Annotated in this window: 58 protein-coding genes (1 of these 58 only partly in view); 37 read left to right on the top strand and 21 right to left on the bottom strand. The window is 53.7% G+C overall.

Translation table 11 applies throughout. From position 1 onward, the window contains the following. The 4 genes in view from gyrB to dnaA are tightly spaced (at most 19 nt apart) and all read right to left on the bottom strand, a layout consistent with a single transcriptional unit that may run on beyond the window. Window positions 1-405 carry the beginning of a DNA topoisomerase (ATP-hydrolyzing) subunit B gene (gyrB, locus tag KCG43_RS18400; RefSeq protein ID WP_192017653.1) on the bottom strand. It extends 2,007 nt beyond the left edge of the window, so the window shows 405 of its 2,412 coding nt (coding positions 1-405); it begins with the start codon at window positions 403-405; the stop codon falls past the left edge of the window. A 19-nt stretch (window positions 406-424) separates the two neighbouring features. Then, on the bottom strand, window positions 425-1,516 hold the full coding sequence (gene recF / locus KCG43_RS18395) for a DNA replication/repair protein RecF (RefSeq protein ID WP_192017652.1): 1,092 nt from the start codon (window positions 1,514-1,516) through the stop codon (window positions 425-427). Window positions 1,517-1,519: 3 nt separating this feature from the next. Beyond that, complete coding sequence (gene dnaN / locus KCG43_RS18390; protein WP_218386734.1) at window positions 1,520-2,620, bottom strand: DNA polymerase III subunit beta; 1,101 nt, start codon at window positions 2,618-2,620, stop codon at window positions 1,520-1,522. A 1-nt stretch (window position 2,621) separates the two neighbouring features. Continuing rightward, window positions 2,622-4,004, bottom strand: coding sequence for a chromosomal replication initiator protein DnaA (dnaA, locus tag KCG43_RS18385; RefSeq protein ID WP_192017650.1), 1,383 nt, complete (start codon window positions 4,002-4,004; stop codon window positions 2,622-2,624). Between the two features lie 411 nt (window positions 4,005-4,415). Here dnaA and KCG43_RS18380 point away from each other — a divergent pair, with 411 nt between their 5' ends. The 26 genes from KCG43_RS18380 (at window position 4,416) to KCG43_RS18255 (ending at window position 28,478) form a co-directional block, all read left to right on the top strand. Next, window positions 4,416-5,171 (top strand): amino acid ABC transporter substrate-binding protein, encoded by a 756-nt coding sequence (locus KCG43_RS18380; RefSeq protein ID WP_192017649.1) that lies wholly within the window; start codon window positions 4,416-4,418, stop codon window positions 5,169-5,171. Window positions 5,172-5,294: 123 nt separating this feature from the next. After that, window positions 5,295-5,966 (top strand): amino acid ABC transporter permease, encoded by a 672-nt coding sequence (locus KCG43_RS18375; RefSeq protein ID WP_218386731.1) that lies wholly within the window; start codon window positions 5,295-5,297, stop codon window positions 5,964-5,966. Then, window positions 5,963-6,700, top strand: coding sequence for an amino acid ABC transporter ATP-binding protein (locus KCG43_RS18370; RefSeq protein WP_192017647.1), 738 nt, complete (start codon window positions 5,963-5,965; stop codon window positions 6,698-6,700). Before KCG43_RS18375 ends, KCG43_RS18370 begins: the two co-directional genes overlap by 4 nt. A gap of 235 nt (window positions 6,701-6,935) precedes the next feature. Next, a complete protein-coding gene (gene rpmH / locus KCG43_RS18365; protein ID WP_075762025.1) occupies window positions 6,936-7,070 on the top strand; it encodes a 50S ribosomal protein L34 in 135 nt (44 codons plus the stop codon). 14 nt (window positions 7,071-7,084) lie between these two features. Then, window positions 7,085-7,441 (top strand): ribonuclease P protein component, encoded by a 357-nt coding sequence (gene rnpA, locus KCG43_RS18360; protein ID WP_218386728.1) that lies wholly within the window; start codon window positions 7,085-7,087, stop codon window positions 7,439-7,441. Next, window positions 7,408-7,665, top strand: a complete 258-nt coding sequence (gene yidD / locus KCG43_RS18355; RefSeq protein ID WP_081669217.1) for a membrane protein insertion efficiency factor YidD — start codon at window positions 7,408-7,410, stop codon at window positions 7,663-7,665. Before rnpA ends, yidD begins: the two co-directional genes overlap by 34 nt. A 2-nt stretch (window positions 7,666-7,667) precedes the next feature. Beyond that, window positions 7,668-9,287, top strand: coding sequence for a membrane protein insertase YidC (gene yidC, locus KCG43_RS18350; RefSeq protein ID WP_192017646.1), 1,620 nt, complete (start codon window positions 7,668-7,670; stop codon window positions 9,285-9,287). 130 nt (window positions 9,288-9,417) lie between these two features. Further along, complete coding sequence (mnmE, locus tag KCG43_RS18345) at window positions 9,418-10,785, top strand: tRNA uridine-5-carboxymethylaminomethyl(34) synthesis GTPase MnmE (RefSeq protein ID WP_218386754.1); 1,368 nt, start codon at window positions 9,418-9,420, stop codon at window positions 10,783-10,785. Between the two features lie 395 nt (window positions 10,786-11,180). Continuing rightward, window positions 11,181-11,621, top strand: coding sequence for an FMN-binding protein MioC (mioC, locus tag KCG43_RS18340; protein WP_192017645.1), 441 nt, complete (start codon window positions 11,181-11,183; stop codon window positions 11,619-11,621). Between the two features lie 432 nt (window positions 11,622-12,053). Next, entirely contained in the window at window positions 12,054-13,958 is a 1,905-nt protein-coding gene (mnmG, locus tag KCG43_RS18335; protein WP_192017644.1) for a tRNA uridine-5-carboxymethylaminomethyl(34) synthesis enzyme MnmG, read from the top strand. Further along, window positions 13,955-14,578, top strand: a complete 624-nt coding sequence (gene rsmG, locus KCG43_RS18330) for a 16S rRNA (guanine(527)-N(7))-methyltransferase RsmG (RefSeq protein WP_120513851.1) — start codon at window positions 13,955-13,957, stop codon at window positions 14,576-14,578. Before mnmG ends, rsmG begins: the two co-directional genes overlap by 4 nt. A 17-nt stretch (window positions 14,579-14,595) precedes the next feature. After that, on the top strand, window positions 14,596-15,390 hold the full coding sequence (locus KCG43_RS18325) for a ParA family protein (RefSeq protein WP_027251738.1): 795 nt from the start codon (window positions 14,596-14,598) through the stop codon (window positions 15,388-15,390). A gap of 12 nt (window positions 15,391-15,402) precedes the next feature. Continuing rightward, complete coding sequence (locus KCG43_RS18320; RefSeq protein ID WP_192017643.1) at window positions 15,403-16,299, top strand: ParB/RepB/Spo0J family partition protein; 897 nt, start codon at window positions 15,403-15,405, stop codon at window positions 16,297-16,299. 177 nt (window positions 16,300-16,476) lie between these two features. Further along, the gene (locus KCG43_RS18315) at window positions 16,477-16,866 is read left to right on the top strand and encodes a F0F1 ATP synthase subunit I (protein ID WP_027251736.1); all 390 of its coding nucleotides are present in this window, start codon (window positions 16,477-16,479) and stop codon (window positions 16,864-16,866) included. Between the two features lie 8 nt (window positions 16,867-16,874). Beyond that, a complete protein-coding gene (gene atpB, locus KCG43_RS18310) occupies window positions 16,875-17,681 on the top strand; it encodes a F0F1 ATP synthase subunit A (protein ID WP_192017642.1) in 807 nt (268 codons plus the stop codon). Window positions 17,682-17,746: 65 nt separating this feature from the next. Beyond that, a complete protein-coding gene (atpE, locus tag KCG43_RS18305; RefSeq protein WP_005302247.1) occupies window positions 17,747-18,004 on the top strand; it encodes a F0F1 ATP synthase subunit C in 258 nt (85 codons plus the stop codon). 49 nt (window positions 18,005-18,053) lie between these two features. Next, window positions 18,054-18,524 (top strand): F0F1 ATP synthase subunit B, encoded by a 471-nt coding sequence (gene atpF / locus KCG43_RS18300; protein ID WP_192017641.1) that lies wholly within the window; start codon window positions 18,054-18,056, stop codon window positions 18,522-18,524. 17 nt (window positions 18,525-18,541) lie between these two features. Beyond that, on the top strand, window positions 18,542-19,075 hold the full coding sequence (atpH, locus tag KCG43_RS18295; protein WP_192017640.1) for a F0F1 ATP synthase subunit delta: 534 nt from the start codon (window positions 18,542-18,544) through the stop codon (window positions 19,073-19,075). A gap of 16 nt (window positions 19,076-19,091) precedes the next feature. Further along, window positions 19,092-20,633, top strand: a complete 1,542-nt coding sequence (gene atpA / locus KCG43_RS18290; protein WP_027251732.1) for a F0F1 ATP synthase subunit alpha — start codon at window positions 19,092-19,094, stop codon at window positions 20,631-20,633. Between the two features lie 44 nt (window positions 20,634-20,677). Next, complete coding sequence (atpG, locus tag KCG43_RS18285) at window positions 20,678-21,544, top strand: F0F1 ATP synthase subunit gamma (RefSeq protein WP_192017639.1); 867 nt, start codon at window positions 20,678-20,680, stop codon at window positions 21,542-21,544. A gap of 32 nt (window positions 21,545-21,576) precedes the next feature. Further along, on the top strand, window positions 21,577-22,983 hold the full coding sequence (gene atpD / locus KCG43_RS18280; RefSeq protein WP_218386726.1) for a F0F1 ATP synthase subunit beta: 1,407 nt from the start codon (window positions 21,577-21,579) through the stop codon (window positions 22,981-22,983). A gap of 17 nt (window positions 22,984-23,000) precedes the next feature. Next, a complete protein-coding gene (locus KCG43_RS18275) occupies window positions 23,001-23,423 on the top strand; it encodes a F0F1 ATP synthase subunit epsilon (RefSeq protein ID WP_192017637.1) in 423 nt (140 codons plus the stop codon). 224 nt (window positions 23,424-23,647) lie between these two features. Then, on the top strand, window positions 23,648-25,009 hold the full coding sequence (gene glmU / locus KCG43_RS18270; RefSeq protein WP_218386724.1) for a bifunctional UDP-N-acetylglucosamine diphosphorylase/glucosamine-1-phosphate N-acetyltransferase GlmU: 1,362 nt from the start codon (window positions 23,648-23,650) through the stop codon (window positions 25,007-25,009). A gap of 168 nt (window positions 25,010-25,177) precedes the next feature. Continuing rightward, complete coding sequence (locus tag KCG43_RS18265) at window positions 25,178-25,951, top strand: DeoR/GlpR family DNA-binding transcription regulator (protein WP_218386722.1); 774 nt, start codon at window positions 25,178-25,180, stop codon at window positions 25,949-25,951. Window positions 25,952-25,978: 27 nt separating this feature from the next. Continuing rightward, window positions 25,979-27,811 (top strand): glutamine--fructose-6-phosphate transaminase (isomerizing), encoded by a 1,833-nt coding sequence (gene glmS / locus KCG43_RS18260; protein WP_192017634.1) that lies wholly within the window; start codon window positions 25,979-25,981, stop codon window positions 27,809-27,811. Between the two features lie 286 nt (window positions 27,812-28,097). Further along, a complete protein-coding gene (locus tag KCG43_RS18255) occupies window positions 28,098-28,478 on the top strand; it encodes a helix-turn-helix transcriptional regulator (RefSeq protein ID WP_027251725.1) in 381 nt (126 codons plus the stop codon). A 108-nt stretch (window positions 28,479-28,586) separates the two neighbouring features. Here KCG43_RS18255 and ilvA read toward each other — a convergent pair whose 3' ends face one another. From ilvA to ilvG, 5 genes are all read right to left on the bottom strand, one after another. After that, the gene (gene ilvA / locus KCG43_RS18250) at window positions 28,587-30,140 is read right to left on the bottom strand and encodes a threonine ammonia-lyase, biosynthetic (RefSeq protein ID WP_218386752.1); all 1,554 of its coding nucleotides are present in this window, start codon (window positions 30,138-30,140) and stop codon (window positions 28,587-28,589) included. A gap of 5 nt (window positions 30,141-30,145) precedes the next feature. Continuing rightward, the gene (ilvD, locus tag KCG43_RS18245; RefSeq protein WP_218386720.1) at window positions 30,146-31,987 is read right to left on the bottom strand and encodes a dihydroxy-acid dehydratase; all 1,842 of its coding nucleotides are present in this window, start codon (window positions 31,985-31,987) and stop codon (window positions 30,146-30,148) included. A 78-nt stretch (window positions 31,988-32,065) separates the two neighbouring features. After that, window positions 32,066-32,998 (bottom strand): branched-chain amino acid transaminase, encoded by a 933-nt coding sequence (locus KCG43_RS18240; protein ID WP_120513865.1) that lies wholly within the window; start codon window positions 32,996-32,998, stop codon window positions 32,066-32,068. A gap of 15 nt (window positions 32,999-33,013) precedes the next feature. Next, the gene (gene ilvM, locus KCG43_RS18235) at window positions 33,014-33,274 is read right to left on the bottom strand and encodes an acetolactate synthase 2 small subunit (protein ID WP_027251721.1); all 261 of its coding nucleotides are present in this window, start codon (window positions 33,272-33,274) and stop codon (window positions 33,014-33,016) included. Further along, on the bottom strand, window positions 33,271-34,920 hold the full coding sequence (ilvG, locus tag KCG43_RS18230; protein WP_218386750.1) for an acetolactate synthase 2 catalytic subunit: 1,650 nt from the start codon (window positions 34,918-34,920) through the stop codon (window positions 33,271-33,273). Before ilvG ends, ilvM begins: the two co-directional genes overlap by 4 nt. A 413-nt stretch (window positions 34,921-35,333) precedes the next feature. Between ilvG and KCG43_RS18225 the strand changes: the two genes are divergently transcribed. Further along, window positions 35,334-36,860 (top strand): YifB family Mg chelatase-like AAA ATPase, encoded by a 1,527-nt coding sequence (locus tag KCG43_RS18225; RefSeq protein ID WP_218386717.1) that lies wholly within the window; start codon window positions 35,334-35,336, stop codon window positions 36,858-36,860. Window positions 36,861-36,924: 64 nt separating this feature from the next. Here KCG43_RS18225 and KCG43_RS18220 read toward each other — a convergent pair whose 3' ends face one another. From KCG43_RS18220 to KCG43_RS18205, 4 genes are all read right to left on the bottom strand, one after another. Further along, window positions 36,925-37,527, bottom strand: coding sequence for a thiol:disulfide interchange protein DsbA/DsbL (locus tag KCG43_RS18220; RefSeq protein WP_192017628.1), 603 nt, complete (start codon window positions 37,525-37,527; stop codon window positions 36,925-36,927). Window positions 37,528-37,599: 72 nt separating this feature from the next. Beyond that, on the bottom strand, window positions 37,600-38,589 hold the full coding sequence (locus tag KCG43_RS18215; RefSeq protein ID WP_218386715.1) for a serine/threonine protein kinase: 990 nt from the start codon (window positions 38,587-38,589) through the stop codon (window positions 37,600-37,602). Window positions 38,590-38,684: 95 nt separating this feature from the next. Beyond that, entirely contained in the window at window positions 38,685-40,115 is a 1,431-nt protein-coding gene (ccoG, locus tag KCG43_RS18210) for a cytochrome c oxidase accessory protein CcoG (RefSeq protein WP_218386713.1), read from the bottom strand. Between the two features lie 178 nt (window positions 40,116-40,293). Beyond that, window positions 40,294-40,560, bottom strand: a complete 267-nt coding sequence (locus tag KCG43_RS18205; protein WP_192017625.1) for a YihD family protein — start codon at window positions 40,558-40,560, stop codon at window positions 40,294-40,296. 163 nt (window positions 40,561-40,723) lie between these two features. On the opposite strand from KCG43_RS18205, the gene KCG43_RS18200 reads away from it, so the two are divergent. Together KCG43_RS18200 and KCG43_RS18195 are read left to right on the top strand one after the other, a co-directional pair. Beyond that, entirely contained in the window at window positions 40,724-41,518 is a 795-nt protein-coding gene (locus KCG43_RS18200; RefSeq protein ID WP_218386711.1) for a sporulation protein, read from the top strand. 119 nt (window positions 41,519-41,637) lie between these two features. Then, window positions 41,638-42,306 carry a hemolysin III family protein gene (locus tag KCG43_RS18195; RefSeq protein ID WP_192017623.1) on the top strand — a complete coding sequence of 223 codons (669 nt, stop codon included), beginning with the start codon at window positions 41,638-41,640 and terminating at the stop codon, window positions 42,304-42,306. A 19-nt stretch (window positions 42,307-42,325) separates the two neighbouring features. On the opposite strand, the gene KCG43_RS18190 is transcribed toward KCG43_RS18195, so the two are convergent. The 5 genes from KCG43_RS18190 to def form a co-directional block, all read right to left on the bottom strand. Next, window positions 42,326-43,771, bottom strand: a complete 1,446-nt coding sequence (locus tag KCG43_RS18190; RefSeq protein WP_218386708.1) for a TrkH family potassium uptake protein — start codon at window positions 43,769-43,771, stop codon at window positions 42,326-42,328. 6 nt (window positions 43,772-43,777) lie between these two features. Further along, window positions 43,778-45,208 carry a Trk system potassium transporter TrkA gene (gene trkA / locus KCG43_RS18185; RefSeq protein ID WP_327078759.1) on the bottom strand — a complete coding sequence of 477 codons (1,431 nt, stop codon included), beginning with the start codon at window positions 45,206-45,208 and terminating at the stop codon, window positions 43,778-43,780. A 92-nt stretch (window positions 45,209-45,300) separates the two neighbouring features. Next, window positions 45,301-46,599: a 16S rRNA (cytosine(967)-C(5))-methyltransferase RsmB gene (gene rsmB, locus KCG43_RS18180; RefSeq protein ID WP_218386705.1), complete on the bottom strand. Its 1,299-nt coding sequence runs from the start codon at window positions 46,597-46,599 to the stop codon at window positions 45,301-45,303. A gap of 137 nt (window positions 46,600-46,736) precedes the next feature. Then, on the bottom strand, window positions 46,737-47,681 hold the full coding sequence (gene fmt, locus KCG43_RS18175) for a methionyl-tRNA formyltransferase (protein ID WP_218386702.1): 945 nt from the start codon (window positions 47,679-47,681) through the stop codon (window positions 46,737-46,739). A 15-nt stretch (window positions 47,682-47,696) separates the two neighbouring features. Continuing rightward, window positions 47,697-48,206, bottom strand: a complete 510-nt coding sequence (gene def / locus KCG43_RS18170; RefSeq protein WP_218386699.1) for a peptide deformylase — start codon at window positions 48,204-48,206, stop codon at window positions 47,697-47,699. Between the two features lie 264 nt (window positions 48,207-48,470). On the opposite strand from def, the gene KCG43_RS18165 reads away from it, so the two are divergent. Genes KCG43_RS18165 through KCG43_RS18150 form a run of 4 tightly spaced genes read left to right on the top strand, consistent with a single transcriptional unit; the run spans window position 48,471 to window position 51,309 of the window. Next, on the top strand, window positions 48,471-49,154 hold the full coding sequence (locus KCG43_RS18165; RefSeq protein ID WP_192017619.1) for a hypothetical protein: 684 nt from the start codon (window positions 48,471-48,473) through the stop codon (window positions 49,152-49,154). Continuing rightward, on the top strand, window positions 49,147-50,241 hold the full coding sequence (gene dprA / locus KCG43_RS18160; protein ID WP_218386697.1) for a DNA-processing protein DprA: 1,095 nt from the start codon (window positions 49,147-49,149) through the stop codon (window positions 50,239-50,241). Before KCG43_RS18165 ends, dprA begins: the two co-directional genes overlap by 8 nt. A 2-nt stretch (window positions 50,242-50,243) precedes the next feature. Continuing rightward, window positions 50,244-50,717 (top strand): DUF494 family protein, encoded by a 474-nt coding sequence (locus KCG43_RS18155; protein ID WP_027251705.1) that lies wholly within the window; start codon window positions 50,244-50,246, stop codon window positions 50,715-50,717. A gap of 31 nt (window positions 50,718-50,748) precedes the next feature. Then, window positions 50,749-51,309 (top strand): type I DNA topoisomerase, encoded by a 561-nt coding sequence (locus tag KCG43_RS18150; protein ID WP_192017617.1) that lies wholly within the window; start codon window positions 50,749-50,751, stop codon window positions 51,307-51,309. Window positions 51,310-51,400: 91 nt separating this feature from the next. Here KCG43_RS18150 and KCG43_RS18145 read toward each other — a convergent pair whose 3' ends face one another. Together KCG43_RS18145 and purE are read right to left on the bottom strand one after the other, a co-directional pair. Continuing rightward, window positions 51,401-52,525 carry a 5-(carboxyamino)imidazole ribonucleotide synthase gene (locus KCG43_RS18145; protein ID WP_218386694.1) on the bottom strand — a complete coding sequence of 375 codons (1,125 nt, stop codon included), beginning with the start codon at window positions 52,523-52,525 and terminating at the stop codon, window positions 51,401-51,403. A gap of 2 nt (window positions 52,526-52,527) precedes the next feature. Then, entirely contained in the window at window positions 52,528-53,016 is a 489-nt protein-coding gene (gene purE / locus KCG43_RS18140; protein ID WP_027251702.1) for a 5-(carboxyamino)imidazole ribonucleotide mutase, read from the bottom strand. A gap of 199 nt (window positions 53,017-53,215) precedes the next feature. Between purE and tsaC the strand changes: the two genes are divergently transcribed. Genes tsaC through KCG43_RS18120 form a run of 4 tightly spaced genes read left to right on the top strand, consistent with a single transcriptional unit; the run spans window position 53,216 to window position 55,851 of the window. After that, window positions 53,216-53,773, top strand: coding sequence for an L-threonylcarbamoyladenylate synthase type 1 TsaC (tsaC, locus tag KCG43_RS18135; protein WP_192017615.1), 558 nt, complete (start codon window positions 53,216-53,218; stop codon window positions 53,771-53,773). A 7-nt stretch (window positions 53,774-53,780) separates the two neighbouring features. After that, window positions 53,781-54,683, top strand: coding sequence for an oxygen-dependent coproporphyrinogen oxidase (gene hemF, locus KCG43_RS18130; RefSeq protein ID WP_192017614.1), 903 nt, complete (start codon window positions 53,781-53,783; stop codon window positions 54,681-54,683). Between the two features lie 56 nt (window positions 54,684-54,739). After that, on the top strand, window positions 54,740-55,579 hold the full coding sequence (gene aroE / locus KCG43_RS18125) for a shikimate dehydrogenase (RefSeq protein ID WP_218386685.1): 840 nt from the start codon (window positions 54,740-54,742) through the stop codon (window positions 55,577-55,579). 8 nt (window positions 55,580-55,587) lie between these two features. Further along, window positions 55,588-55,851: a DUF1488 domain-containing protein gene (locus KCG43_RS18120; RefSeq protein WP_218386682.1), complete on the top strand. Its 264-nt coding sequence runs from the start codon at window positions 55,588-55,590 to the stop codon at window positions 55,849-55,851. Here the strand turns inward: KCG43_RS18120 and KCG43_RS18115 are convergent. Next, entirely contained in the window at window positions 55,838-56,392 is a 555-nt protein-coding gene (locus tag KCG43_RS18115) for a gamma carbonic anhydrase family protein (RefSeq protein ID WP_218386679.1), read from the bottom strand. The two genes, KCG43_RS18120 and KCG43_RS18115, sit on opposite strands and share 14 nt — an antisense overlap. Window positions 56,393-56,766 lie beyond the last annotated feature (374 nt).

Here is a 56,766-nt window from a genome sequence, read left to right as displayed (position 1 = left end):
ATGAATAGTCAGTTCCAGTTTGTCAGACAGGGCGTTCACGACCGACACACCTACCCCGTGCAGACCGCCGGACACTTTATAGGAGTTATCGTCGAACTTACCGCCGGCGTGCAGGACTGTCATGATAACTTCAGCGGCGGACACCCCTTCTTCCGGGTGCATGTCTGTCGGGATACCACGACCATCATCGCTGACAGAGACCGAGCCATCCTCATGAATCGTGACTACGATATCTTCACAGTGACCAGCAAGAGCTTCGTCGATAGAGTTATCGACGACCTCAAAAACCATGTGGTGCAAACCTGTACCGTCATCCGTATCGCCGATGTACATACCCGGACGCTTACGTACCGCATCAAGACCCTTTAATACCTTGATACTTGATGAATCGTAATTGTTGGACATTGAGTTACTCTCGCTTTAATTATCTTGCGGTTATTTTACCCTGTTCGACATGAAACATCTTGCCCTTTTCGGTCTTCATATCGCCCAGTTGCTCCTCGCTGATGGCACTGATGACCACCTGAGCCTGAGTATCGTGTAATCCCTTTGCCAGCAGGGCGCGTTTGCTGCTGTCGAGCTCTGAGGCAAAGTCGTCAATCAGGTAAAGACACTGCTTGCCTGTTGCCTGACGAAGCTGCTGACCCTGTGCCAATCGCAGCGCACACATCAATAATTTAAGCTGGCCGCGGGACAGGACATCGTCCACAGGCATAGCCGACACCTTGAGCCGCAGATCCGCTTTATTGGGGCCGCTGACGGTATAACCGAGCTGCATATCGCGCTCAAAGTTGGCGGCCAGCAGCTCGCTGTAAGGGGTCGTTTTTTCCCAGCCACGGTAGTAGCCGAGCTGAATATCGTATTCCGGCAGAAAATCACCACAAAAGGCGGTTGCCTGCTCACGCAGGGCATCAATGTAATCACGGCGCCAGCCGTCAATCACTTCCGCCAGTTGGGCCAGTTCCTGATCCCAGTAGCTGAGTTCACGGTAGCTGCGCGCGGTTTTCAGCAGCGCATTACGCTGCCTGGTCAGCCGTTTTACCCGGCTCCAGGCCTGATAAAAACGTGGTTCCACGTGAAACACCCCCCAATCGATAAACGCACGACGGAATTTGGGGCCGCCCACCATCAGCTCAAAGCCTTCCGGGGTGATCAGCTGCAGCGGCAGAATCTGCGCCAGCTGTGCTACTTTCTGGCCAGTCTGGCCGGCTATTTTAACCTGAGTCGTACCATCCCGCTGCTTTCTGATCCCCAGCGGTCGCTCCAGATCACCTTTCAGTGCGCTGTCCGCATGCACCCGGCCATGCAGTACCAGTTCATCCTGACCATGGCGGATAATCCGGCTGGTCAGGTGGCTGCGAAAGGAGCGGCCATGGCCGAGAAAATAGATGGCTTCCAGCAAACTGGTTTTACCGCTGCCATTGGCACCGACCAGAAAATTGAAACCCTCCGAGAAGGTGAGATCACAGGCCTCAAGATTACGAAAATCTTTAACAATGAATCGCGTTAACGCCATAGGTTACAGCCGGATCGGCATAACCACGTACAGCGCATCACTGTCAGCGACATCTTCAATCAGGGTACTGGCTGTCGCGTCCGTCATCGAAATCCGCACCTGATCGCATTTCAGGGTATTGAGCACATCCAGGATGTAGCTGACATTAAAGCCAATCTCCAGCTCGTCGCCCTGGAAGTCGACATCCAGCACTTCTTCCGCTTCTTCCTGTTCAGGGTTGTTGGCAGTGATCCGCATTTCATTGTTGATCAGATTCACGCGCACGCCGCGGAATTTCTCATTCGATAAAATGGCGGCACGGGAAAAGGCCTGGCGCAGTTCCTCACAGCTGGCCTGCAGAAACTTGCTGCTGTTTTGCGGCAACACGCGGCGATAATCCGGAAAACGGCCGTCAACCAGCTTGGAAGTGAAGGTGAAATTGTTGACCACAGCCCGCAGGTTAGACTGGCCAATCTGCAGCACGACCTCGGCATCCGGGCTGTCTAACAGACGCATTAACTCCATCACCCCTTTACGCGGCAGGATAATTTGCTTGCCCGGCATGTCAGTCTCGGTATCGACAGTACAGACCGCCATACGGTGCCCGTCGGTCGCCACCGAGCGCAGCTGTTTGCCATCGGTTTCCATCAGCATACCGTTCAGGTAGTAACGCACATCCTGATTGGCCATGGAAAACTGGGTACTTTCGATCAACTGGCGTAACTGACCCTGCGCCAGATGCAGTTCCACATCGCTTTGCCAGTCTTCAATATTGGGAAAGTCACTGGCCGGTAAAGTCGTCAGTGAGTAACGACTACGGCCAGAGCGCAGCAGCAGCCTGTCACCCTGCAATTCAATCTTAAGTTGCGCACTGTCTGGCAGTCCGCGGCAGAGATCGAGAAATTTGCGGGCAGGTACAGTGGTCGCCCCCGGTTCCCAGTCACCGTCCAGTGCCAGACCGGCCACCAGCTCCACTTCCAGATCGGTAGCCGTCAGAGACAGCTTGCCCGCATCTACCTGCAGTAACAGGTTGCCGAGGATAGGCAGCGCCGGACGGCCACCCAGTGCACCGTTTACCTGCTGCAGAGGTTTAATGAGATGTTCTCGTTCAACGGAAAATTTCATATTACGACGACAATGTCCTGATCAGGTTAGAGTAATCTTCTTTAATATCATGGCTTTCTTCACGCAGCTGTTCGATTTTACGACACGCGTGAAGCACAGTGGTATGGTCGCGGCCGCCAAACGCATCACCGATTTCCGGCAGGCTGTGGTTGGTCAGCTCTTTGGCCAGCGCCATCGCCATCTGACGAGGGCGGGCCACCGAACGGGAACGGCGCTTGGAGAGCATATCAGCCATCTTGATTTTATAGTACTCGGCCACTGTCTTTTGAATGTTATCAATAGTGACCAGCTTTTCCTGCAGCGCCAGCAAGTCACGCAGCGCTTCGCGGACAAAATCAATCGTAATCGCCCGGCCGGTAAAGTTGGCGTTGGCAATCACCCGGTTCAGTGCCCCTTCCAGCTCACGCACGTTCGAGCGCAGGCGCTTGGCAATAAAGAAGGCCACTTCATCGGCCAGGCGAATATTGTGGTCTTCAGCCTTTTTCATCAGGATAGCCACCCGGGTTTCCAGTTCAGGCGGCTCTATGGCCACTGTCAGCCCCCAGCCAAAGCGGGATTTCAGGCGATCTTCCACCCCGCTGATTTCACGCGGGTAGCGGTCTGAGGTCAGGATGATCTGTTGGTTCCCTTCCAGCAGGGCATTGAAGGTGTGGAAAAATTCTTCCTGCGAGCGCTCTTTATTGGCAAAGAACTGGATATCATCGATCAGCAGGGCATCGACGCTGCGGTAGTAACGTTTAAATTCTTCAATCGCATTGTTCTGCAGGGCTTTTACCATGTCCTGAACAAAACGTTCAGAATGCATGTAGACCACTTTGGCGTTCGGTTTGCGATCTGCAATGGCGTTACCCACAGCATGCAGCAAGTGGGTTTTACCCAGGCCGGTACCACCATAAAGAAACAGCGGGTTGTACGCCGCTCCCGGGTTATCCGCCACCTGGCGACAGGCGGCCAGCCCGAGCTGGTTCGATTTACCTTCCACAAAATTGTTGAAGTTATGTTTCGGGTTAACATTGGAGCGGTAACCCTTTTGCGATTCCGGCTGCACCGGCGACGGTGCGGGTTCCCAGGTCGGTGACGGCGGATCGATCTTATTCCCGCTCACCACAGCAGCGGGCTGGGGCGGCGGCACAGTCACAGGTTTGCTGCCCACTTCAAAACGCAGCATTGGGGTATCGGCACCGCAGAATTCATTTAACAGGCGGTTGATACTATTGAGGTACTTATCCCGTACCCAGTCCAACACAAATCGGTTCGGGGCGAACAAGGTCAAGGTGTTGTCGTTTAACTCGGCCTGTAGCGGACGAACCCACATGCTGAATTCCGTGGCAGGGAGTTCTTCCTGAAGGCGTTGAAGGCACTGCAGCCAAAGCGAAGATGACAAGTTCGACTCCACATTGAATAACGAAAATACGAAAAGGGACGCAATTTTATACCTGCTGGCTTAGGATCTCCAGCAAAGAGATCCCAGATCCAGTGAATAAGATCTAAGTTATTCACACAGATCCCACAACCAAAGGCCAGATCAGCACAGTTTAGCCTAGCCTTACCCACAGTTATTTGCACAATCAACAGGATCTTGAGGATAAAAACAGCAGCTTGCCGGTCAAAACGCTATTATTTCAGGTCTTATATAAGCGGTAGCCGCTTTTACCGGCACAAAGTTTTCCGCTTTGCCGGGTAATAGCCCTATAGTTATTACAAATAACTTTTGGTTATTTAAGCATTGTTCTTACTGACAAGTAGGATGATAGGAATCACCCTACAAAAACAACATCATCTCAGGAGCAGACAGATGAAAAACTGGGTTAAAGCTTCATTAACCGCGCTTACACTTGGTCTGAGCGTCAGCCAGGCAGCGATTGCTGCTACTGACGTTAAAGTCGGCATGTCTGGCCGCTACTTCCCGTTCACTTTCGTGAAACAAGATCAGCTGCAGGGCTTTGAAGTCGATCTGTGGAATGAAATCGGTAAACGCAACGATTACAAAGTGGAATATGTCACCGCGAACTTCTCCGGTCTGTTTGGCTTGCTGGAAACCGGCCGTATTGACACCATTTCCAACCAGATCACTATTACCGATGAGCGTAAAGCCAAATACGTATTCAGCGACCCTTATGTGATTGACGGCGCGCAACTGGTGGTCCGTAAAGGTAACGAAAACATCAAGAGCACAGACGATCTGAACGGTAAAACCGTAGGCGTGAATCTGGGCTCTAACTACGAGCAACTGCTGCGTGGCCTGGATAATGCCGATGAGATTACGATCAAAACCTATGACACAGGTATTGAACACGATGTCGCGCTGGGCCGTACTGACGCCTTCGTGATGGACCGTTTGTCTTCTGTTGAACTGATCAATAAAGCAGGCTTGCCGCTGCAGCTGGCGGGAGCGACTTTTGAGCGCATCGAAAATGCATGGCCTTTCCAGAACAACGAAAAAGGCCAGCAACTGCGTGACCAGGTCAACCAAGCGCTGAATGCCATGCGTGAAGACGGTACACTGACCGAAATCTCACAAAAATGGTTCGGTACTGACATTACCCGCTAATTGACAGTAATTAATCCTGCCATTTCAGGTCACCATCCTTATACTAATACGTAATATCAAGACTCACCTTTAGGGTGGGTCTTGTCACTTTCGTTATCAATACTCCACGGAACACGCATCCATATGGGCTTCGATTTTGAATACATGCTGTCACTCATGCCTATTTTGCTCAAATATCTGGGCACAACCATGGGCATGGCGGTATGGGGACTGGTTTTTGCGCTGGTGATCTCTGTTACTCTGGCCTTGGTTCGGGTCTACCGGTTACCCGTACTGGATCAGCTCAGCCAGATTTATATCAGCTTCTTTCGCGGCACACCTTTGCTGGTACAACTGTTTTTGCTCTACTACGGCTTGCCGCAAATCTTTCCTCCGCTGGTCGGCCTGGATGCGTTCAGTGCTGCCGTGATAGGACTCAGCCTGCACTTTGCCGCCTACATGGCGGAAAGCATCCGCGCCGCCATCATAGGTGTCGACCACAGCCAGCGCGAAGCCAGCCTGTCTATCGGTATGACTGAAATGCAGGCCATGCGCCGTATCATACTGCCACAGGCGACCCGGGTCGCCCTGCCGTCACTGATGAACTACTTCATTGACATGATCAAATCCACCTCGCTGGCATTTACCTTAGGGGTCGCTGAGATCATGGCCAAGGCACAGATGGAAGCCTCCTCCAGTTTCAAATTCTTCGAAGCTTTCCTGGCCGTCGCCCTGATTTACTGGGGGATAGTGGTGGTGCTGACCCGGATACAAAACTGGGCAGAAGTAAAACTTAACAGGGCATACGTACGATGATTGAGCTGCATAACCTCAGTAAACGCTTCGGTGACAACACCATTTTCTCAGGGATTGACCTGTCGATCAGTCAGGGCGAAATCGTGGTGATCATCGGCCCGTCCGGTACAGGGAAATCCACCCTGCTGCGCTGTATCAATTTTCTCGAACACGCCAACACTGGCCATATGACCATAGACGGCATCCATGTTGAAGCCCCGGTAGCAACCAAAAAAGACATACTGGCCATTCGGCGCAAAACCGGCTTCGTGTTCCAGAACTATGCCCTGTTTGCCCATATGACGGCACGTCAGAACATCGCCGAAGGTCTGATCACAGTCAAAGGCTGGGATAAGCAGGCCGCCAACGATAAAGCCCAGCAAATTCTCGATGACATAGGGCTGGGTGAAAAAGGTGACAGCTACCCGGCAGCGCTGTCCGGCGGCCAGCAACAACGGGTCGGGATCGGCCGGGCCATGGCGCTGGAAGCCGAGCTGCTGTTGTTTGATGAACCGACCTCCGCGCTGGACCCGGAATGGGTCGGCGAAGTGCTTAACCTGATGAAAATGCTGGCAACACGTAACCAGACCATGCTGGTGGTGACCCATGAGATGCAGTTTGCCCGAGAAGTGGCAGACCGGGTGATCTTTATGGCCGACGGCGAGTTTGTCGAACAGGGATCTCCGCAGGCGATCTTCAGCCATCCGCAGGATCCGCGTCTGAAAAAGTTCCTGCGCCAGGTCGGGATCCAGTAAGGATCCTTGCACTCCGCCAAACAAAACGTATAATTCAGCGCCCGGGTGCATCCTGACAAAAACAGGATAAAAACCGACCCACAGGCAGGGGGTAAAGATTGACTCCGAGCGGGTCAGTGATTACAATTCCGCCTCTTTGTGGACGTAATGGGTTTTTTGAAGCCCTTCCAGGGGTCCTTCGGGCAACCGGTTAACACAAAAACTTAAAACTGATCAGTAATTTTAAGGTAAAACCATGAAACGCACTTTTCAACCTTCAGTTCTAAAGCGCAAGCGTAGCCACGGCTTCCGTGCTCGCATGGCAACTAAGAACGGTCGCGCTGTAATCAATGCACGTCGCGCCAAAGGCCGCAAGCGTCTGTCTAAGTAATCATTGCGATTATTTTGACTAAGTACGCTTTTTCTCGGGAGTTACGTCTGTTAACTCCCGAAGATTATAAACATGTCTTCCAGCAAGCTCACAGTGCTGGCTCTCCTCACTTCACCATTCTGGCCCGCAACAACGACCTGAACCATCCACGGCTCGGTCTGGCAGTCCCTAAAAAACAAATCAAAACCGCGGTAGGCCGCAATCGGTTTAAACGCCTGGCACGGGAACGTTTCCGTCTCAAGCAACATGATCTGCCTGCTAAAGACTTTGTGGTGATTGCTAAAAAAAGTGCCAGTGAAATGAGCAACGCCGCTCTGTGTAAGTTGCTTGATAAGCTATGGCATCGCCTGTCTCGCCCCTCGCGTGGCTAGTCGTAGGACTAGTCCGCTTTTACCAACTGGCAATCAGCCCGCTGATCGGGCCACGTTGTCGTTTCACCCCGACCTGCTCCCAGTATGCGATTGAAGCACTAAAAACTCATGGGGCAATAAAAGGTTGTTGGTTCACGGCGAAACGTCTATTAAGATGTCACCCTTTGAACAACGGTGGCTACGACCCCGTTCCGCCAACCCAGGATAACGACAGAGAACATTAACGATGGATTCCCAACGCAATATTCTGTTAATTGCCCTGCTGTTCGTGTCTTTTCTTCTGTTTCAACAGTGGAATACCGACACCAGCACGCAACCTCAGAACCAGACAGCTGCGCAAAGCGCGACGACCCAGGGCGATGTCCCGTCACACAGTGGCGAGAGTCAGACAATCCCAGGGCCTAGCAGTTCCGACAAGCTGATCCACATCCGCACCGATGTGCTGGATCTGACTGTTGATACTCTGGGTGGTGACATAGTTGAAGCCAGACTGCTGGCCTACGACAACGAACTGGACTCCAGCGATCCCTTCGTGCTGCTGAAAAACGAACCGGCGCACCAGTACATTGCCCAGTCAGGTCTGATCGGCGCCAATGGTATCGACTCTACCGCCGGCCGTGCCCAACTAACAGCAGCAGGCACTGACTTTGTACTGGCCGATGGTCAGGACGAACTTAAAGTGCCACTGACCTACAGCAAAGACGGTATCGAGTACACCAAGACCTTCACCCTGACCCGTGACAGTTACGCGGTGGACGTGTCCTACACCATCAACAACCAGTCTGACGCACCTGCCACAGTGCAGATGTACGCCCAGCTGAAGCAAACCCTGCTCGATGACGGCGGCAGCCTGACCATGCCGACTTACCGCGGTGGTGCTTACTCGGCTGACGACGAGAAATACAAAAAGTACAGCTTTGATGACATGGCCGATAAGAACCTGAACCTGAGCATGGAACAGGGTTGGGCAGCCATGATGCAGCATTACTTTGTCTCGGCGTGGATCCCGCGTACCGATGACACCAGTAACCTGTTCTCCCGCACCAGCCAGGGCCAGGGTTACATTGGTGTCCGCCTGCCAAGTGCCACTGTGGCACCGGGTGCCGAGCAGACGCTGACGGCGACCTTGTGGTCTGGTCCTAAACTGCAGGACAAGCTGGAAGCAACGGCACCGAATCTGAATCTGACCGCCGATTACGGCTGGCTATGGTTCATTGCCAGCCCGCTGCACAAACTGCTGTCGATTATCCATGATTTCGTGGCTAACTGGGGTATCGCCATCATCATCCTGACGTTTATCGTCCGTGGTGTGATGTTCCCGCTGACCAAAGCCCAATACACCTCCATGGCCAAAATGCGCATGCTGCAGCCAAAACTGCAGGCGATGCGTGAGCGCTTCGGCGACGACCGCCAGCGCATGAGCCAGGAAATGATGGAGATGTACAAGAAAGAGAAAGTGAACCCGCTGGGTGGCTGTCTGCCGTTAATCCTGCAGATGCCAATCTTCATCGCCCTGTACTGGGCACTGATGGAATCAGTGGAACTGCGTCATGCTCCTTTCTTCGGCTGGATTCATGACCTGTCAGCTCAGGACCCGTACTACGTGCTGCCTATCCTGATGGGTGTCACTATGTTCCTGATCCAGAAGATGAGCCCGACCACAGTGACCGATCCTATGCAGCAGAAGATCATGACCTTCATGCCTGTGCTGTTCACCGGTTTCTTCCTGTTCTTCCCGGCAGGTCTGGTACTCTACTGGCTGGTGTCGAATATCGTCACCCTGATTCAGCAGTACATCATCTTCAAACAACTGGAGAAGAAAGGCCTGCACAGCAAAAAAGCGTAAGCCTGCTTCTGACTATAAAGATGACAAGGCGGCCTGTATGGCCGCCTTTTTGTTGCCCGCTCGCAGAGTTGGCTATCCTGATCAACACTGATTACAATAGCGCCCACGCTCAAAGACGAAAGCTATCATGATGACTCAGACAACCGACACTATCGTCGCTCAGGCCACCCCTCCGGGCCGTGGCGGAGTCGGCATTATTCGCGTATCCGGTCCGCTGGCTGGCCAGGTGGCCGAAGCCGTAACCGGACGCAGCCTCAAGCCACGTTACGCTGAATATCTGCCCTTTCGGGCCGCAGACGGCACAGCACTCGATCAGGGCATCGCCCTGTATTTCCCGAACCCGAATTCATTCACCGGTGAAGATGTGCTGGAATTGCAGGGGCACGGTGGCCCGGTGCTGATGGACATGCTGATCAAACGCATACTGCAGATTGAAGGGGTACGCCCTGCCCGCCCGGGCGAATTTTCCGAGCGGGCCTTCATGAACGACAAGCTGGATCTGGCGCAGGCCGAGGCCATTGCCGATCTGATTGATGCCAGCAGTGAAGAAGCCGCCAAGAGTGCCTTCCAATCGCTGCAGGGCGCTTTTTCCCAGCGCGTCAATGCGCTGGTGGAAGCCCTAATCCATCTGCGCATTTACGTTGAAGCTGCAATTGATTTCCCGGAAGAAGAAATTGATTTTCTCAGTGACGGCAAAGTCAGCGCCGATCTGGATACTGTGATGGCAGAGCTCAATGCGGTGCGCCGCGAAGCTAATCAGGGCGCCATCATGCGCGAAGGGATGAAAGTGGTAATTGCCGGGCGGCCGAATGCCGGTAAATCCAGCCTGCTCAATGCCCTGTCCGGCAAAGACAGCGCCATAGTCACCGACATTGCCGGCACCACCCGTGACGTGCTGCGCGAGCACATCCACATCGACGGTATGCCACTGCACATCATAGATACCGCCGGCCTGCGCGACGCCAGCGACGAAGTCGAACGTATCGGGATTGAACGGGCCTGGGAGGAAATCCGCCAGGCTGACCGCGTGCTGTTTATGGTCGATGCCACCACCACAGACGCGACCGACCCGGCAGAGATCTGGCCCGATTTTATCGAACGCCTGCCGGACTCCATGGGCCTGACCGTGATCCGCAACAAAGCGGAGCTGACCGGTGAACCAACCGGGATCTGCCATGTCAGCCAGCCCACCCTGATCCGCCTGTCAGCCCGGACCGGAGACGGCGTGGAAGCCCTGCGCGAACACCTCAAAGCCTGCATGGGCTTTGCCGGGACCACGGAGGGCGGCTTCATGGCCCGCCGTCGCCATCTGGATGCACTGGAACGAGCCGCCATGCACCTGGACACAGGAAAATCGCAGCTGGAAGGCTACATGGCCGGTGAAATCCTGGCCGAAGAACTGCGTCTGGCTCAGCAGCACCTGAGCGAAATCACCGGGGAATTTACCTCCGATGATCTATTGGGCCGCATTTTTACCTCCTTTTGTATCGGCAAATAAAACCGACGCGCCAACCACACAGCCCTGCCAGACTGGCAGGGCTTTTTTTCACCTTACTGTAATGATCAGCAGGGTGATCCTGCTTGGCAACCATAACAGCTCACCCAGCCCCCGATCCCTGGGTATCGGCAGCGATCAAAAGCCGTTGATAACTGCCGCTTTAAGAACGATCAAGCACAGAGGATCCTTGGGATTAACTGTTGGTAACTGTTCTAATAGACTGAAATTAATAACAATGTTGCATTAATGGTGTTATTACCCATCGCCAACCCCCTTCCCGCCTCTGCCTGGTGCCCAAAAGGCGGACAACAGGCACATTTTTCCAAGGGTTTTCTTATCGCCAACTCAGAGTACAATTCAGCCATTCTGACATTTGTCTATATAAAGAGGCCCCTATGGCGACCATTACCCTAATCACAGGCAGCACTCTCGGCGGCGCGGAATATGTCGCCGATCACTTAGCCGAACTGCTTACTGACGCCGGTCACGACACCGAAACTCTCAACCAGGCCGCCCTGGATGAGCTTAATTCAGAGCATATCTGGCTGCTGATTTGCTCAACCCATGGTGCCGGTGAGTTCCCCGACAATATTCAGCCCTTTGTCAACCAGCTGAAGGATCAGCAGCCCGATCTCGGCGGGCTGAAATATGGTGTGGTGGCCATTGGCGACAGCAGTTACGACACTTTTTGCCAGGCAGGTAAAGAACTGGATCAACTGCTGGCCGATTTGGGCGCCCAGCGTCTTGGTGAACGGCTCGACATCGACGTTTCTCAGGATCCTGTTCCGGAAGACCCGGCCGAAATCTGGCTGGACGGCTGGAAAAAGCTCCTTTAAGCCTTCTCTGACTGGCGATAATTACTCCCAATTACGCCAGTTTTTTATTTTTCTTCTGTGTATAACTATAGATCTAAACGGTGATCAACCCTTTGTTATCCAATGAACAACTTGATCGCCAATAACCCCCTGTGGATAAAGTGCCATTTAGATCCCAGGAAGTCCTTACGAAGATCCCACACACCTAACAAGAAGTGATCCTCCCTAACAGCATGATCATTAGGATCAAAAACGACTTATCCACACGATCGGGCGATCCTAATAGTAGATCCAATAAGAGATCTTCTTAAAAAGATCTTATATATATTTAGGATCTCGGCCTCTGATCATTTGATCACCAAGAGTGATTCTTTCTTGCCTGGAAACGAGGTAGAATATACCCCCTTTGCTTCAAGCAAATTGAATGGCTAATTGATCACCTGAGGTAATTTCATGTTTTACCAGGAAAATTTTGATGTCATCGTAGTTGGTGGCGGTCATGCCGGAACGGAAGCCGCATTGGCAGCAGCACGCATGGGTCAGAAAACCCTGTTGCTGACCCATAATATCGATACCCTGGGTCAAATGTCCTGTAACCCAGCGATTGGCGGGATCGGGAAAGGCCATCTGGTAAAAGAAGTGGATGCTTTGGGTGGTTTAATGGCGCAAGCCATTGATAAAGGTGGAATTCAGTTCCGTACCCTGAATTCATCAAAAGGCCCGGCCGTACGTGCAACCCGTGCTCAGGCAGACCGGGCGCTTTACAAAGCTGCAGTTCGTGAAGCATTGGAAAACCAGCCTAATCTGATGCTGTTCCAGCAGGCGGTTAACGATCTGATCGTCGAGCAGGATCGTGCTGTGGGCGTGGTGACAGAAATGGGTCTGAAATTCCGTGCCCGTAGCGTGGTATTAACCGTAGGCACCTTCCTGGGCGGCAAGATCCACATCGGCCTGGAAAATTACAGCGGCGGCCGCGCCGGCGATCCTCCGTCGATCGCCCTGGCGGATCGTCTCCGTGCCTTGCCTTTCCGTGTCGATCGTCTGAAAACCGGTACACCGCCACGAATCGATGCCCGTACGGTGGATTTCAGCCAGCTGGAAGCTCAGCATGGTGATAATCCGACTCCGGTGTTTTCTTTCCTCGGTAAACACTCGGATCATCCACGCCAGATCCCGTGTTTTATTACCCATACCAATGAAAAGACCCATGATGTGATCCGCAATAATCTGGATCGCAGCCCTATGTATTCTGGGGTGATTGAAGGTATTGGCCCACGTTATTGTCCGTCTATCGAAGACAAGGTGATGCGCTTTGCGGACAAAAACAGCCACCAGATTTTCATTGAGCCGGAAGGCCTGACGACACACGAACTGTATCCGAACGGTATCTCCACCAGCCTACCGTTTGATGTGCAGATGCAAATCGTCCGTTCAATGAAAGGCTTTGAAAATGCCAGTATTATTCGCCCAGGCTACGCCATTGAATACGATTTCTTCGATCCACGTGATTTGAAACCCACGCTGGAAACCAAATTTATCAGCGGTCTGTTCTTTGCCGGCCAGATCAATGGCACCACAGGTTATGAAGAAGCCGCTGCCCAGGGGCTGCTGGCGGGCATGAATGCCGCTTTGCAGTCACAGGATAAAGAAGGTTGGAGCCCGCGCCGCGATCAGGCTTACCTGGGCGTACTGATTGACGATTTGTCGACCATGGGTACCAAAGAACCGTACCGCATGTTTACCTCGCGTGCTGAGTATCGTTTGTTGCTGCGTGAAGACAACGCCGATATTCGTCTGACCGAGCTGGGTCGCCAGTTTGGTCTGGTGGATGACGAGCGCTGGTCACGTTTTAATGAAAAAATGAACACCATCGAGCAGGAGCGTCAGCGCCTGAAAGACATCTGGATCCACCCGGCTTCTGAGCACGCGGCAACGATCAATGAGATTTTGAAAACCCCGCTGACCCGTGAAGCCAGTGGTGAGGATCTGCTGCGCCGTCCGGAAGTGACCTATGAGCAACTGACGGCTCTGGCTCTGTTTGGCCCGGCCAGCACCGATGCCGAGGCCAGCGAGCAGGTTGAGATCCAGGTTAAATACCAGGGCTATATCGACCGCCAAAGAGAAGAGGTGGAAAAATCTCTGCGTCATGAGCAGAGCAAACTGCCGGCTGATCTGGATTACAAGCAAGTGAAAGGCTTGTCAAATGAAGTGATTGCCAAGCTGAACGACGCAAAACCTGCGACTATCGGCATGGCGTCACGTATCTCAGGCGTAACCCCGGCTGCCATTTCGCTGCTGCTGGTGTACCTGAAAAAACACGGCCTGCTGAAAAAAGGCGACTCGGAGGTGGCAGCGTGAAGGAGCGTCTGGCACAGCTGATTGCAAAAACTGAACTCAAGGTCACAGAACAACAACTTGAGCAACTGGTGGGCTATGTTAGCCTGCTGCACAAGTGGAACAAAGCGTATAATCTGACGTCAGTACGGGACCCCAATGAGATGCTGGTTAAGCACATCATGGACAGCCTGGCCGTCAGTCCTTACCTGTCACAGGGAACGCGGTTTATTGATGTCGGTACCGGGCCTGGTTTGCCGGGTATTCCGCTGGCTATCATGCTGCCCGAGAAGCAATTTACCCTGCTCGACAGTCTGGGTAAGCGAATACGTTTTATCCGTCAGGTTATTCATGAACTGAAGATTGACAATGTCACACCGGTGCAAAGCCGGGTCGAGGCCTTTATCCCAGAACAGGGGTTTGATGCTGTACTAAGCCGGGCATTTGCGTCCATGTCTGATATGGTTAACTGGTGCCGTCATCTGCCTGCTGCGGAAGGTCAGTTTATGGCGCTCAAAGGCCAGGTTACTGAAGAGGAACTGACAGAATTACCAAGCTGGTGTTCTGTGAGTGAGGTCAAATCTTTGCATGTCCCCGACTTGGAGGGGGCGCGTCATTTAGTACTCTTGACGGCAAAGGAATGAATTAACGAGGGTGTTTCGTGGGAAAAGTCATAGCTGTTGCCAACCAAAAAGGTGGTGTGGGTAAAACCACAACCTGTGTCAATTTAGCTGCGTCACTGGCCGCCACCCAGCGTAAAGTGCTGGTGATTGATCTCGACCCGCAAGGGAATGCCACCATGGCCAGCGGTGTCGACAAGTATCAGGTTGATGCCACTGCCTATGAGCTTCTGGTCGAAGAAACCCCGTTTTCAGAAGTCGTGATCACCGAAAATGCCGGTGGATACCATCTGGTGGCCGCCAACGGTGATGTGACTGCTGCAGAAATCAAATTGATGGAAGTGTTTGCCCGCGAAGTGCGGTTACGTACTGCGCTGGAACCGGTACGGGATAAGTACGATTTTATTTTTATCGACTGTCCCCCTTCCCTCAACCTGCTGACCATCAATGCGATGACAGCGGCGGATTCTGTTCTGGTGCCAATGCAGTGCGAATATTTCGCTCTGGAAGGTCTGACGGCCCTGATGGACACCATCAGCAAGCTGGCTGCCGTGGTCAATGCCGATCTCAAGATAGAAGGCTTGCTCCGCACCATGTATGATCCGCGCAACAGGCTGGCGAATGAAGTGTCCCAGCAACTGAAGAAGCATTTTGGTGATAAGGTGTACCGCACCGTGATCCCACGTAATGTGCGTCTGGCCGAAGCCCCGAGTCATGGCTGTCCGGCCATGTACTACGATAAGACCTCCAGCGGTGCCAAGGCCTACCTGGCGCTGGCCGGAGAGATGATTCGTCGTGAGGAAACCGCGCGGGAACCTGCTCAGGTAGAGGCGTAAGCAAGCATGACCATGAATAAACGAGGCCTGGGAAAAGGCCTTGATGCACTGCTGGCCACCAGTTCGGTGGCCCGAGAAAGACAACAGGCCACAGAGGCTGTCAGCAAGGAAGAAACGGTACCGGAAGAAGGCGCGCTGCGCGAACTGCCGGTCAGTCAGCTGCAACCGGGTCAGTATCAGCCACGTCAGGATATGTCAGCAGAAGCGCTGGCGGAACTGACTGATTCTATCCGTGCTCAGGGGGTGATCCAGCCTATAGTGGTTCGCCAACTGGCCCCGCAACAGTATGAAATCATTGCCGGCGAACGTCGCTGGCGGGCGTCTCGCCAGGCAGGCCTGTCTAAGGTTCCCTGTCTGGTCAAAGACGTGGATGATCGTGCCACCGTCGCGATTGCCCTGATTGAAAACATCCAGCGTGAAGATCTCAATGCTATTGAGGAAGCTCAGGCGCTGGAGCGATTGCAGAATGAATTCTCCCTCACCCATCAGCAAATTGCCGAAGCGGTCGGCAAGTCCCGCGCTGCTGTGTCTAACCTGCTGCGTTTAAACCAGCTGGAGCCACAGGTTAAGCGGTTGCTGGCCCAGCGGCAGCTGGAAATGGGTCACGCCCGTGCATTGCTGTCACTGGTTGCTGAACAGCAACTGGAAGCGGCTCACACCGTCGTGGCGAAATCTCTGACGGTAAGGGATACCGAGCGTTTGGTGAAAAAACTGCTCACCCCTGCCCCGGAGGTCGCCCCTGTCTCTGTCGATCCCAAGGTTGAAGCGATGGAAAATCGTCTGAGTGAGCAATTTGGCACTCAGGTTGCGATTAATCAAAGCAAAAGCGGTAAAGGTAAAATAATCATAAATTTTGACGAGCCCCAGAAGTTACAGCAACTTTTGGCAATGTTAAGTTCAGAAGTGTGACCGGATTCTTACTATTTTTGCCGTAAAAATGACCACTGCGTGATCGGGATAATGTGTTATAAATTCTAACTGTTTTTTTATTGTGATTAGATTGCATTCAATCTAATGAACCGTATAATTTTCGCAGTTTTCCCAGCACGACGTATGTGTAGTGGAACGGACTCGAGGAATGAATACATGGTTTCGACGCTAGTCAGGCCGGGACGCCAATTGGCGAAGCGGTTGTTGTTACTACAATCTGGCGTCGTTTTGACAACGGCAATCATGGCAGTGTTTGCTGTCAATGTTGACTGGGGAATCTCTGCACTTATCGGTGGCGGCATCTTTGTGATAGCTAACGCCGCTTTTTCTGTGTGCGCTTTTCTCTTCGGCGGGGCCACTAAGGCCCGTCTGGTAATGGCGTCATTTTACGGCGGAGAAGTGCTGAAAATCCTCATTACAGTCATCTTGTTTTCCCTTGTCTACCTGTATGTCGAGGTGGAACTTGTTCCCCTCAAGCTGACCTATTTGCTGGCTCTGGGTATTAATATCTGTGCGCCGGTTTTATTCATTAACAACAACAAATAGGATGAGTTATGGCTGCGCCAGGTGAAGCGCTTACACCTTCCAGTTACATCACTCACCACCTGACAAACTTATCAACCGATAAGCTGGGTCTGGTGGCCGAGGGAAGTTTCTGGGCGGTACACATCGACAGCCTTTTCTTTTCTGTGTTGACAGGTGCGATCTTTCTGGGATTGTTCCGTCTGGCAGCGAAGAAGGCAACCTCAGGGGTGCCGGGTAAGCTACAGTGTTTTGTGGAAATAATGGTGGAATTCGTTGACAACAGCGTTAAAGAAACCTTTCATGGCCGCAACGCGCTGATAGCTCCGCTAGCTCTGACGATTTTCTGCTGGATTTTCTTGATGAACGTCATGGACCTGGTTCCAATCGACTTTCTTCCGTATCCGGCGGAGCATTGGCTAGGTATTCCTTATCTTAAGGTCGTACCGTCTGCTGATGTTAACATCACCATGGCAATGGCGCTGGGTGTCTTTGCATTGATGATCTACTACAGCATCAAGATCAAAGGCCTGGGCGGTTTTGCCAAAGAACTGGCACTGCACCCGTTCAATCACCCGGTTATGATTCCGTTCAACCTGCTACTGGAAGTAGTTTCGCTGCTGGCGAAGCCTATTTCTCTCGGCATGCGTCTGTTCGGTAACATGTTCGCCGGTGAGGTGGTGTTTATTCTTATCGCGGCGCTGATGCCGTGGTGGGCACAATGGCTGGGCTCGGTTCCGTGGGCAATTTTCCACGTCCTGGTCATTACGATTCAATCTTTCGTCTTTATGATGCTGACTATCGTGTACCTGTCTCAGGCTCACGAAGACAATCATTAATACGTAAACAATTTTATTTTTTATTTACTGGCATTTAGGCCGACAACAATAAACTGGAGATAGTGATGGAAACTTTACTAAGCTTTTCTGCAATTGCCGTGGGCATCATTGTAGGTCTTGCTGCCCTGGGTACTGCGATTGGTTTCGCCCTGCTGGGTGGTAAGTTCCTTGAAGGCGCTGCTCGCCAACCTGAAATGGCTCCTATGCTGCAAGTTAAGATGTTCATCATCGCAGGCCTGCTGGATGCGGTTCCAATGATCGGTATCGTTATCGCTTTGCTATTCACATTCGCTAACCCATTCGTTGGACAGCTGGCTGGTTAATCCACGAACGTAACGGACCCATAGCTACCCTGTTTAAGGAGATGCCGTTGTGAATATGAATGCAACATTACTGGGTCAGGCTATCGCGTTTTTCCTGTTTGTGGTCTTCTGCATGAAATATGTATGGCCACCAATTATGGAAGCGATTGAAGAGCGTCAGAAAAAAATTGCTGACGGTTTGGCAGCAGCGGATCGCGCTGCCAAAGATCTCAACCTGGCGCAGTCAAATGCTTCTGATCAACTGAAAGAAGCAAAACGTACTGCAACTGAACTGATTGAGCAAGCTAACAAGCGTAAAGCTCAAATCATCGAAGAGGCCAAAGCGGAAGCGACGGCCGAGCGTGAAAAAATTCTGACTCAAGGTCGTGCTGAAATTGATGCAGAACGTAATCGCGCGCGCGATGACCTAAGAAAACAAGTTGCAACTCTGGCTGTGATTGGTGCTGAGAAAATCATTGGGCGTACTATCGATAAAGACGCTCATGCTGATGTTCTTAACAAAGTCACTGCAGAACTGTAATAGAAGGGGCAAGCACCATGTCGGAAATGACTACTATCGCACGCCCCTACGCTAAAGCAGCCTTTGATTATGCGGTTGAGAAAGGTGAGCTGGCCCAGTGGTCAGAAATGCTCACCTTTGCTTCGGAAGTCGCTAAAAACGATACCATTCTGGATGTACTGGATGGTGGTTTTGCGGCAGACAAACTGACGGAAATCTTTCTGTCAGTTTGCGGCGAGCAACTCAACGACGCCGGCCAGAACCTGATTAAGGTCATGGCCGAAAACGGACGCCTGAAAATTCTTCCTGAAGTCTGTACTCAGTTCCTGTTCTTGAAAGATGAACTGGAAAAAACCATCGAAGCCAGTGTGATCTCTGCGATCACCCTGGACGAAGGTCAAATGAGTGCAATCATCAGTAAGCTGGAACAGCGTCTGGCGCGCAAGGTTAAGCTGAACTGCAGTGTAGACGAGACCCTGATTGCCGGGGTTGTAATTAGAGCCGGAGACTTAGTCATCGATCAGTCAGTACGAGGCAAGCTTGCCCGTCTGAACGATACTTTGCAGTCTTGATTTGGGGAATTGGAGCATGCAACTTAATTCCACGGAAATTAGCGCACTGATCAAGCAACGGATTGAAAATTTCAATGTTGCCAGTGAAGCGCGTAACGAAGGCACCATCGTTTCTGTAAGCGACGGTATCATTCGTATCCACGGCCTTGCAGATGTCATGCAAGGTGAAATGATTGAACTACCAGGCGGCCTGTACGCACTGGCACTGAACCTTGAGCGTGACTCGGTAGGTGCTGTTGTAATGGGTCCATATGCCAGCCTTCAGGAAGGCATGAAAGTGACCGCAACCGGTCGTATCCTGGAAGTGCCTGTCGGCCCTGCCCTGCTGGGTCGTGTTGTCAACACTCTGGGTGAGCCGATTGATGGTAAAGGTCCGATTGAGACCGATACTTTCTCTCCGGTAGAAGTGATCGCACCGGGTGTAATCGACCGTAAATCTGTTGACCAGCCTGTTCAGACTGGTTACAAGGCGGTTGACTCAATGATTCCAATCGGCCGTGGCCAGCGTGAGCTGATCATCGGTGACCGTCAGATTGGTAAAACTGCCCTGGCGATCGATGCCATCATCAACCAGAAAAATTCTGGTATTTACTCTATCTATGTCGCTATCGGCCAGAAAGCGTCCACTATCGCCAACGTGGTACGTAAACTGGAAGAGCACGGTGCACTGAAGAACACTATCGTTGTAGTGGCGTCTGCTTCTGAAGCGGCAGCACTGCAATACCTGGCACCATACTCTGGTTGTGCTATGGGTGAATACTTCCGTGACCGCGGTGAAGATGCACTGATCGTATACGATGACCTGTCTAAGCAGGCTGTTGCTTACCGTCAGATCTCTCTGCTGCTGCGCCGTCCACCAGGCCGTGAAGCCTTCCCTGGTGATGTTTTCTACCTCCACTCCCGTCTGCTGGAGCGTGCTGCTCGTGTTAGCGAAGAGTACGTAGAAAAGTTCACTAACGGTGAAGTGAAAGGTAAGACTGGTTCTTTGACTGCTCTGCCAATCATCGAAACTCAGGCGGGTGACGTATCTGCGTTCGTACCGACTAACGTTATTTCGATCACCGATGGTCAGATCTTCCTGCAAACAGAACTGTTCAACTCTGGTATTCGTCCAGCGGTTGACCCAGGTATCTCTGTATCGCGTGTAGGTGGTGCTGCTCAGACCAAGATCATCAAGAAACTGTCTGGTGGTATCCGTACTGCACTGGCTCAGTATCGTGAACTGGCGGCCTTTGCCCAGTTCTCCTCTGATCTGGACGACGCGACTAAGCGTCAGCTGGACCACGGTCAGAAAGTAACTGAACTGATGAAGCAGAAGCAGTACTCGCCAATGTCTGTTTTCGAGCAGGCGCTGGTGATTTTCTCTGCTGAGAAAGGTTACCTGAAAGATGTTGAGCTGACTAAGCTGGCAGATTTCGAAGCTGCGTTACTGTCTTACGCCAAGAGTCAATTTGCTGAGCTGGTAGCTCAAATTGATGAAACGGGTGCGTGGAACAATGAAATTGAAGCCCAGTTCGTGAAACTGGTTGAAGATTTCAAAGCGACCCAGACTTGGTAATTGGTTGGTGATCGCATGCGATCACCAGCTCAAGGAGAGTAACGATGGCCGGCGCAAAAGAGATACGTAACAAGATCGGTAGTGTTAAAAACACTCAGAAGATCACTAAAGCGATGGAGATGGTTGCTGCGTCTAAAATGCGTAAATCGCAAGACGCTATGGAATCATCACGTCCATACGCACAAACAATGCGCAAAGTGATCGGTCATATCGCCCTTGGTAGCCTCGAATATAAGCATCCTTATTTAGAGGAGCGTGAGGCCAAGCGCGTAGGTTACATCATTGTTTCAACTGACCGTGGTCTGTGTGGCGGTTTGAACGTGAATCTGTTCAAACAAGCTATCGCAGGGATGAAGTCATGGTCAGATCAGGGAGCAGAGGTTGAACTGGCGCTGATTGGTGCTAAAGCCACTGCTTTCTTTAACAGCTACGGTGGCCGTGTTGCGGCTCAGGTAACAGGTTTAGGCGATAAGCCTTCTGTTGATGAGCTGATCGGTACCGTAGGTGTGATGCTGAAGAAATATGATGAGGGCCAACTGGACCGTTTGTATCTGGTGTACAACAAGTTTGTCAACACCATGGTTCAAGAGCCAGTGATCGATCAATTGCTGCCTTTGCCTAAGTCAGAAGACGAAGAAATGAAACGTAACCATGCTTGGGACTACATTTATGAGCCTGAGCCTAAACCTCTGCTGGATACCTTGCTGGTTCGCTATGTCGAATCTCAGGTCTATCAGGGTGTGGTCGAAAACCTTGCCTGTGAGCAAGCGGCCCGAATGGTTGCGATGAAAGCGGCAACGGATAACGCAGGTGATCTGATTGACGAACTGCAACTTGTGTACAACAAAGCCCGTCAGGCTGCGATTACACAAGAGCTGTCGGAAATCGTCTCCGGTGCTTCCGCTGTTTAAGGCAAAGAATTAATAAGTTTAGAGGATTAACGATGGCTACAGGTAAGATCGTACAGATCATCGGTGCGGTAGTCGACGTAGAGTTTCCACAGGACTCTGTACCACAGGTATATGATGCCCTACACGTTGATGCCAAAGAAAAAGGTACGCTTGTACTGGAAGTTCAGCAGCAGCTGGGTGGCGGCGTAGTTCGTGGTATCGCCATGGGTAGTTCTGATGGTATGCGTCGTGGTCTGACTGTTGAAAATACAGGCCGACCAATTGAAGTACCGGTAGGTACAGCGACTCTGGGACGTATCATGAACGTTCTGGGTCAACCTATTGACGAATGTGGTGAGATCGGTGAACAAGAGCGTTACGCTATTCACCGTGCAGCACCAAGCTATGAAGAGCAGTCTAACGCGGTTGAACTGCTGGAAACCGGCGTAAAAGTTATCGACCTGGTTTGCCCATTCGCTAAGGGTGGTAAAATCGGCCTGTTCGGTGGTGCTGGTGTAGGTAAGACCGTTAACATGATGGAACTTATCAACAACATCGCCCTGAAACACTCAGGTCTGTCGGTATTTGCCGGTGTAGGTGAGCGTACCCGTGAAGGTAATGACTTCTACTACGAGATGCAGGAAGCCGGGGTTGTAAACCTGGAAAATCCAGCTGAATCAAAAGTAGCAATGGTTTACGGTCAGATGAACGAGCCACCGGGTAACCGTCTGCGCGTTGCTCTGACTGGCCTGACTATGGCTGAAAAGTTCCGTGATGAAGGCCGTGACGTACTGCTGTTCATCGATAACATCTATCGTTATACCCTGGCCGGTACTGAAGTATCAGCACTGCTGGGTCGTATGCCATCTGCAGTAGGTTATCAGCCTACGCTGGCAGAGGAGATGGGTGTACTTCAGGAGCGTATCACGTCGACTAAGACGGGTTCTATCACTTCTGTTCAGGCCGTTTACGTTCCTGCGGATGACTTGACTGACCCATCACCAGCGACCACGTTCGCCCACTTGGATGCGACGGTTGTACTGTCTCGTCAGATCGCTTCTCTGGGTCTGTACCCAGCGATCGACCCACTGGATTCTACATCACGTATGCTGGATCCTCTGGTTGTTGGTCAGGAGCACTATGACATTGCACGTGGTGTACAAAGCACCCTGCAGCGTTATAAAGAGCTGAAAGACATCATCGCCATTCTGGGTATGGACGAGCTGTCTGAAGACGACAAGCAAACTGTTGCCCGCGCACGTAAGATTGAGCGTTTCCTTACTCAGCCTTACCACGTAGCACAGGTCTTCACTGGCGACCCTGGTATCTATGTTCCTCTGAAAGATACTCTGCGCAGCTTCAAAGGCCTGCTGGCTGGCGAATACGATGATATTCCAGAGCAGGCATTCATGTACTGCGGCGCGATCGAAGACGCACTGGAAAACGCGAAGAAGCTGTAAGCTGAACAGGAGGCGATATGGCAGCGATAACTTTCCATCTGGACGTAGTAAGCGCAGAAAAGAGTCTTTTCTCTGGTCGTGCTGAAAATATCCAGGTGACCGGTAGCGAAGGTGAACTGGGTATTCACGCAGGCCACACCCCGCTGCTGACCGCTATCACGCCAGGAATGGTTCGGATCGTTAAACAACACGGTGGTGAGGAAGTCATTTACCTCTCCGGCGGTATGCTGGAAGTGCAGCCAGGTGCTGTCACTGTACTGGCTGATACTGCAATCCGTGGTGTTGATCTGGACGCAGCCAAGGCTGAAGAAGCGAAACGTCAGGCTGAGGAGCGTATCCACAGTCAGCATGGCGACATCGACTTCGCCCAAGCGGCCAGTGACCTGGCTAAAGCAATCGCCCAGCTTCGAGTGATCGAGCTGACAAGGCGTAAGCGTTAATCAGGTATCTGTGCAAAAAAGCGGCCTTAGGGTCGCTTTTTTTTTGCCTGCAGGCAGTTGCCCGGCTCCCGGTTGGCAGTGAAATGTCTTGGATGAGTTCACAAAGCCGTGGTTTGTCAGTGTATGCTGTGTCAATAATGATCGACAAAGACTTATATCGGATGCAGTGAGCCGATACAATGCATCCAGATATCCACCACATTGATAAGAAGGGACACTGATTCATGAGCTTCAGCGCTGTGATCCTGGCCGCGGGTAAAGGTACCCGCATGTATTCTGCTCTGCCTAAAGTTTTGCATACTCTGGCAGGTAAGCCGATGGTAAAACACGTAATCGATACCTGTAGCGATTTGGGTGCCGCGAATATTCATCTGGTGTATGGCCATGGCGGCGATCTGATGCAGGCGCGTCTGGCGGAAGAATCTGTGAACTGGGTACTTCAGGCTGAGCAGCTTGGTACCGGTCATGCTGTGAATCAGGCATCGGGTGATTTTGGTGATGATGAGCAGGTACTGATTCTCTATGGCGATGTGCCACTGATCAGTGGTGAGACGCTGGAAAAATTACTGGATGCACAGCCAGAAGGCGGCATTGGTCTGCTGACTGTAGTGCTGGATGATCCAACCGGTTATGGCCGCATCGTGCGCGAAGATGATGCTGTCGTCGCCATCGTAGAGCAAAAAGACGCCACGCAGGCACAACAGCAAATTTGTGAGATCAACACAGGTGTAATGGTCGCCAATGGCGGTGATCTCAAGCGCTGGCTGAGCCAGCTGAAAAACGACAATGCGCAGGGTGAATATTATCTGACTGACGTGATTGCCATGGCCCATGCTGAAGGCCGTCATATCCAGGCGGTCCACCCGGCCTTAGCGGTCGAAGTGGAAGGCGTTAACAACCGCCTGCAACTGGCGCGTCTGGAACGTGCTTACCAGAGCCTTCAGGCTGAGCGTTTGCTGGTACAGGGCGTAATGCTGCGTGACCCGGCTCGTTTTGACTTGCGCGGTACCCTGCAATGTGGCCAGGATGTCGAAATTGATGTCAATGTCATCATTGAAGGCCATGTCACCCTGGGTGACAATGTGGTGATCGGTGCGGGTTCGGTGCTGATTGACTGCGAAATCGATGATAATACTCTGGTGCGCCCTTACAGCATTATTGAAGGGGCGACGGTCGGTGAAGACTGTACTGTGGGGCCGTTTACCCGCCTGCGCCCGGGCGCTGAGCTGGTGGGTGATTCCCATGTCGGTAACTTTGTCGAAATGAAGCAGTCCCGTCTCGGTAAAGGCTCTAAGGCCAGTCACCTGACATACCTGGGCGATGCGCAAATCGGTGATCGGGTCAATATCGGCGCCGGAACCATCACCTGCAATTATGACGGTGCGAATAAGTTCCGGACTGAAATCGAAGACGATGTTTTTGTCGGTTCAGATACGCAGCTGATCGCCCCGGTGAAAATTGGTAAGGGTGCCACTATCGGAGCCGGCGCCACCATTAACCGCGATGTGGGTGACGGTGAGTTAGTGATCACTCGCGCCCCGGCCCGGACAATAAAAGGCTGGAAGCGACCGGAAAAGCAAAAATAACCCGGAACGGCTAACAGACAGGCAGCGCTCAGGCGCTGCTTTTTTTTGCCGTAAACTCAGCTTGCCGCACAGCTTATTGGCTGCCATCTTGGTATTTTCTTGATCTTACTTCTTTTGGTTTGCTATATTTGGTTTCAGTTCGAAACTTAAATAATAAGTAAAACTTACATGTCGAAACGAAACACCCAGCAGAGACGCCATGGCATTGTCGCTCTGGTCAATGAACAGGGCGAGGTCAGTGTCGATGCGCTGGCTCAGCAATTTGCTACGTCCGAAGTGACTATCCGTAAAGATCTTGCTGCGCTGGAAAAAGCCGGTCTGCTGCTGCGCCGCTATGGCGGGGCGATTGCCATGCCCTCAGAGATTGTGGCGGCGGGTCATGAACCGGAAGTTTCGATTCGAAAGCAAGCGATCGCCCAGGCTGCTGCAGCCCGTATCCGCGATCATAACCGCATTATCATAGACAGCGGCAGTACCACGGCCGCTCTGATTGGCCTGCTGGGTGACAAGCAGGGCCTGATAGTGATGACTAACTCACTCAATGTCGCTAATGCCCTCAATGAGCTGGAAAACGAGCCGACCCTGCTGATGACGGGGGGCACCTGGGATCCGCATTCCGAAGCGTTTCAGGGCCAGGTCGCCGAGTCTGTGCTGCGTTCCTATGATTTTGACCAGCTGTTTATCGGTGCCGACGGCATTGATATCACTCGCGGTACCACTACTTTCAACGAACTGATCGGCCTGAGCCGGGTGATGGCAGAAGTCTCACGGGAAGTGGTGGTGATGGTCGAATCCAGCAAAATCGGACGCAAAATCCCGAATCTTGAACTGCCGTGGAACAGCATCAGCACCCTGATCACCGATCAAGGTCTGGATCCGGTTGCCAGGGCAGAAATCGAACAGCAAGGGGTGCAGGTGATCTGCGCCGCCGTCAAAGTATAAATCTTAATTTTTTCAGGAGTATTTTCTATGTGTGGAATCGTCGGGGCGGTGGCCCAACGCGATGTGGCTGGCATTCTGATTGAAGGTTTGCGCCGGCTGGAATACCGGGGTTACGACTCTGCCGGAGTGGCTGTGGTGGACAGCGACAATGCCCTGCAGCGAGTTCGCCGTCTGGGTAAGGTGCAGGAGCTGGCTGACGCCGTAGCCACCAACCCGCTGTCCGGCGGCACCGGTATTGCCCATACGCGCTGGGCGACCCACGGTGAACCTTCCGAAACCAATGCTCACCCCCATGTGTCCGGCGAGCACATCGCGATTGTTCATAACGGCATTATCGAGAATCACGAATCGCTGCGTACTGTGCTCACCGAACGCGGCTATACCTTCGTTTCTCAGACAGATACCGAAGTAATTGCTCACTTGGTGGACTGGGAACTGCGCAGCGCCGACAGCCTGCTGCAAGCGGTGCAGAAGACAGTGTCTCAGCTGGAAGGTGCCTACGGCACTGTGGTGATGGACAGCCGTGATCCGAACCGGATTGTGGTGGCCCGCTCCGGCAGCCCGCTGGTGATCGGCTATGGCGTTGATGAGCATTTTGTTGCCTCAGATCAGCTGGCCCTGCTGCCGGTGACCCGCCGTTTTGCGTTCCTGGAAGAAGGAGATGTTGCGGAAGTGACCCGTTTTGAAGTGAACATCTTCGATAAACAGGGTGAGCCGGTTGAGCGCGAGATCAAAGAATCGGAAGTGTCGCACGATGCCGGTGACAAAGGTCAGTACCGTCATTACATGCTGAAAGAAATCTATGAACAGCCGGTAGCGCTGCAACGTACCATGGAAGGCCGGCTGGCGAATGGTAAAGTGCTGGCATCAGCCTTTGGCGATAACGCCGAAGCCCTGCTGCAGAAAGTGAAACATGTTCAGATCATTGCCTGCGGAACCAGTTATCACGCCGGTCTGGTGGCGCGTTACTGGCTGGAGCAATGGGCGGGTGTATCCTGTAATGTCGAGATTGCCTCTGAGTTCCGTTACCGCAAATCACATGTGTATGAGAACAGTCTGCTGGTCACCCTGTCCCAGTCTGGTGAAACTGCCGATACCCTGGCCGCGCTGCGTCTGGCCAAGGAAATGGGTTACATGGCCAGCCTGACCATCTGCAACGTGCCTGGCTCGTCGCTGGTGCGTGAATCCGACCTGGCCTACATGATGAAAGCCGGGGCGGAAATCGGTGTGGCGTCCACCAAAGCCTTTACCGTGCAGCTGGCCGGTTTGCTGATGCTGGTGGCGGCGATTGGCCGCGGTAAAACCATCGATGATGCGCTGGAAGCCAAGCTGGTGGCGGCACTGCAAAGTCTGCCGGCCAAAATTGAGCAGACGCTGGCGATGGCGGACGACATTGAAGCCCTGGCAGAAGATTTCGCCGACAAGCACCACGCCCTGTTCCTGGGCCGCGGTGAGCAGTCGCCGATTGCCATGGAAGGTGCGCTCAAGCTGAAAGAGATCTCTTATATCCATGCTGAAGCCTATGCTGCGGGTGAGCTGAAACACGGCCCGCTGGCCCTGATTGATGCCGACATGCCTGTGATAGTGGTGGCGCCGAACAACGAGCTGCTGGAAAAACTGAAGTCGAATGTCGAAGAAGTGCGTGCCCGTGGCGGCCTGATGTATGTGTTTGCCGATGTGAATGCCCACTTCGCCAGTGACGACACTATGACAGTGCTGAACGTACCGCATTGCGACGAGTTCATTGCCCCTATCCTCTACACCTTGCCGCTGCAGTTACTGTCGTACTATGTGGCGCTGATCAAAGGCACGGATGTTGACCAGCCGCGCAACCTTGCCAAATCGGTGACAGTAGAATAAGACACGGCTGTCTTAGCCCTGAGATAAAGGCGTCAATTGTGGCGCCTTTGTTCGTTTTACCCTTCGCCCCTACTCCCAGCGTCTATGATTTAGTACAGAAGTGACGTTTTTTGTTTGCGAAATCAGATGCTTTGGTTGAATTCTTCCTGTTTTGCGTTGCGCTTTGCAATCCCGAAATGTCGCCTTCTATAACATATTGATATTTTTATAAAAATAATAACACCTGAGTTGGCTGATTTTATGCTGGCCTGTTTGGTCGGAACATATTGCAGTGGTGGAGGTATTGATGACAGATCCTAAAGCGAAGATCGCCTCGCGGATCAAGGAAGCGCGAGAGTGGAAAGGCCTGACTCAGGTACATATGGCTCAGCAACTGGGGGTCGCCCGGCAAACTTATCTGGACCTGGAGACAGGAAAAACCGAGCCTAAAGTGCGTTTGCTGTCGGCGATTTCAGAAATCACTGAGCGGCCGCTGACCTGGTTCGTGTACGGGGATGAAGGATTGGAAATTCTGGAAAGCGAATATAAAGAAGAAATTGACCGCTTGCTCCAGTATTTCAGTCGTCTGCCCCATTCGGCCCGGAATGTGATTTTGCAGCAGAGTATCAATCTGGCCGGTTTCATGGCGGAATACACCCGGGCGCTGACCCAGAAAGATAAATCCTGACGGGAGCGATAAGGGTAGTGAAAAGGATAAAGGTGAAAGAAAACAGCCCCGTTTATACGGGGCTGTGTTTTTCTGGCTGGTTTACTACCAGTTTACTGATCTATTTGCTTACTGGGCGAGGAAGAACTGGTAGGCCGGATTGCCGGTCTCGTCTTTCCACTGGTAACCCAGTTCACGCAGATGGCTGGTGAAGGACAGCAGGTCATGATCTTCGAGTTCAATTCCGCATAGCACACGGCCGTAGTCGGCACCGTGGTTACGGTAGTTGAACAGGCTGATGTTCCAGTGGGTACCTAATGTGGTCAGGAATTTCAGCAATGCCCCCGGATATTCCGGAAACTCAAAGCTGTACAGGCGCTCCTGCAGCGGCTTGGACGGGCGGCCGCCAATCATGTAGCGCACATGCACCTTGGCCATTTCATCATCAGACAGATCCACCACAGGATAGCCGCCTTTTCGCAGATCGGTAATGATGCTTTCCAGCTCTTCCTGCCCCTGCAGCAAACGGACACCGACAAAGACATTGGCCAGCGTGTCGTCGTTGTAGCGATAGTTGAACTCAGTGACTGCCCTGCCGCCCAGCAGGTGACAGAAATCGAGAAACGCGCCCGGCCGTTCCGGCACAGTGACGGCCAGCAGACCCTCGCGCTTTTCACCCAGTTCGCAACGTTCAGACACATAGCGCAAGCCGTGAAAGTTCAGGTTGGCACCCGACAAAATCGAAGCCAGCTGCTGACCTTGCAGCTGATGCTGCTCGCTGTATTTCTTCAGACCGGCCAGCGACAATGCTCCTGACGGCTCGGCGATCGCGCGGGTATCTTCAAAAATGTCTTTTACGGCGGCGCAGATTTCGTCACTGCTGACCGTAATCACATCGTCGAGATACTGCTGGCACAGCCGGAAGGTCTCGTCGCCGATCCGCTTCACCGCCACCCCGTCGGCAAACTGGCCAACCTGATCCAGAGTAACCGGCTCACCGGCATCCAGTGCGGCACGCAGGCAGGCGGAATCCTCGGCTTCAACACCTATTACCTTGATTTCCGGCATCAGTTGTTTGAGCAGTACCGACACCCCGGCGGCCAGACCGCCGCCGCCGACAGGCACGAACACATAGTTGAGATGGCCGTTTTGCTGGACCAGCTCAATGCCGATCGTGCCCTGCCCGGCAATCACCGCCGGGTGGTCGAACGGAGGAATAAAGGTGAATTGGTGCTTTTCAGCCAGTTCAATCGCGTACGTTTTGGCTTCATCAAAGTTGCTGCCATGCAGCACCACTTCGCCGCCGAAGCTTTTGACCGCTTCTACTTTGATATCCGGGGTGGTGCGCGGCATGACAATCACAGCTTTGACGTCCAGCTGGCGGGCTGACAATGCCAGACCCTGTGCATGATTACCCGCTGACGCGGCAATCACACCTGCCTGGCGTTGTGCAGCGGTCAGCTGAGACATCATGTTGTAGGCACCACGAAGTTTGAATGAGTGCACTGGCTGGCGGTCTTCGCGCTTGATCTGGATACGGTTACCCAAACGCTGGGATAACCTTTCCATGTCCTGAAGCGGGGTGACCTGCGCCACCTCGTATACGGGGGCGCGCAGTGTTTCCCTTAAATAGTCAGCGCCGCTGAGAAACTCAGCAGCTCTGGCCTGTGTCACCTCACTCATCATACTTACCCTTCCAGTTTGGATTTATCGCGGACCGCGCCTTTATCGGCACTGGTCGCCAGGTTGGCGTAGGCACGCAGGGCAAAAGAGACGCTGCGCTGACGGTCGACCGGTTTCCAGCCGCGTTGATCGGCGGCGGCACGGCGCTGTGCCAGGGTGGCATCATCCACATTCAGCTCAATACCGCGGTTAGGGATGTCGATAGTGATCAGATCGCCGTTTTCAATCAGGCCTATGGTGCCGCCATTGGCTGCTTCCGGTGACACGTGGCCGATAGACAGGCCGCTGGTACCGCCGGAGAAACGGCCGTCTGTGATCAGGGCGCACTCTTTACCCAGCCCCATTGATTTGAGGTAAGTGGTCGGATACAGCATTTCCTGCATGCCCGGGCCGCCTTTAGGGCCTTCATAACGAATCACCACCACATCACCGGCTTTGACCTTGCCGCCGAGTATGCCTTCAACCGCGGTTTCCTGGCTCTCGAACACCACGGCCGGGCCTTTGAAGGTCAGGCAGCTTTCATCGACGCCTGCGGTTTTCACGATACAGCCGTCGACCGCCATGTTGCCCGACAGCACGGCCAATCCGCCATCCTGACTGAAAGCGTGGGCTTTGTTGCGGATACAGCCGTTCTCGCGATCGTCATCCAAAGTGTCCCAGCGGCAGTCTTGTGAGAAGGCCTGAGTGGTACGGATACCGGCCGGACCGGCGCGGAAGAAGGAAGCGACCTCTTCTGAATCGGTTTGCTTGATGTCGTAGCGGGCCAGGGCTTCTGACAGCGTCATGCCCAGCACGTTGGGAACGTCTGAGTGCAGCAGGCCGGCACGGTCCAGCTCACCGAGAATGCCGTACACGCCCCCGGCACGGTGGACATCTTCCATGTGGTATTTCTGCGTCGACGGCGCCACTTTACACAGGTGAGGCACCCGGCGCGACATGCGGTCGATGTCTTCCATGGTGAAATCGATCTCGCCTTCCTGCGCCGCCGCCAGCAGGTGGAGCACGGTATTGGTGGAGCCGCCCATGGCAATATCCAGCGCCATGGCATTTTCGAAGGCTTTCTTGCTGGCAATGTTGCGCGGCAACACGCTGTCGTCGTCCTGCTCATAATAACGCTTGGTCAGACCGACAATGCGCTGACCGGCGGTGATGAACAGCTCTTTACGATCGGCATGGGTGGCCAGGCATGATCCGTTACCCGGCTGGCTCAGGCCAAGGGCTTCGGTCAGGCAGTTCATCGAGTTGGCGGTGAACATGCCTGAGCAGGATCCGCAGGTCGGGCAGGCTGAACGCTCGATCTGCTCGCTTTGCTCGTCAGAGACTTTCGGATCAGCCCCTTGGATCATGGCATCGACCAGATCCAGTTTCAGGATCTGATCAGAGAGTTTGGTCTTACCGGCTTCCATCGGGCCGCCTGAGACGAAGATCACCGGAATATTGAGGCGCATGGACGCCATCAGCATGCCCGGGGTGATCTTATCGCAGTTGGAGATACAGACCATGGCGTCGGCACAGTGGGCATTGACCATGTATTCGACCGAGTCGGCAATCAGTTCGCGCGACGGCAGGGAATACAGCATGCCGCCGTGACCCATGGCAATCCCGTCATCAACGGCAATGGTGTTGAATTCTTTGGCAATCCCACCGGCTTTTTCAATTTCAGCGGCAACCAGCTGCCCCAGATCTTTCAGGTGAACATGGCCTGGTACGAACTGGGTGAAGGAGTTAACGACAGCGATGATAGGTTTGCCAAAATCTTCATCTTTGACGCCGGTGGCACGCCACAGGGCGCGGGCACCCGCCATATTGCGGCCGTGGGTGGTGGTGGCTGAACGGTACTTAGGCATAACGTGAAATTCCTTTTTTGGCCGCCGGTGCCCGAAGACACCGGCGGGGACATTACTTCTCTTGCTTATAAGTGTGGCTTATTTTGCCGGATATACAGGATCCAGCCAGCCCCACTTGTCTTCAGTCTGGCCGTTGAACAGGCCAAAGAAAGCCGCTTGAATCTTTTCGGTGATCGGGCCGCGTTTGCCTTCGCCGACTGTGATCTGATCAACGCTGCGTACCGGGACGATTTCCGCCGCGGTACCTGTCATGAAGACTTCATCGGCCAGATACAGCGCCTCGCGGGCGATGTTTTCTTCGCGGATCTCATAACCCATGTCTTTGGCCAGCGTCACTATGGCATCGCGGGTAATGCCCGGCAGAATGGCGCTGGTGGCCGGTGGGGTAGAAATCACCCCGTTGCGGATCACAAAGATGTTTTCACCGGCCCCTTCAGAGAGGTAGCCGCGCACATCCAGCGCAATGCCTTCGGCATAACCGTGACGACGGGCTTCACCACCGACTAACAGCGAAGACAGATAGTTACCGCCCGCTTTGGCAGCGGTCGGAATGGTATTCGGCGCGGCGCGGTTCCAGCTCGACACCATGGCGTCGACTCCGTTGGCCAGTGCTTCTTCGCCCAGGTAAGAGCCCCAGGAGAACGCCGCGATGATCAGATCCATTTCCGTGCCGTTCGGCGGACAGACACCCAGACCCACGTTAGGCACATAGCCCAGCGGACGGATATAGGCAGAATTGAGTTTGTTGGCGCGCAGGGTTTCGCGGCAGGCTTCCATCAGCTCATCAACAGTGTATGGGATCGGGAAGCGGTAGATCTTGGCAGAATCTTTCAGTCGGGCCATGTGCTCACGGTGACGGAAGACCACAGGTCCGTTTGGCGTCTCGTAGCAGCGAATGCCTTCGAACACGGAAGTACCGTAGTGCATCGCGTGAGTCAGTACGTGTACTTTCGCGTCTGCCCAAGGCACCATGTCGCCATTAAACCAAATGTAATCTGCTGTGTTTGCCATTGTGTAATCCTTTCGTTATGCGCTGATTTGTTGTTTTTGTTGTTGCTCTAAAATGGTGACGCCGTTGACATCCCACAGTTTGTCCAGCTGGTGATAGAGGGCACTGATGGGACGCTCGCTGTCTACCGTGACTTCAATGTCGACGGACTGACAATCTTCACTATGCGCCATTGAAAACTGTTTTACCATGAATCCGCGGTGGCGTGTGATTCTTAGAACACGTTCCAGTAATTCCGGACGGCTGGTGGCTTGGATAGTCAGGGTGTGCTGGGTCATACAGGTTCCTCCATCATGTCGTGGTTGGCACCACCGGGTGGAACCAGCGGCCAGACGTTATCAGCTTCAGAAATGGCAACGTGCAGCAGGTAGGCTGTCTCGCTCGCCAGCAGGGTATCCAGCGCAGGACCGACCTGATCTTTGCGCGTAATGGTTTGGCCCGGGATGCCGAAGGCACTGGCCAGGGTGACGAAATCCGGGTTATCGGACAGGTTGGTTTCGCTGTAGCGGCCGTCAAAGAACAGCTCCTGCCACTGACGCACCATGCCCAGACGCTGGTTGTCCAGCAGTACAATCTTGACCGGCAGGCCGAGACGGCGAATGGTGCCCAGTTCCTGCACATTCATCATGAAAGAGCCGTCGCCCGAGACCAGGACAGACTGATCGTCCGGACGGGACAGCTTGGCACCGATAGCGGCCGGCAGGCCGAAGCCCATAGTGCCGAGCCCGGCCGAGGTCAGCAGATTCTGCGGTTGTCTGTGACTCATATGCTGGGCCACCCACATCTGGTGCTGGCCGACATCTGTGCTGATGACAGTGTTGTCATCCATTTTGTCTGACAGTTGTTTCAGCAGCAGCGGCGCGAAAATACGCTCGCCCGGATGGTCATAACGCCAGCTGTTGTCTGCCATCAGGTGGGTAACGTGTTGTTGCCAGGGCGCCAGCGCCATCGGACGGGCCAGTTGCGGCAGCACCTCATTGATATCGCAGCGCAAAGCGGCATGGGCCTGACGCAGCTTGCCCAGCTCGGCGGTATCGATATCCAGATGGACCACTTTGGCATGAGGCGCGAAGGTATCCAGTTTGCCGGTCACCCTGTCGTCGAAACGGGCACCGACCGCAATCAGCAAATCGGCTTCCTGTACCGCCAGGTTGGCGGCTTTGGTGCCGTGCATCCCCAGCATGCCCAGGTGGTACGGATAGTTTTTCTCAACACAGCCCAGCCCTTTCAGGGTCGACACTGCCGGCATGTGCGTGATGTCGAGAAACTCGCGCACACTGGCGACGGCATCTGCCAGCTGTACACCGCCACCGACATAAAGAATAGGACGATGGCTGTCGGCAATAAGCTGCTGAGCCAGAGCAAACTGTGCAGGGTCGGTCTCGGGTAACGCAGGTAATTCATGCAGTGGGGCAAGCGGGTGTTCGATGGCGGCGACTTGTACGTCTTTGGCGATATCCACCAGCACAGGGCCAGGGCGGCCGCTCAGTGCCACTTCAAAGGCCTCGCTCAGGACGGCGGGCAGTTCTGCCGGGTCTGTTACCAGAAAACTGTGCTTGGTGCACGACAGTGACATCCCCAGGACATCGACTTCCTGAAACGCGTCAGTGCCTATCATAGGGCTGGCGACCTGACCTGTGATAGCCACTAACGGGATGGAATCCAGCATGGCGTCGGCCAGTCCGGTGATCAGATTGGTGGCCCCCGGCCCTGAGGTGGCCAGGCAAACGCCTATCCCTTTGCTGGCTCTGGCATAGCCGATAGCGGCGATGGCAGCCCCCTGTTCGTGGCGGCACAGCACATGCTTGACGCCGCCATCGTACAAGGCATCGTAAATTGGCATGATGGCACCGCCCGGATATCCGAAGACTGTGCTCACCCCCTGTTGTTTCAAGGCTTCTACTACTAACTCTGCGCCTGTCATCATGGCTCCCTGTTTCTTGATGACCTCTGCCAGTGCTGCGGTTTATTGGAATAGTGCAGTCTTCTGGCATCAGGTATGAAAAAAGCCCCCGGACCTTTCGGTGCGGGGGCTTTTTTAGCGTGTGTTTGCGTATGTGCTATTTTACGCCTGCCAGCCCCCGTCGCGGTGAGATAATCACCACGATGACGTTAATAATGAGGACCAGTAGGTTGACGTTTAATAGCATTGGCTTGTCTGTCCAAAATTCTTGTTTATATGTTGTGCGTCCTTAGTCTTAACACAGACATTCGTCGCATGACAAGAAATTTGTTGTGGTTATTTTCAATCCGCCTTGGATATCTTGCGTACATTATGCTGATAAAACGTGTTTATCCAGTGATATGGCAGTTAATTAATTTATTGAGAGGTTGAAAATGACGTTGGCGATAGTTCACAGCAGGGCTTGTGTCGGGGTGGATGCGCCGGCGGTTACGATAGAGGTTCACCTCAGTAATGGCCTGCCGGCGGTCAATCTGGTGGGGTTACCTGAAACCACAGTGAAGGAGGCCAGAGACAGAGTCAGAAGCGCGATAGTGAATGCTAATTTCGAGTTTCCGTCGCGCCGGATCACTGTCAATCTGGCCCCGGCCGATCTGCCCAAAGAGGGCGGGCGCTTTGACTTGCCCATCGCGCTGGGCATTTTGGCCGCATCCGGCCAGATCCCCGACACTAAGCTGCACGATCATGAATTTTTGGGCGAACTGGCCCTGTCTGGCGAGTTACGTTCCATCAAAGGCGCGCTGCCGGCGGCGCTGGCGGCCAAGCAGAAGAATCGCTGCCTGGTGCTGCCCGATGCCAATGGCGATCAGGCGGCGCTGGTGGGCAGAGAGATACACAAATCAGCGGCCAGCTTACTGGCCGTGTGTGCCTACCTGTGTGGTCAGGAAGCGTTGTCGCTGCATTGTCGCGCGCCCGGTCAGGCAGTGCCGATGGTCAATGGCCGCGACATGCAGGACATCATAGGCCAGCAGCAGGGCAAAAGGGCGCTGGAGATCGCCGCGGCAGGCGGTCACAATTTGCTGTTTGTCGGCCCGCCCGGCACCGGCAAGACCATGCTGGCCTCACGGTTGTGCGATTTGCTGCCTGAGATGGATGTCGAGGAAGCGCTGGAAACGGCCGCTATCACCTCCCTGACCGCGCAGTCACTCCATGCCGGCAACTGGCGCAACCGTCCGTTTCGCGCCCCGCATCATTCCAGCTCGATGGCAGCGCTGGTGGGCGGCGGCTCCATCCCCCGCCCCGGTGAAATTTCGCTGGCCCATAACGGGATTCTGTTTTTAGATGAAATGCCGGAGTTTGAACGCAAAGTGCTGGATTCTTTACGTGAACCGCTGGAATCTGGCGAGATAGTGATTTCCCGTGCCACCAGCAAAACCACCTTTCCGGCCCGGTTCCAGCTGATTGGCGCCCTCAATCCCAGCCCGACCGGTTACTACGAAGGCAGCCAGACCCGTACCAATCCGCAGGCCATACTGCGTTATCTGGGGCGTTTGTCCGGCCCGTTGCTGGACAGGTTTGATATGTCGATTGAGATCCCCGCCCTGCCCCGTGGCACCCTGGCACAGGGCGGCGACAGAGGGGAAAACACAGGGGTGATCAAAGAGCGGGTGAAGGAAGCTCGGGGCCGGATGCACAGCCGCGGCGGCAAGATCAACGCTCTGCTCGGTACCCGTGAACTGGACCAGCACTGTGCGCTGACCAAAGCCGACGCCGAGTTTCTCGAAACCGCCCTGCACCAGCTCGGCCTGTCAATCCGCGCCTATCACCGCATCATCAAAGTCGCCCGCACCATCGCCGATCTGGCCGGCAAACCCGAGATCGAACGGGTCCATCTGGCCGAAGCCTTAGGCTACCGCGCCATGGACCGGCTGCTGAAGCAGATCACCAGTCAGGTGGTGTGACTTGTTCGGAGAAACAACTGAGACAAAAAAAGGGCCTTTCGGCCCTTTTTCACAGAGAAAAAACTTACTGCTTGAGCAGGAAGTTGATCAGCTCGAAGTATTCGTCAGCGGATTTCACTTTGTCGGTTTTCACCAGGTATTTGTTGTTGACCACCACGGCTGGGACACCGGTCAGGCCGCTGTCGCGGAAACCTTTGTTGAAACGGTTGACCATAGAGTTGACGGCGAAGCTGTTGAAGGCGCCATCGAAGTCTTCGGCTTTCACGCCGTTATCCAGAAAGATCTGGCGCAGCTCTTCATCGTTGCGCGGCGGTTTGTTCGCCTGATGGATCTGGCTGAACAGTACCGGGATCATTTTGTCATCAATACCCAGAGTGACCGAGGTCGCGTAAGCCTTGCTCATAGAGGTGCCCATGTTGCCGCCCATGAAGGAGACATGGCTTTTCTGGAACTTGGCGTTGTCCGGGATTTTGGTTTTCAGTTGCTGGATCAGCGGTTCAAAGTTGAAGCAGTGCGGGCAGTAAAACGAGAAAAACTCGTTCACAACCGGTGTGGAAGATTTCGGCAGTTCCAGCACCTGATAGTAATCGCCTTCGCTAAACTTGGCGGCATGCGCGGAAAAAGAAAGCAGCGCTGCTGTTGCCAGCGCAAAAAGTGTTTTAAACATGTAAGGGTTCTCCCTGAAAAATCAATACAATACCTTTTACAGGTACGGCTGTTCGGATTCAAGTCAGACTGATTACCATTGCGGCATCAGCTGCAGTGGCGGCTCTTCAAGGGCAGCCAGTTGTTCTTTAATGGCCAGTACCTGACCTTCCCAGTATTTTGCATCAGCAAACCAGGGGAATGCACGCGGGAAAGCCGGATCCTGCCAGCGTTTTGCTAGCCATGCCATGTAATGCACCAATCTAAGACCACGTAATGGTTCAATAAGTTGCAATTCACGCGGATCAAAATCGGCAAATTCGCCATACGCTTCCAGCAGGGTATCCAACTGCATCAGCTGATCCTGGCGGCTGCCGTTTAACAGCATCCATAGATCCTGCACAGCCGGCCCGTTTCGCGCATCGTCCAGGTCGACAAACAGCGGGCCGTCGCGCCACAGTATGTTGCCCGGATGGCAGTCACCGTGAATACGTTGCGACTGCCAGTCGCTGTGCCAGCGTTCGCTCAATAAGGCGATAAGGCGGTCCAGATCGCCGAAAAAAGCCGATTCCAGATGCATCGGGATAAACCCGGACTGCTCCAGGACGAGCCGGGGCTGAACCAGATATTCCTCCAGCCCGATGGTCGGTCTGTGGCTGAACAGGGTGCGCTGACCGACTTTGTGGATGCGGCCCAGGAAGCGGCCGACCTGCTCAAGCTGGTCTGCATTATCGACTTCAAACTGGCGGCCGCCGACGCTGGGAAACAGCGCGAAACGGTGGTGTTCATAGTGGTGCAGGGTTTGGCCGTTCATGACCAGGGGCGCTGCCAGCGGAATTTCCTGCGCAGCCAGCTCGGCGGCGAAGTCATGTTCTTCCTGGATCTGGGCGTCACTCCATCGCTGCGGACGGTAGAATTTGGCGACGTAGCGGCGGCCGTCATCACTGCTGAACTGGTAGACCCGGTTTTCATAACTGTTGAGGGGCAACAGTCCCGATGAGGCATAGATGCCCGTGCTCTCCAGCGCATTGAGCAGTAGGTCCGGTGTCAGATCAGCAAAGCTGAAATCATCAAGTGCTGTCATAGTGGTACAGCCATGGTTATAAATGTCGCATCAGTATACAGCATAATGAAAAAGGGCCGTAATCGGCCCTTTATTTCCTGATTGGCGTGAGGTGGCTATCGTAACTCGCCGATAAAGCGGCTGTCGGTCACCAGACGATTTGTTTCCTCGCTGCCCTGATGTTCCATGATAAACCGGATATCGACAATTGGTCGTTCCAGCTCATAAGGGTCAACACCCAGGCTTATCGGCAGGGTAAATACTTCACCGGCATTGACATTAACCTGCTGAGGGCCATACCACTGGGCATTGTCCAGACCTTCAACCTGCAGCTGATAAGTGGCATCCTGCTGGGTTTTATTGAGAATTTTCAGGGTGTAGGTATTCTCGACCAGCCCTTCGGTATTGATACGGAACAGCTGGTTACGGTCGCGGATCACATCCAGTCCCATAGGCTGTACGGAAACCACCAGATAGGCCATCAGGCCGAACATCGCCAGCATCACAGCGCCGTAGCCGATCAGTTTTGGCCGCATGACATGGGTTTTCTTGCCTTCCAGCTTGTGCTCTGTGGTGTAAGTGATCAGATCGCGCGGGTAGCCCATTTTGTCCATCGTCTGGTTACAGGCATCGACACAGGCACCGCAGTTAATGCACTCATACTGCAGGCCATCCCGGATATCGATCCCGGTCGGGCAAACCTGCACGCAGAGGTTACAGTCGATACAGTCACCCAGCCCCTGCGCTTTATGATCGGTTTTGCGTGAGCGCGGGCCGCGTTTTTCGCCTCGGGCAGCATCATAGCCGACGATATAGGTGTCTTTGTCGAACATGGCAGACTGGAATCTGGCATATGGACACATGTGAATACAGACGATTGAGCGCATCCAGCCAGCGTTGCCATAGGTGCAGAAGGTGAAGAACAGCACCCAGAACACGGCCAGGAAGCTGGCACTGAGGGTGAAGAAGCCGGGGACTAATTCACGGATAGGCAGGAAATAGCCGACGAAGGTCAGGCCGCTGATCAGGGCAACCAGCAGCCAGGCAATGTGCTTGAGTGTTTTACGCACGACAAGATCGGCGGTCAGTGCCTTGTTGTCCCGAGAGCGGCGCTTGTTGGCCGGCCCTTCCAGCTTTTCCTCAAACCAGATGTAAATGAAGGTCCAGACCGTTTGCGGGCACATATAACCACACCAGACCCGGCCGAGGAAGGTAGTGACAAAAAACAGCGCAAAGGCTGCGACCATCAGCAGGCTGGCCAGTAACATCAGATCCTGAGGCCAGAAAGTGGTACCAAAAATGTTGAACTGCTGGCGGCCGATATCAAGCAAAATTGCTTGCCTGCCATTGTAGGTGATCCACGGCAGTATCAGGAACAGGCCCATCATTAACCACCCCATACGCTGGCGCAGCTGCTGATAGACCCCTTTCATGGCCCGCACATAAATACGGTTACTCGGGTTGAAGCGGTCGTCGCCGCCTTTATGGGTCTTAGGATTGTACTCTTTGGGAGTGACGTCCTTAATTTTGATTCTCTCTTGATTCATGGCATTGCATTCCTTGGGCATAGCCAGTCTGTACGCTGGCAGATGTGCCCGGGTGCATCGCCTGGGCAATCATAAATTCAGGTGCTATTGGCCCTGATAGTAATAAGCTCGGATTATACATTATCTAACTGGTTGAATATTCTACCTCGCTCAAATAATGCGCTTAAGGTTTTTGGGGTTATTTGATGATCCCTCTGGCTTGGAGTATGGCGGTTTTGAAATCTGGCTCGCAGTCTTTAGCCAGGCCAGGAATCATGGCCTCTCGCTTTTCCTGCCGCATTTTCAGCTGATAAATCAACATATCATCGCTCACATCGCTCAGTGATCCTTGGAAGCCGGCTTCGTTTGCCAGCTGTGCCATGATCTCTGCCAGGTTTAAATCCGGGAAATGCTGCCAATAAGGCTTGAGTAGTGCCAGCAGTTCAGCAATGCGGTGCTCAGCCATTATCTGGCTCCTTTTCTTAAGCTTACTTTTAGTGGGGATTATACCAGACGGCTTTGCCTGAACCCAAACGCTGTCAGTTTCAGTACATGCCTTGCTCAACCAGAATTGGCTATATAAACTGGTTTCATACTTCGTTACGGATGAATACGGACAAGGAGCCATTATGTCGCTTTTTCATAAAACACTGGCCAGTTTCGGTTTGGGTGGTGCCAGAGTTGATACAGTATTGGAAACCGAAGTGCTGATCCCGGGTCAGGCTCTGCCCGTTCGTATTGAGGTCAAAGGCGGCAAAGTTGCGCAGGCGGTGGATAATGTGCATTTGTATCTGTGCTGCAGCTTTGAAGATGAGCAGGCTGTCAGCCGGGGTGACAGCGAACGGCGGATGGAAAAAATCACCCGAACACATACTCTGGCACAGTGGCATTTGCCGCAGGCCTTTACGCTGGCTGCCGGTGAAGATCGCCAGTTTGACTGCCGGTTTGAATTGCCGCTCAACACCCCAATCACTATCGGCTATTCGGGTGTGTGGCTGGAAACGCACCTGGATGTGCCATCGGCCTTGGATCCCAAAGATAAAGACTCCCTGACCGTGCGGCCGGATCCTTTGCTTGACGGTGTGTTTACTGCCCTTGAGCAAGCAGGACTGCGTATATTACAGGTGGAATGTGAAGCGGTGCGCGGTTTTGATCTGCCCTTTGTGCAGGTATTTGAGTTTGTACCTGTTTCTGGCCCCTTTCATGGCCGTTGGCGTGAACTGGAGTTGATCACTCAGCGTGAAGATGACTGCCTGAAGCTGTGGTTCTCGATTGATCGTCGTCAGCGCGGGGTGGGTGGATTGCTGTCGGGCCTGCTCGGCAGCAGTGAGCTCAAACGCCAGTTGCGTTTGCCGTTGGGGCTGTCTCCGTCAGAAGCCGGGGAGCGGGTGATAAGGTATCTGGAGCAGGTCGACGATCTCTGAGTCACGCACCATGAATACAGCTAACTGTGCTGTCACGGCGGTGCCATAAAATTCAGCTTACACGTGTAAGCTAAACTGTGCCATACTGCTGGAAAGTTCAGAGACAACGGATAGCATTGATGGGCAAGCAACAAAAAATGGCGTACTCGGTAGCTGAGGAAATCGCCAACAGCCTCAGTCACGGCGCCGGGATGATTTTCGGCATAGTCGCTCTGGTGATGCTGCTGATGCGGGCAGTGGAAGTGAATGCCGATGCGCTCAGTGTGGCCAGCCTGAGCATTTATGGCGCCAGCATCATTTTACTGTATCTCGCCTCCACCCTGTATCACGCTATTCCGTTTGAGCGGGCAAAGCGCGTTCTGAAAACCTTAGATCACTGTGCGATCTACCTGCTGATAGCCGGCACTTACACCCCTTTCCTGTTGATTACCCTGCGGACGCCGCTGGCGGTGACGCTGATGGCCGTGATCTGGGCGGTAGCCTTGCTGGGGATCATGTTCAAAGTGGTGTTTATCTATCACTTCAAGCGTTTATCTCTGGTGATCTATCTGGCGATGGGATGGTTGTCTCTGGTGGCTGTGTATCCGCTGGCGATGGCCATGTCGGCGGCCGGACTGATATGGCTGGCCGTAGGCGGTGTGGTGTATTCCCTTGGCGTGGTGTTCTACGTTAATCAGCGGATTCCCTACAATCACGCCATCTGGCATCTGTTTGTGCTGGGCGGCACGGTCTGCCATTTTCTGGCTATTTACTGGTATGTAGCGCCAACAGCCGGGCTGCCGGGTTAGACCGGCAATGTGCAACGGGTCAGTTTTTCCAGAAAGCCGGGAATGCCAGTACCAGTACCGTCAGGATCTCTAATCGACCCATCAGCATGCCGAGGCTGAGGATCCATTTGGCGGCATCCGGCAGGGAGGCGAAATTACCTGTCGGGCCAATAATAGCGCCCATGCCCGGCCCCACATTGGCCACGGCTGTGACTGAGCCGCTGATACTGGTGATCGGATCTAATCCCAGCATCGCCAGTAATGCGGCAATAATGATGATGGTCATAATAAAGGTCAGGGCGAAGGCCACCACAGAGCGGACAATCGCATCTGTGACCGGTCTTTGATTATACCGCTGAATAAACACCCCTGACGGGTGGATCAGCTGCATCAGCTGTTTGCGCAGCAAGGCGATGGCAACCTGAAAACGGAACACTTTGAAGCCGCCAGCAGTCGATCCTGAGCAGCCGCCGACCAGCATCATGAAGGCAAATACCACGGTCGGAAATGCGCCCCAGGCGGTAAAATCTTCCAGCCCGAACCCTGTCGTGGTGATCACGGAAACGATATTGAACATGGCTACCCGAATGGCATGACTGAAATCATACCCATCCTGCCAGCACAGCCAGAGAGCGACCATCAGGCTGACTATCAGGACAGTGACCGTGTACCCCCGGACCTGCGCGTCCCGCAGCAATGAAGCCGGCTGCTTTTTGCGCAGCATCTGCACAAAGAGCAGAAACGGCAACCCGCCGGCAAACATAAACACAACGGCTATCCAGTGCGCTGCCGGTGAGAAGTGGTTCATCGAGCCGTCTGAGGTGGAATAACCACCGGTTGATAAGGTGGTGAAAGCATGGTTGACCGCATCGAAGGTATTCATGCCCGCTGCCATATAGCCGAGAATACACAGCCCTGTCAGACTGAGATAGACGGTCACTATGTTGGAGGCTACGTTTTTGGTACGCGGGGAACTTTTCTCCGACCAGTCTGAGGATTCAGTCTGGAACAAGCGCATTCCGCCAACGTTGAGCATTGGCAAAATGGCCACCCCCATCACGATAAAGCCGATCCCGCCCAGCCATTGTAAGGTGGAACGCCACAGCAGAATGCTGGGGGCCATGTCATCGAGCCCGCTCAGTACCGTTGACCCTGTCGTGGTGATGCCCGACATGGTTTCGAAATAGGCGTCGGTAAAACTGATGTGGTTAATCAGCATAAAGGGCAGCGCGGCAAACGCACTGGCGACAGTCCAGACCAGAGTGGTCAGCAGGAACATGTCCCTGACCCCGAGCTTGAAATCTGTGACTTTGCCGAAGGTCAGGCAAGCAAATGCCACGATATGGGTAATGATGACTGCGGTTGCAAAATCAATGAAACCGCCCGAACCGGTCAAAAATGCCAGAATGGTGGGCAGGTACATAAAGAGGGCGATCTTGGACAAGACCAGCCCTATGACAAAGATGATCGGACGAAGATTAACCATAGCTGCTCAGAGGAAGAATGGACTGGGCTGGAACAGACGTTCTACATCCGGGATGTACTTCTTGTCGACCAGGAACATGACCACGTGGTCGTCCTGTTCAATCACGGTACGGTCATGAGCAATCAGTACTTCTTCACCGCGCACTATGGCGCCAATAGTGGTGCCCGGCGGCAGCTTGATATCCCCTATGGCTTTGCCAACCACTTTCGAGGTGCTGGCATCGCCGTGCGCTATGGCCTCAATCGCTTCTGCCGCTCCGCGCCTCAGCGAGGAAACGTTGACGATATCGGCTTTACGCACATGGGTCAGCAAGGCAGAAATCGTGGCCTGCTGCGGCGAAATCGCAATATCGATGGTGCCGCCCTGCACCAGATCGACGTAAGCGCCGCGCTGGATTAGCACCATCACCTTCTTGGCACCCATGCGTTTGGCCAGCATGGCCGACATGATATTGGCTTCGTCATCGTTGGTGACGGCGATGAAGACGTCTATCTGCTCGATATGCTCTTCGCTCAGCAGTTCCTGATCAGAGGCATCACCACAGAAGACTATGGTGTTGGTCAGCATTTCCGATAAGCTTTCCGCCCGCTGCGGGTTGTGCTCAATCAGCTTCACGCTGTAGCTGTTCTCCAGCCTTTTCGCCAGACCGGCACCTATGTTACCGCCCCCGACTATCATCAGCCGCTTGTAGGGTTTTTCCAGTCGCTGCAGCTCACTCATCACTGAACGGATATGGTTGCTGGCGGCGACAAAAAATACTTCATCATCGGCTTCGATAATGGTGGTCCCCTGCGGACGGATAGGCCGGCCCTGACGGAAAATTGCCGCGACACGGGTATCGACGTGCGGCATGTGCTCACGCAGTGCGGACAGTGCATTACCGACCAGTGGGCCGCCGTAATAGGCTTTTACCGCCACCAGCCCAACTTTATTATCGGCAAAGCCCACCACCTGCAGCGCCCCCGGATAGGCAATCAGGCGTTCGATATAACCTGTCACCAATTCTTCCGGCGCAATCAGGTGATCGACCGGCACTGCGTCGGTATGGAACAGCTGATGTTTTTCTTTGAGGTATTCCGGTGAACGGATACGGGCCACCCGGTTCGGGGTATTGAACAGAGAAAAGGCGATTTGACAGGCAATCATGTTGGTTTCGTCAGAATTGGTGACTGCGACCAGCATGTCTGCGTCCTGCGCGCCGGCATCCCTGAGGGTGCGGGGATGGCTGGCATACCCCTGCACTACCCGCAAATCGTATTTGTCCTGCAATTCGCGCAAGCGTTCAGGGTTGGAGTCGACAATAGTGATGTCATTGTTCTCGCCAACCAGGTTTTCTGCCAGCGTACCGCCGACCTGGCCTGCGCCAAGAATGATAATTTTCATAGCTGATGCCTGATGAGTGTTCTCAGATCCTTGCTGTTTGTCGTTAGGGTACACTGAGTTGGCGAGAGAAGCAGCAATTTCAACCCGTTTGCACAAAGACTTAACCTTGCTTTGCGGAATACGCAGAGACTTCTCTCACCACGGGATCAGACCGTCAGGCGTTTCTCCAGCACCGCGTAATAGAAGCCGTCCATGTCCTCTTCACCTGGCAGGATTTGGCGCCCTGGCGCATCAGGGGTGCCGTTCTCTGTCCCTTCGGCCAGCACAGCGTCTGGCGTGCGCGACAGGAAGGCTTTCACTTGCTCGCGGTTTTCCTGCGGCAGGATGGAGCAGGTAGCGTACACCAGCGTGCCGCCCGGTTTCAGCTGTTGCCACATGGCATCCAGAATTTCTGCCTGCAGGGTCGCCAGTGCCGCAATATCGTCGGCGCGGCGCAGCCATTTGATGTCCGGATGGCGGCGGATCACCCCGGTTGCCGAACACGGTGCGTCGAGCAAAATCCGGTCAAAGGCACTGCCCTGCCACCATTGCTGCGGGTAACGGGCATCGGCGCACAATACTTCTGCGTCCAGTTGCAAGCGCTGCAGGTTGTCTTTGATTCTCAGCAGGCGCTGCTCATCACAGTCGATGGCGACGACACTGGCGCCCGGCTCGCGCTCCAGAATATGGGCGGTTTTGCCGCCCGGCGCGGCGCAGCAGTCAAGGATCAGCTCGCCGGCCTGTGGCTTGAGGTAATCGACCGCCAGCTGTGCGGCGGCATCCTGCACTGATACCCAGCCATCGGCAAAACCCGGCAGCAGCTGAACATCGCAGGCGCGCTCCAGTTTCAGCGCATCGCCGGCCTGTGGATGTACAGTCGCTCTGATGTCTGTGCCGTCCAGCAGGGCCAGGTACTGATCCCGGCTGTGGTGACGGCGATTCACCCGCAGCCACATCGGGGCTTTAGTGTTGTTGGCGGCGGTCACAGCGTCCAGTTGCGTCGGGTAGTGCTCGCGCAACAGCTTGAGTAACCAGCCTGGATGGCCGTATTTACCGGCATCATGGCTCATCGCTTGCTGATCCAGCTCTTCTTGCTGACGCTGATAGTTACGCAAAATAGCGTTGATCAGGCCACGCAGCTGAGGCTTTTTCAGTGTCTTGGTTGCATCGACTGTCTCGGCCACGGCGGCATGCGCTGGTATGCGCATATACCCGAGTTGGTACAGACCGACCAGAATCAAATGATGAAACACACGTTGTTTGCCTTTCAGCGGCTTGTCCATCAAGGATTGAGTGACAGATTCCAGGCGCGGCAGCCAACGCAGCACGCCGTAGCAGATTTCCTGCAGCAGGGCGTGGTCACGGGGTTTGATACCCTGTTGCGCCGCCGGCAGAGCAGTAGCAAGCGATTGGCCCTGATCCACCACCTGATAGATCACCTCGGCCGCAGCAGCTCTTACATTCATGATTGAATTCCTGACTAGATGAGCTTATGACAGTTTACTGACTGCCATGGTTGCCGCGTGAGCGGCGAATGAAAAAGCCAGCGCAACAGCAAATCTGCTGTTCACTGGCTAACAAACGTTTGCAGGGGCACGGCTGTTTACAGCACGGCACCCGGGGTAAACCACTCGCGGCGTGAGTTCAGCAGATCCTGGGCTGCCATGGCTTTCTTGCCCGGCGGTTGCAGTTGTACCAGACGCAATGCGCCTTTTGCGGTGGCAACCACTATGCCATGTTTGTCGGCTGACAAAATGGTGCCGGGCGCCTGGCCCTGGTTATCGGCTTCCACTTCGGCCTGCCAGACTTTGACGTTTTGCTCTGCCACGGTAAAAAAGCTCATCGGCCATGGATTGAAGGCGCGAACACAGCGCTCAATCGTTTCGGCGTCCATGGTCCAGTCGATTTTCGCTTCTTCTTTGCTGAGTTTTTCTGCGTAATTGGCACGCTCGTCATTTTGTTTTTCCGCCACGGCACGGCCTGCGGCGATATCGTCCAGGCAGCTCAGCAGGGTGTCCGGTCCCAGTTCGGCCAGTTTGTCGTACAGGCTGGCGCTGGTATCTGTTGCGGCAATCGGCAGTGAGGCGATTTTCAGCATGTCGCCGGTATCCAGACCTTCATCCATCTGCATGATGGTGACACCGGTTTCGGCATCCCCCGCCCAGATAGAGCGCTGGATCGGCGCTGCTCCCCGCCAGCGCGGCAGAATCGAGCCATGGACATTAATACAGCCCAGACGCGGGGTATCCAGTACCACTTTGGGCAGGATCAGGCCGTAGGCCACCACTACCATGAGGTCGGCATTCAGGGCGGCCAGTTCCTGCTGGGCGGTTTCATCGCGCAGGGTTTTCGGCTGGTAAACCGGGATATGCTGCTCCAGCGCCAGGTGTTTGACCGGGCTGGCGGTGAGTTTCTTACCACGACCGGCAGGCTGATCCTGACGGGTGTAAACGGCTATAACCTCGTGCTGTGAAGATAATAACGCCGCCAGATGACGGGCGGCGAAATCAGGCGTACCAGCAAATACGATACGTAAAGGTTGGCTCAAGATAACCTCGGCTTCTTAGACTTGCTCTTGGTAGCGCTTCATTTTTTCCAGCTTTTTCTGGATACGCTGGCGCTTGAGAGGTGACAGGTAATCAACGAAAAGTTTACCGGCCAGGTGGTCCAGCTCGTGCTGTACACATATAGCCAGCAGATCGTCGGCTTCAAAAGTGTATTCCTTGCCGTCACGGTCCAGTGCGTGCACTGTGACTTCCGCGGCGCGGGGAACCAGCGCACGGGCGCCAGGTACCGACAGGCAACCTTCTTCGATGCCGTCTTCGCCGCGTTTTTCCAGGATTTCCGGGTTGATCAGCACCATGGGCTGGTTGCGTTCTTCCGAGATATCAATGACAACGATTCGCTGATGAATATCAACCTGTGTGGCCGCCAGGCCGATACCATCTTCGTCATACATAGTGTCCAGCATGTCATCGACGATTTTCTGGATTTCAGGCGTGACCGCTTCGACTGGCTTGGCGACAGTACGCAGGCGATCATCAGGGAAAGTTAACACGTTTAAAACAGACATAGATTCCCGTAAATATTGACGTATAAAAAAGGACAATAGCTTATTTGCTCTAATTCTAGTCATTTTCATCATCAAAGAACAGCTTTCGACGCCTTTGTCTGCCGGACAACCGGCTGTGATACCGGCCGTCAGTACCATTACCGGTACGATGAAACCCGAATCTGAAAGCGAGAATTCTGCCGCAAAGATCCAATCATCAAATAGTCACAGACGTCTTTGCCTGACAAGCTGCAGTATGAGTGTAGCGAGAAGGGATTATTGACGATGCGTATGTGTGTATGGCTGAGTGTGTTGTGGCTGTCGACGCTAACGCCGGCCGTTGCCGGATTCGGGTTGCCGGGGCGTTTAGTAACCGCCGAGCAACTGGGATTAGCCCCGAGAGTGATACCTGTGATGAACGGGCGTCAATACCTGACCCACGAAGATGAACTCCTGGTCAAAGAAGTGCTCGAGAATGGCAGTACCTGGCATATCTATCGTCCGACGCGGGCATTTAGCACGACTGAACCTTCCTATCATTCCGCCGCCGATGTGTGGGGTATGCTGCCGGTGGCCAGCGTCACAGTGGTGACCAATGATGATCAGGGCAGCCGGCTGGCCGTTACCGCAGGGATGCAGGAAATCCGCCCGGGTGATCGCCTGCTCAGGCCCACGGCTCCCCATTCAGCCGAGCAGTCCGATGTCCCTCCGAAGGCTGTCAGAGTGCTGGGAGGTTTGCAGGACCACCATTATATGCAGGACTGGCTGGTGCTGGATCACGGCGCGGAGCACGGTCTGGAGCCCGGTCAGCGCTGGCGGATTGAGCATCAATTGCTGGGACAGCGGCTGGTGGCCGATGTGGAAATTGGCGACACCCTTGACCAATTCAGCCTCGCTCAGGTCATTAGCAGTCAGGGTCCGATAAAAATCGGCGATATCGCTAAACGCATTGATCGCGAACATGAGTGACAGGGAAGACTGGCTGGCACTGGCGGCAGTGCCCGGCTTGGGCGGACAGCGGATCCAGCAATTGTTAGAGCAGGCCACAGTGACTGAGATTCGCAAAATGCCCGAATCGCACCTGATGGCAATGGGGCTCAAAGGGTCGCAAATCTCCCTGTTGCGCCAGCCGGACAGCAAGCGCTTGCAAGAAGCTCTGCGCTGGTGCGAGCAGGATAATCAACAACTATTAGTATTAAGTGACCCGGCTTATCCTCGCTTGCTCAAGGAAATCAGCTCACCGCCGCCTGTCCTTTTTATTCGTGGAGAACCACATTGGCTCTGTGAACCGCAACTGGCGATTGTCGGCAGTCGGCATGCCAGTCTTGACGGCCGTGAGGCGGCACGGGAGTTTGCCGCAGCTATGGTGGCAGCGGATTATGTGGTGACCAGTGGCCTGGCGCTGGGGGTCGATGGTCACGCCCATGACAGCGCACTGAAAAATGGCGGTGCGACTGTGGCGGTGCTGGGCTCTGGCCTGGGACGCATCTACCCCGCGGCCCATCGGGAACTGGCGGGTCTGATTGCGGAGCAGGGAGCCCTGGTCTCCGAGTTCTGGCCGTCAGAACCCCCCAGACCGCAGCATTTTCCCCGCCGCAACCGCATTATCAGCGGACTGTCCGTCGGCGTTCTCGTGGTGGAGGCCGCACTCAAGAGCGGCTCGCTTATCACAGCACGCTATGCGCTGGAGCAAGATCGCGATGTGTTTGCACTCCCCGGCTCTATTTATGCACCAGGCAGCAAAGGCTGTAACGCGCTGATCAAATCCGGTGCTAAACTGGTGGAAAGCCCGGTCGACATCTTTGAGGAGGTTGGCGCACTCACCCACTGCGCAAAAAGTAGTCAAATGAGCGTATCGCTGCCACATCCTGAAAATGAGCAATTGCCATTTAATGCGGTGTTGGCTAACGTAGGCAATGAAGCAACACCCGTAGATGTGGTTGCTGAACGTTGTGATCAACCTGTCCATGAAGTAATGACGCAATTGCTGGAGTTAGAATTGCAAGGGGTTATCACTTCAGTGCCCGGTGGCTATATCAGATCGAGGAGGGGCTAGTCATGATGGATATACTCATGTACCTGTTTGAAACCTATATTCACAGTGACGCTGAATTAATGGTAGATCAGGACGAACTGTCCGAAGAATTGCTACGCGCAGGATTTCACCAAGAAGATATTTATAAGGCTCTGAACTGGCTAGAGAAACTTGCAGCGCTGCAAGATACCGACCACACCCCTTATATGAACACCAGTGCGGTAACCTCGATCCGTGTTTATACACAGGATGAGATGAATCGTCTGGACGTTACTTGTCGTGGTTTTCTGACTTATCTGGAACAGATCCATGTACTGAGTTCTGACACTCGGGAGATGGTGATAGACAGAGTTATGGAACTGGAAACGACAGAATTTATACTCGATGATCTGAAGTGGATTATCCTGATGGTGCTGTTTAATGCGCCAGGCAATGAAAGTGCTTACAGCCAGATGGAAGAACTACTTTATGGTGCAGAGGACGGCTATCTTCATTAATTGCGACATAACAGAAGCGAAGGCCTGAGGTATGGCCAGTAAAATTAACCCTGAGCTGTTTTCCCACCAGGTTCACCAAGAGACGCCCTGCCCTCAATGCGGGGCGGCTCTGTTAATGCGCCATGGAAAACACGGTCCCTTTTTAGGTTGCAGCGCCTATCCGGTCTGCGATTACATCAAACCGCTGCATCAGAATGATGGTCATATAGTTAAAGAGCTGGGCGTACCTTGCCCCGAGTGTCAGCATGAGCTGGTCCTGCGCCAGGGACGCTACGGTATGTTCATCGGCTGCAGCAATTACCCAGAATGTCACCATATAGAAACGCAAAATGCGCCACCTGCAGAACCGCAACAGCATACTTGGTTATGTCCTGAATGCGGCACTGGCCATCTGGTGAAGCGTAACAGTCGTTACGGCAAGGCGTTTTATGGCTGTGATTGCTATCCCAAGTGTAAATTTGCCGTCAATGCGCAGCCCGTTGCCGGAGAATGTGAAGCCTGTGGCTATCCGTTGCTGGTACAAAAAAAGCTCGCCAACGGTGAGAAACACCAGTGTGCTAACCGTAAGTGCCAGCATATCCAGTCGTCCTGATCTGGCGGCCTTTCCTTTGGAACAGCTGCTGTTAAGTCTGGATGACTCGTTGAAAGGACGCAGACAGCTCATGCCGCCTGCGTATAAAGGTTTAGTTGCGGTATTGCTGCAGGGCCGGGAAAGTGTGAGGGTTTAAGATCTCTGCCAGCGAAGCAAGGCGCGATTCCAGCTGGCTGTTGTTGTTGGCGCAGACATTGATATGCCCCATCTTGCGCCCCGCGCGTTTTTCCTTGCCATACCAGTGAATATGGCAGCCCGCCATGGCCAGCAGGTCTTCAGGCAGGGTGTCTTCCCCCAGAATATTGATCATAGCAGTGTGACGAATCAAATCCGTGCTGCCCAGTGGCAAGCCGCACACCGCCCGTATATGGTTTTCGAACTGACAGGTTTCCGCGCCCTGCTGGGTCCAGTGTCCTGAATTGTGCACCCGGGGAGCAATTTCATTCACCAGCAGTTGGCCTTGTACATCAAAGAATTCCAGCGCCAGTACGCCGACATAATCCAGGCTGTCCGCAACTGCGGTGAACATCTCTTTGGCTTGTTGTTGCAGCTCAGGGCAATGGATTGCGGTAGACAGGCTCAGTACACCATCGGTGTGCACATTTTCTGCTAACGGATAGACAGCAATGTCCCCGTTTTTGCCACGGACACCCACTAAAGAGACTTCACGATCAAAAGGCACGAACTGTTCAGCCACAATAGCCTGAGTCGGGGTGGAGGCAATGCATTGTGCCATTTCCGGCCAGATAAGATCAGCATCGGCGGAATCTTTCAGCCGCCACTGGCCTTTGCCGTCGTAGCCGCCCAGGGCACTTTTCAGCACCATAGGGACACCGACATGTGCAATGGCGGTGTTTAAGTCGTCGCGGCTTTGAATCACAGTGTATAGGGCATTTTTTACGCCGGCCTTATCCAGCAAGGCTTTCTCAATGCGTCGATCACCACCGGCTTTGATCGCCGCTGTCGCCGGCAGGAACTTTCCGCTTTTCTCGCAAGTATCCAGGATATCATGCGGGATATGCTCGAACTCTGCGGTGATGACGTCGCACTGGGCAATCGCGCTATCCAGTCCGTGGCCGAGCACGGTTTGCGTCAGCGGGTGCATTATGTTTTCACTGTTTACGTCGTAGGCGATAACATCAATATTTAACGGGGCACCAGCCAGTGACATCATGCGGGCCAGCTGCCCGGCACCTAAAACCAGAACCTTTTTCATTATCATGCGTCCTCAGACGGATCTGGCTGGCTCAGCACTGTGTCAGTCTGCTCTTTGCGGAAGGCATCTATCGCTGCCATCACGCCGGCATCCTGAGTGCCTATGATTTGTGCTGCCAGTAAACCGGCATTGGCCGCGCCCGCTTCACCAATGGCCAGTGTTCCTACCGCAACACCTTTTGGCATCTGAACAATCGACAGCAGCGAGTCCATGCCTTTCAGCGCACGTGACTGCACAGGTACGCCAAGCACCGGCAGGCTGGTGAAAGCGGCGGTCATGCCCGGAAGGTGGGCGGCACCGCCAGCCCCTGCAATAATCACTGAAATGCCGCGCTGGTGAGCGGTTTCGGCGTATTCGGCCAACAGGTGCGGAGTCCGGTGTGCGGAAACAACTCTGGTTTCGTAGGCAATATTGAAGCGATCCAGCATCTCAGCTGCATGTTGCATGGTTGGCCAGTCAGATTTTGAGCCCATGATAATACCGACTTTCATCCCGAACTCCTTAGGGTTATGTTAATCAGGCAAGAGGGTTTGCCGCGCATTATACGGAGATTTTTCCTTAAGGAAAACGTTTGCGTCGCGGTCTGGGGCGTAATTGATGCAGTTCGCTGAGATTGAGTTAAAATAACGACCCAGAGAATAACAGCCGTCGCCAGCGGGTCTGGTGCGGTATCAAGCCATTGAGGACAGTGTGGATAATTTAAGCCAAGTGGTCACCGCGTTACAGCAAGGTGAAGTGATAGCCTATCCGACAGAAGCCGTCTTTGGGGTGGGTTGCGATCCCGATAATCCGGAAGCGGTTGCCAGGCTGCTGGCTCTGAAGCAACGGCCGATAGAAAAAGGGCTTATTTTGATCGCAGCCGATTATGCCCAGCTGGCGCCCTATATAGATGACAGCCAGCTTACCGATGAGCAGAAAGCGCGCATATTGGCCACCTGGCCGGGTCCGGTGACCTGGGTCATGCCAACCAAACCCCAGGTACCGGCCTTTCTGACCGGGCAATTCACCACCATTGCGGTTCGGGTGACGGACCATCCGCTGGTGCAGCAGCTGTGCCGTGAATTTGGTAAACCGCTGACCTCGACCAGCGCGAATCTGACTGGCGAACCGCCTTGCCGGACAGTTGATGAGGTGGTATCCCAGTTGGGCGATCACCTGAGTACCATCCTGCACGGTGAAACGGGCGGCCGTGACAATCCGTCTGAAATTCGCGATGCTGCCACAGGGCACATTTTTCGACAGGGATAACTTACGCATGCAAGACGTTAACAAACACGCCGTGAAGGCGTTCTTACTGGAGCTGCAAGATACCATCTGCCGGGCACTTGAAGCGCAGGATGGTCAGGCCAGCTTTGTCGAAGACAGCTGGGAAAGAGAAGAAGGTGGTGGCGGCCGCAGCCGGGTGTTGCGTGATGGTGCAGTTTTTGAGCAGGGCGGCGTCAATTTCTCCCATGTTTTTGGCGCCCAGATGCCGGCTTCGGCAACAGCTCACCGGCCTGAACTGGCAGGACGCCGCTTTGAGGCGATGGGAGTTTCTCTGGTGATCCATCCCAAGAATCCCTATATCCCGACGTCTCATGCCAATGTCCGCTTCTTCATTGCCGAAAAAGAGGGCGAAGATCCGGTCTGGTGGTTTGGTGGCGGCTTTGACCTCACTCCCTTTTATCCGTTTGACGAAGACTGCCGTCACTGGCATCAGGTGGCCAAAAACATATGTGCGCCTTTCGGCGATACTGTTTATGCCGATCATAAAGCCTGGTGTGATAAATACTTCTTTCTGCCACATCGTCAGGAAACCCGAGGTGTCGGCGGCTTATTCTTTGATGATCTCAATCAGTGGGGATTTGAAAAGTCCTTTGCTTATATGCAGTCGGTGGGTATGGGTTTTCTGGATGCTTATCTGCCTATAGTGGACAAACGCTGCCCTACCCCTTACGGTGAGCGTGAACGTCAATTCCAGCTATATCGCCGTGGCCGTTATGTCGAATTTAACTTGGTGTATGACCGTGGTACCTTATTCGGCCTGCAAAGTGGCGGGCGCACTGAGTCTATTTTGATGTCTATGCCTCCTCTGGCACGGTGGGAGTATTGCTTTCAGCCAGAGCCAGATTCACAGGAAGCCCGCTTGTGCGATTACCTGACTCCCCGAGACTGGTAGTCCGGCGCCGGTGAATATTAAGTAAGTGATTAAGTGATAAGGAAGACACAGCAGCCATGAATCAGGCCAAGGATAAATATGTCGTATTCGGTAATCCGATTGCTCAGAGCAAGTCACCGTTGATTCATACCCTGTTTGCGCGTCAAACAGCACAAGACATGGTGTATGAAGCCCGGCTGGCACCTGTGGAGGGTTTTCAGGCTGCCGCGGATCAGTTTTTCTCTGCCGGAGGGCGTGGTTGTAATATTACTGTGCCTTTTAAAGAGCTGGCTTTTACCTATGCCACACAACTGACAGAACGGGCGCAATTGGCCGGCGCCGTGAATACGCTGAAGAAACTGGATGATGGCGGTATTCTCGGGGATAACACGGATGGTGAAGGTCTGGTGCAGGATTTACTGCGAAATCAGGTTGCAATCCAGGGGAAGCGCATCCTTCTTATAGGAGCAGGAGGTGCGGCGCGTGGTGTCATTTTGCCTTTGCTGGCACAGGCCCCTGCCAATCTGGTGATTACCAACCGAACCTTTACCAAAGCAGAAGAATTGGCCGCCATGTTTGCCGCTTATGGCGAGGTTGCGGGTATGGCATTGGGTGATCTGGCTGATGCGCCGCATTTCGATGTGATCATCAATTCGACCTCTGCCAGCCTGAGCCAGTCGCTGCCGGGGATTCCTTCTTCCCTTATTCATCCTGAAGTAGTGTGCTACGACATGGTTTATGGCCAGGAGCAAACGACATTTAATCAGTGGGCAGAGACATTAGGAGCCCGCCAGGTGATTGATGGCTTGGGTATGCTGGTGGGTCAGGCTGCCGAGAGCTTTATGCTGTGGCGAGGCATGCGGCCCGGTACCGAACAGGTACTGCGCGAGTTGCGTCGTACTTTACAGGCAAAGTAGAGAATTCTATGAATCAAGATATTTTATTTGCCGACTTGCAGAGCTGGGACAGTGAGCGCCAGGCGGTGTGTTTCCCTGCACAGCAGGCCGGAGCGTTAATTCGTTGCTGGGTCAGGTTGGACTGGTTAGAAAAGAAAGCCGATATGGCACTGACTGACGAGGCGGCCATTTTAGCCGCCTTTGCCGAGTACCGTTTTGATCTTGAAGAGCTCGCCGAATCTTCGATTGACGAAGAAAACTTCAATCAAGACGGCGAAATCATGATTGGCTGATCTTATTCTCTTCCAGATACTCGTCTTTTAGTCGGACATAGTTATCGGCTGATTGCGGAAGAAATGCTAATTCAGCATCGGTTAATGGCCTCGCCTGTTTGGCGGGGCTGCCGACATACAAATAACCGCTTTGCAATACCTTGCCTGGCGGCACTAAAGTCCCTGCCCCGATAATCACATCATCTTCGATCACTGCCCCATCAAGAAGAATAGCGCCCATCCCTATCAGGATCCGGTTACCCACCCTGCAGCCATGGAGCATAGCTTTGTGGCCAATTGTCACATCATCGCCAATAATAAGAGGATGGCCATCAGGGTTGCTGTTGCTTTTTCGGGTGACGTGCAAGACAGTCCCATCCTGTACGTTGGTACGCTCTCCTATCTTGATATGGTTTACGTCACCCCGTGCTGCCACCAATGGCCAGATACTGCTGTGGTCGGCCAAGTGAATATCTCCTACCAGTACGGCTGATGGGTCGATATAGACTTCTTCGCCTATTGTGGGAGTGATTCCTTTATATGACCGGAGTGAGTTTTGCATCTGGTTACCTCGATTATCTGGAGCAGGATTACTGAGTCTCGGAACTTCTCCGGTGTTTATACCACCAAAACCACAGGGGGTTGTGTGAATCTTGGTCGCTTGGGCGAAAATGACAAAATTATTTCAACTTAGCTATTGCCAACGTGATCGAACTCTCTATAATGCCGCCTCACTGACACGGCAGAGCAGCAAAACTGAAACGCTAGGCAGTGTAAGCGGTTAGAAAAACAAATTGAAAAAAGTGTTTGACACTTCACTTCGATTGGTTAGAATGGCCGCCCGTTTCGAGAGATTAATCACAAAGATTTATATCGAAACAAGCTCTTTAACAATTTGACCATGCAATCTGTGTGGGCACTCGACAATGATACAGT

It is taken from the genome of Photobacterium sp. WH24, assembly GCF_019204055.1.
In the GTDB taxonomy this organism is placed as follows: Bacteria; Pseudomonadota; Gammaproteobacteria; order Enterobacterales; family Vibrionaceae; genus Photobacterium; species Photobacterium arenosum.
This window is presented reverse-complemented; position numbering and strand designations above follow the sequence as displayed.

What these genes read in the sequence shown, in the direction of transcription:
- KCG43_RS18265 (WP_218386722.1), top strand. Translation starts at nt 25,178, where the DNA reads ATGTCGAAACGAAACACCCAGCAGAGACGCCATGGCATTGTCGCTCTG.
- yidD (WP_081669217.1), top strand. Translation starts at nt 7,408, where the DNA reads ATGGCATCGCCTGTCTCGCCCCTCGCGTGGCTAGTCGTAGGACTAGTC.
- yidC (WP_192017646.1), top strand. Translation starts at nt 7,668, where the DNA reads ATGGATTCCCAACGCAATATTCTGTTAATTGCCCTGCTGTTCGTGTCT.
- KCG43_RS18120 (WP_218386682.1), top strand. Translation starts at nt 55,588, where the DNA reads ATGAATCAAGATATTTTATTTGCCGACTTGCAGAGCTGGGACAGTGAG.
- hemF (WP_192017614.1), top strand. Translation starts at nt 53,781, where the DNA reads ATGCAAGACGTTAACAAACACGCCGTGAAGGCGTTCTTACTGGAGCTG.
- ilvA (WP_218386752.1), bottom strand. Translation starts at nt 30,140, where the DNA reads ATGAGTGAGGTGACACAGGCCAGAGCTGCTGAGTTTCTCAGCGGCGCT.
- aroE (WP_218386685.1), top strand. Translation starts at nt 54,740, where the DNA reads ATGAATCAGGCCAAGGATAAATATGTCGTATTCGGTAATCCGATTGCT.
- mnmE (WP_218386754.1), top strand. Translation starts at nt 9,418, where the DNA reads ATGACTCAGACAACCGACACTATCGTCGCTCAGGCCACCCCTCCGGGC.
- KCG43_RS18225 (WP_218386717.1), top strand. Translation starts at nt 35,334, where the DNA reads ATGACGTTGGCGATAGTTCACAGCAGGGCTTGTGTCGGGGTGGATGCG.
- KCG43_RS18320 (WP_192017643.1), top strand. Translation starts at nt 15,403, where the DNA reads ATGAATAAACGAGGCCTGGGAAAAGGCCTTGATGCACTGCTGGCCACC.
- rpmH (WP_075762025.1), top strand. Translation starts at nt 6,936, where the DNA reads ATGAAACGCACTTTTCAACCTTCAGTTCTAAAGCGCAAGCGTAGCCAC.
- atpD (WP_218386726.1), top strand. Translation starts at nt 21,577, where the DNA reads ATGGCTACAGGTAAGATCGTACAGATCATCGGTGCGGTAGTCGACGTA.
- mioC (WP_192017645.1), top strand. Translation starts at nt 11,181, where the DNA reads ATGGCGACCATTACCCTAATCACAGGCAGCACTCTCGGCGGCGCGGAA.
- KCG43_RS18275 (WP_192017637.1), top strand. Translation starts at nt 23,001, where the DNA reads ATGGCAGCGATAACTTTCCATCTGGACGTAGTAAGCGCAGAAAAGAGT.
- atpB (WP_192017642.1), top strand. Translation starts at nt 16,875, where the DNA reads ATGGCTGCGCCAGGTGAAGCGCTTACACCTTCCAGTTACATCACTCAC.
- KCG43_RS18380 (WP_192017649.1), top strand. Translation starts at nt 4,416, where the DNA reads ATGAAAAACTGGGTTAAAGCTTCATTAACCGCGCTTACACTTGGTCTG.
- def (WP_218386699.1), bottom strand. Translation starts at nt 48,206, where the DNA reads ATGTCTGTTTTAAACGTGTTAACTTTCCCTGATGATCGCCTGCGTACT.
- KCG43_RS18145 (WP_218386694.1), bottom strand. Translation starts at nt 52,525, where the DNA reads ATGAAAAAGGTTCTGGTTTTAGGTGCCGGGCAGCTGGCCCGCATGATG.
- KCG43_RS18220 (WP_192017628.1), bottom strand. Translation starts at nt 37,527, where the DNA reads ATGTTTAAAACACTTTTTGCGCTGGCAACAGCAGCGCTGCTTTCTTTT.
- ilvG (WP_218386750.1), bottom strand. Translation starts at nt 34,920, where the DNA reads ATGACAGGCGCAGAGTTAGTAGTAGAAGCCTTGAAACAACAGGGGGTG.
- dprA (WP_218386697.1), top strand. Translation starts at nt 49,147, where the DNA reads ATGAGTGACAGGGAAGACTGGCTGGCACTGGCGGCAGTGCCCGGCTTG.
- rsmB (WP_218386705.1), bottom strand. Translation starts at nt 46,599, where the DNA reads ATGAATGTAAGAGCTGCTGCGGCCGAGGTGATCTATCAGGTGGTGGAT.
- atpH (WP_192017640.1), top strand. Translation starts at nt 18,542, where the DNA reads ATGTCGGAAATGACTACTATCGCACGCCCCTACGCTAAAGCAGCCTTT.
- KCG43_RS18215 (WP_218386715.1), bottom strand. Translation starts at nt 38,589, where the DNA reads ATGACAGCACTTGATGATTTCAGCTTTGCTGATCTGACACCGGACCTA.
- glmS (WP_192017634.1), top strand. Translation starts at nt 25,979, where the DNA reads ATGTGTGGAATCGTCGGGGCGGTGGCCCAACGCGATGTGGCTGGCATT.
- glmU (WP_218386724.1), top strand. Translation starts at nt 23,648, where the DNA reads ATGAGCTTCAGCGCTGTGATCCTGGCCGCGGGTAAAGGTACCCGCATG.
- ccoG (WP_218386713.1), bottom strand. Translation starts at nt 40,115, where the DNA reads ATGAATCAAGAGAGAATCAAAATTAAGGACGTCACTCCCAAAGAGTAC.
- KCG43_RS18200 (WP_218386711.1), top strand. Translation starts at nt 40,724, where the DNA reads ATGTCGCTTTTTCATAAAACACTGGCCAGTTTCGGTTTGGGTGGTGCC.
- atpA (WP_027251732.1), top strand. Translation starts at nt 19,092, where the DNA reads ATGCAACTTAATTCCACGGAAATTAGCGCACTGATCAAGCAACGGATT.
- ilvD (WP_218386720.1), bottom strand. Translation starts at nt 31,987, where the DNA reads ATGCCTAAGTACCGTTCAGCCACCACCACCCACGGCCGCAATATGGCG.
- KCG43_RS18165 (WP_192017619.1), top strand. Translation starts at nt 48,471, where the DNA reads ATGCGTATGTGTGTATGGCTGAGTGTGTTGTGGCTGTCGACGCTAACG.
- KCG43_RS18255 (WP_027251725.1), top strand. Translation starts at nt 28,098, where the DNA reads ATGACAGATCCTAAAGCGAAGATCGCCTCGCGGATCAAGGAAGCGCGA.
- KCG43_RS18115 (WP_218386679.1), bottom strand. Translation starts at nt 56,392, where the DNA reads ATGCAAAACTCACTCCGGTCATATAAAGGAATCACTCCCACAATAGGC.
- KCG43_RS18155 (WP_027251705.1), top strand. Translation starts at nt 50,244, where the DNA reads ATGATGGATATACTCATGTACCTGTTTGAAACCTATATTCACAGTGAC.
- KCG43_RS18315 (WP_027251736.1), top strand. Translation starts at nt 16,477, where the DNA reads ATGGTTTCGACGCTAGTCAGGCCGGGACGCCAATTGGCGAAGCGGTTG.
- dnaN (WP_218386734.1), bottom strand. Translation starts at nt 2,620, where the DNA reads ATGAAATTTTCCGTTGAACGAGAACATCTCATTAAACCTCTGCAGCAG.
- KCG43_RS18240 (WP_120513865.1), bottom strand. Translation starts at nt 32,998, where the DNA reads ATGGCAAACACAGCAGATTACATTTGGTTTAATGGCGACATGGTGCCT.
- KCG43_RS18150 (WP_192017617.1), top strand. Translation starts at nt 50,749, where the DNA reads ATGGCCAGTAAAATTAACCCTGAGCTGTTTTCCCACCAGGTTCACCAA.
- ilvM (WP_027251721.1), bottom strand. Translation starts at nt 33,274, where the DNA reads ATGACCCAGCACACCCTGACTATCCAAGCCACCAGCCGTCCGGAATTA.
- atpE (WP_005302247.1), top strand. Translation starts at nt 17,747, where the DNA reads ATGGAAACTTTACTAAGCTTTTCTGCAATTGCCGTGGGCATCATTGTA.
- KCG43_RS18205 (WP_192017625.1), bottom strand. Translation starts at nt 40,560, where the DNA reads ATGGCTGAGCACCGCATTGCTGAACTGCTGGCACTACTCAAGCCTTAT.
- mnmG (WP_192017644.1), top strand. Translation starts at nt 12,054, where the DNA reads ATGTTTTACCAGGAAAATTTTGATGTCATCGTAGTTGGTGGCGGTCAT.
- purE (WP_027251702.1), bottom strand. Translation starts at nt 53,016, where the DNA reads ATGAAAGTCGGTATTATCATGGGCTCAAAATCTGACTGGCCAACCATG.
- recF (WP_192017652.1), bottom strand. Translation starts at nt 1,516, where the DNA reads ATGGCGTTAACGCGATTCATTGTTAAAGATTTTCGTAATCTTGAGGCC.
- KCG43_RS18190 (WP_218386708.1), bottom strand. Translation starts at nt 43,771, where the DNA reads ATGGTTAATCTTCGTCCGATCATCTTTGTCATAGGGCTGGTCTTGTCC.
- KCG43_RS18375 (WP_218386731.1), top strand. Translation starts at nt 5,295, where the DNA reads ATGGGCTTCGATTTTGAATACATGCTGTCACTCATGCCTATTTTGCTC.
- KCG43_RS18370 (WP_192017647.1), top strand. Translation starts at nt 5,963, where the DNA reads ATGATTGAGCTGCATAACCTCAGTAAACGCTTCGGTGACAACACCATT.
- KCG43_RS18195 (WP_192017623.1), top strand. Translation starts at nt 41,638, where the DNA reads ATGGGCAAGCAACAAAAAATGGCGTACTCGGTAGCTGAGGAAATCGCC.
- atpG (WP_192017639.1), top strand. Translation starts at nt 20,678, where the DNA reads ATGGCCGGCGCAAAAGAGATACGTAACAAGATCGGTAGTGTTAAAAAC.